This window comes from Rhizobium sp. PAMB 3174 (genome assembly GCF_052908375.1).
The window spans coordinates 3,602,501-3,659,070 of sequence record NZ_CM128608.1; the positions used below are offsets into that span (position 1 = coordinate 3,602,501).

General features: G+C 62.3%; 54 protein-coding genes (2 of these 54 running past the window's edge). 28 read left to right on the plus strand and 26 right to left on the minus strand.

Annotated elements, in window-relative coordinates; translation table 11 throughout:
* The 3 genes from hrpB to ACU5AY_RS17330 form a co-directional block, all read left to right on the plus strand.
* Positions 1 to 548 carry the final stretch of an ATP-dependent helicase HrpB gene (gene hrpB / locus ACU5AY_RS17320; RefSeq protein ID WP_446827133.1) on the plus strand. It extends 1,918 nt beyond the left edge of the window, so the window shows 548 of its 2,466 coding nt (coding positions 1,919–2,466); its start codon lies off the left edge, out of view; its stop codon occupies positions 546 to 548.
* Positions 549 to 554: 6 nt separating this feature from the next.
* A complete protein-coding gene (locus ACU5AY_RS17325) occupies positions 555 to 1,886 on the plus strand; it encodes an ActS/PrrB/RegB family redox-sensitive histidine kinase (protein ID WP_446822320.1) in 1,332 nt (443 codons plus the stop codon).
* Between the two features lie 96 nt (positions 1,887 to 1,982).
* On the plus strand, positions 1,983 to 2,564 hold the full coding sequence (locus tag ACU5AY_RS17330) for an ActR/PrrA/RegA family redox response regulator transcription factor (RefSeq protein WP_446825978.1): 582 nt from the start codon (positions 1,983 to 1,985) through the stop codon (positions 2,562 to 2,564).
* Positions 2,565 to 2,566: 2 nt separating this feature from the next.
* On the opposite strand, the gene ACU5AY_RS17335 is transcribed toward ACU5AY_RS17330, so the two are convergent.
* Positions 2,567 to 3,055, minus strand: coding sequence for an MmcB family DNA repair protein (locus ACU5AY_RS17335; RefSeq protein WP_446827134.1), 489 nt, complete (start codon positions 3,053 to 3,055; stop codon positions 2,567 to 2,569).
* 194 nt (positions 3,056 to 3,249) lie between these two features.
* Between ACU5AY_RS17335 and ACU5AY_RS17340 the strand changes: the two genes are divergently transcribed.
* Positions 3,250 to 3,909: a L,D-transpeptidase gene (locus ACU5AY_RS17340; protein WP_446822322.1), complete on the plus strand. Its 660-nt coding sequence runs from the start codon at positions 3,250 to 3,252 to the stop codon at positions 3,907 to 3,909.
* A 78-nt stretch (positions 3,910 to 3,987) separates the two neighbouring features.
* Here the strand turns inward: ACU5AY_RS17340 and ACU5AY_RS17345 are convergent, their stop codons facing one another.
* Positions 3,988 to 6,144, minus strand: a complete 2,157-nt coding sequence (locus ACU5AY_RS17345; protein WP_446827135.1) for a malate synthase G — start codon at positions 6,142 to 6,144, stop codon at positions 3,988 to 3,990.
* 143 nt (positions 6,145 to 6,287) lie between these two features.
* Positions 6,288 to 7,682: a cytochrome P450 gene (locus tag ACU5AY_RS17350; RefSeq protein WP_446827136.1), complete on the minus strand. Its 1,395-nt coding sequence runs from the start codon at positions 7,680 to 7,682 to the stop codon at positions 6,288 to 6,290.
* Positions 7,683 to 8,051: 369 nt separating this feature from the next.
* Here ACU5AY_RS17350 and ACU5AY_RS17355 point away from each other — a divergent pair, with 369 nt between their 5' ends.
* Positions 8,052 to 9,008 (plus strand): serine/threonine-protein kinase, encoded by a 957-nt coding sequence (locus tag ACU5AY_RS17355; RefSeq protein WP_446827137.1) that lies wholly within the window; start codon positions 8,052 to 8,054, stop codon positions 9,006 to 9,008.
* A gap of 119 nt (positions 9,009 to 9,127) precedes the next feature.
* Complete coding sequence (locus ACU5AY_RS17360; RefSeq protein ID WP_446827138.1) at positions 9,128 to 9,757, plus strand: TetR/AcrR family transcriptional regulator; 630 nt, start codon at positions 9,128 to 9,130, stop codon at positions 9,755 to 9,757.
* On the opposite strand, the gene ACU5AY_RS17365 is transcribed toward ACU5AY_RS17360, so the two are convergent.
* The 3 genes from ACU5AY_RS17365 to hslV form a co-directional block, all read right to left on the minus strand.
* Positions 9,754 to 10,629, minus strand: coding sequence for a DUF1402 family protein (locus ACU5AY_RS17365; RefSeq protein ID WP_446829050.1), 876 nt, complete (start codon positions 10,627 to 10,629; stop codon positions 9,754 to 9,756). The two genes, ACU5AY_RS17360 and ACU5AY_RS17365, sit on opposite strands and share 4 nt — an antisense overlap.
* 283 nt (positions 10,630 to 10,912) lie before the next feature.
* Positions 10,913 to 12,223 (minus strand): ATP-dependent protease ATPase subunit HslU, encoded by a 1,311-nt coding sequence (hslU, locus tag ACU5AY_RS17370; RefSeq protein WP_446822327.1) that lies wholly within the window; start codon positions 12,221 to 12,223, stop codon positions 10,913 to 10,915.
* A gap of 58 nt (positions 12,224 to 12,281) precedes the next feature.
* Positions 12,282 to 12,842 carry an ATP-dependent protease subunit HslV gene (gene hslV / locus ACU5AY_RS17375; protein WP_261928279.1) on the minus strand — a complete coding sequence of 187 codons (561 nt, stop codon included), beginning with the start codon at positions 12,840 to 12,842 and terminating at the stop codon, positions 12,282 to 12,284.
* A gap of 214 nt (positions 12,843 to 13,056) precedes the next feature.
* Between hslV and hisB the strand changes: the two genes are divergently transcribed.
* From hisB to coaA, 7 genes are read left to right on the plus strand one after another with little or no spacing between them, the layout of a single operon-like run.
* Complete coding sequence (gene hisB / locus ACU5AY_RS17380; RefSeq protein ID WP_446822328.1) at positions 13,057 to 13,659, plus strand: imidazoleglycerol-phosphate dehydratase HisB; 603 nt, start codon at positions 13,057 to 13,059, stop codon at positions 13,657 to 13,659.
* Complete coding sequence (locus ACU5AY_RS17385) at positions 13,652 to 14,173, plus strand: DUF2628 domain-containing protein (RefSeq protein ID WP_446827139.1); 522 nt, start codon at positions 13,652 to 13,654, stop codon at positions 14,171 to 14,173. Before hisB ends, ACU5AY_RS17385 begins: the two co-directional genes overlap by 8 nt.
* Position 14,174: 1 nt before the next feature.
* Complete coding sequence (gene hisH, locus ACU5AY_RS17390) at positions 14,175 to 14,825, plus strand: imidazole glycerol phosphate synthase subunit HisH (RefSeq protein ID WP_446822329.1); 651 nt, start codon at positions 14,175 to 14,177, stop codon at positions 14,823 to 14,825.
* A gap of 17 nt (positions 14,826 to 14,842) precedes the next feature.
* Positions 14,843 to 15,586, plus strand: a complete 744-nt coding sequence (gene hisA, locus ACU5AY_RS17395) for a 1-(5-phosphoribosyl)-5-[(5-phosphoribosylamino)methylideneamino]imidazole-4-carboxamide isomerase (protein ID WP_446827140.1) — start codon at positions 14,843 to 14,845, stop codon at positions 15,584 to 15,586.
* Positions 15,583 to 16,359 carry an imidazole glycerol phosphate synthase subunit HisF gene (gene hisF, locus ACU5AY_RS17400; RefSeq protein WP_446827141.1) on the plus strand — a complete coding sequence of 259 codons (777 nt, stop codon included), beginning with the start codon at positions 15,583 to 15,585 and terminating at the stop codon, positions 16,357 to 16,359. Before hisA ends, hisF begins: the two co-directional genes overlap by 4 nt.
* 9 nt (positions 16,360 to 16,368) lie before the next feature.
* Positions 16,369 to 16,683: a phosphoribosyl-ATP diphosphatase gene (locus tag ACU5AY_RS17405; RefSeq protein WP_446827142.1), complete on the plus strand. Its 315-nt coding sequence runs from the start codon at positions 16,369 to 16,371 to the stop codon at positions 16,681 to 16,683.
* Positions 16,684 to 16,696: 13 nt separating this feature from the next.
* Complete coding sequence (gene coaA / locus ACU5AY_RS17410) at positions 16,697 to 17,680, plus strand: type I pantothenate kinase (RefSeq protein WP_446822333.1); 984 nt, start codon at positions 16,697 to 16,699, stop codon at positions 17,678 to 17,680.
* 3 nt (positions 17,681 to 17,683) lie between these two features.
* Here the strand turns inward: coaA and ACU5AY_RS17415 are convergent, their stop codons facing one another.
* The 4 genes from ACU5AY_RS17415 to ACU5AY_RS17430 form a co-directional block, all read right to left on the minus strand.
* Positions 17,684 to 18,295 carry an alpha-ketoglutarate-dependent dioxygenase AlkB family protein gene (locus tag ACU5AY_RS17415; protein WP_446827143.1) on the minus strand — a complete coding sequence of 204 codons (612 nt, stop codon included), beginning with the start codon at positions 18,293 to 18,295 and terminating at the stop codon, positions 17,684 to 17,686.
* A gap of 29 nt (positions 18,296 to 18,324) precedes the next feature.
* Positions 18,325 to 18,777: a peptidoglycan-binding protein LysM gene (lysM, locus tag ACU5AY_RS17420; RefSeq protein WP_446827144.1), complete on the minus strand. Its 453-nt coding sequence runs from the start codon at positions 18,775 to 18,777 to the stop codon at positions 18,325 to 18,327.
* Between the two features lie 72 nt (positions 18,778 to 18,849).
* A complete protein-coding gene (gene arfB / locus ACU5AY_RS17425) occupies positions 18,850 to 19,284 on the minus strand; it encodes an alternative ribosome rescue aminoacyl-tRNA hydrolase ArfB (RefSeq protein ID WP_446822336.1) in 435 nt (144 codons plus the stop codon).
* A gap of 107 nt (positions 19,285 to 19,391) precedes the next feature.
* Positions 19,392 to 21,002, minus strand: a complete 1,611-nt coding sequence (locus ACU5AY_RS17430; protein WP_446827145.1) for a phosphoenolpyruvate carboxykinase — start codon at positions 21,000 to 21,002, stop codon at positions 19,392 to 19,394.
* A gap of 309 nt (positions 21,003 to 21,311) precedes the next feature.
* Between ACU5AY_RS17430 and ACU5AY_RS17435 the strand changes: the two genes are divergently transcribed.
* The 12 genes from ACU5AY_RS17435 to trxA all read left to right on the plus strand — a co-directional run bounded on the left by ACU5AY_RS17435 (position 21,312) and on the right by trxA (position 38,917).
* A complete protein-coding gene (locus ACU5AY_RS17435) occupies positions 21,312 to 22,034 on the plus strand; it encodes a response regulator transcription factor (RefSeq protein ID WP_261931819.1) in 723 nt (240 codons plus the stop codon).
* Between the two features lie 38 nt (positions 22,035 to 22,072).
* Entirely contained in the window at positions 22,073 to 23,938 is a 1,866-nt protein-coding gene (locus ACU5AY_RS17440; protein WP_446827146.1) for a stimulus-sensing domain-containing protein, read from the plus strand.
* Positions 23,925 to 24,371 (plus strand): HPr kinase/phosphorylase, encoded by a 447-nt coding sequence (locus ACU5AY_RS17445; RefSeq protein WP_446827147.1) that lies wholly within the window; start codon positions 23,925 to 23,927, stop codon positions 24,369 to 24,371. Before ACU5AY_RS17440 ends, ACU5AY_RS17445 begins: the two co-directional genes overlap by 14 nt.
* Positions 24,372 to 24,521: 150 nt before the next feature.
* On the plus strand, positions 24,522 to 24,923 hold the full coding sequence (locus tag ACU5AY_RS17450; protein WP_261928293.1) for a PTS sugar transporter subunit IIA: 402 nt from the start codon (positions 24,522 to 24,524) through the stop codon (positions 24,921 to 24,923).
* Between the two features lie 21 nt (positions 24,924 to 24,944).
* Positions 24,945 to 25,220: an HPr family phosphocarrier protein gene (locus ACU5AY_RS17455; protein ID WP_446827148.1), complete on the plus strand. Its 276-nt coding sequence runs from the start codon at positions 24,945 to 24,947 to the stop codon at positions 25,218 to 25,220.
* 164 nt (positions 25,221 to 25,384) lie between these two features.
* Positions 25,385 to 26,785: an adenosylhomocysteinase gene (gene ahcY, locus ACU5AY_RS17460; RefSeq protein WP_446827149.1), complete on the plus strand. Its 1,401-nt coding sequence runs from the start codon at positions 25,385 to 25,387 to the stop codon at positions 26,783 to 26,785.
* A gap of 142 nt (positions 26,786 to 26,927) precedes the next feature.
* Complete coding sequence (locus tag ACU5AY_RS17465) at positions 26,928 to 29,549, plus strand: ATP-binding protein (RefSeq protein ID WP_446827150.1); 2,622 nt, start codon at positions 26,928 to 26,930, stop codon at positions 29,547 to 29,549.
* Positions 29,536 to 31,044 (plus strand): tRNA (adenosine(37)-N6)-threonylcarbamoyltransferase complex ATPase subunit type 1 TsaE, encoded by a 1,509-nt coding sequence (gene tsaE / locus ACU5AY_RS17470; RefSeq protein WP_446827151.1) that lies wholly within the window; start codon positions 29,536 to 29,538, stop codon positions 31,042 to 31,044. Before ACU5AY_RS17465 ends, tsaE begins: the two co-directional genes overlap by 14 nt.
* A complete protein-coding gene (locus ACU5AY_RS17475) occupies positions 31,041 to 31,784 on the plus strand; it encodes a nucleotidyltransferase family protein (protein WP_446827152.1) in 744 nt (247 codons plus the stop codon). The genes tsaE and ACU5AY_RS17475 overlap by 4 nt, the downstream gene beginning before the upstream one ends.
* A 4-nt stretch (positions 31,785 to 31,788) precedes the next feature.
* The gene (addB, locus tag ACU5AY_RS17480; protein WP_446827153.1) at positions 31,789 to 34,983 is read left to right on the plus strand and encodes a double-strand break repair protein AddB; all 3,195 of its coding nucleotides are present in this window, start codon (positions 31,789 to 31,791) and stop codon (positions 34,981 to 34,983) included.
* The gene (gene addA / locus ACU5AY_RS17485) at positions 34,970 to 38,521 is read left to right on the plus strand and encodes a double-strand break repair helicase AddA (protein ID WP_446827154.1); all 3,552 of its coding nucleotides are present in this window, start codon (positions 34,970 to 34,972) and stop codon (positions 38,519 to 38,521) included. Before addB ends, addA begins: the two co-directional genes overlap by 14 nt.
* A 75-nt stretch (positions 38,522 to 38,596) precedes the next feature.
* Positions 38,597 to 38,917, plus strand: a complete 321-nt coding sequence (gene trxA, locus ACU5AY_RS17490) for a thioredoxin (protein ID WP_261928301.1) — start codon at positions 38,597 to 38,599, stop codon at positions 38,915 to 38,917.
* 72 nt (positions 38,918 to 38,989) lie between these two features.
* Here trxA and ACU5AY_RS17495 read toward each other — a convergent pair whose 3' ends face one another.
* From ACU5AY_RS17495 to ACU5AY_RS17530, 8 genes are all read right to left on the minus strand, one after another.
* On the minus strand, positions 38,990 to 40,333 hold the full coding sequence (locus ACU5AY_RS17495) for a bifunctional folylpolyglutamate synthase/dihydrofolate synthase (protein ID WP_446827155.1): 1,344 nt from the start codon (positions 40,331 to 40,333) through the stop codon (positions 38,990 to 38,992).
* 42 nt (positions 40,334 to 40,375) lie between these two features.
* On the minus strand, positions 40,376 to 41,302 hold the full coding sequence (gene accD, locus ACU5AY_RS17500; RefSeq protein WP_446822348.1) for an acetyl-CoA carboxylase, carboxyltransferase subunit beta: 927 nt from the start codon (positions 41,300 to 41,302) through the stop codon (positions 40,376 to 40,378).
* A gap of 44 nt (positions 41,303 to 41,346) precedes the next feature.
* Positions 41,347 to 42,186 carry a tryptophan synthase subunit alpha gene (gene trpA / locus ACU5AY_RS17505; RefSeq protein WP_446822349.1) on the minus strand — a complete coding sequence of 280 codons (840 nt, stop codon included), beginning with the start codon at positions 42,184 to 42,186 and terminating at the stop codon, positions 41,347 to 41,349.
* A gap of 2 nt (positions 42,187 to 42,188) precedes the next feature.
* Positions 42,189 to 43,409 (minus strand): tryptophan synthase subunit beta, encoded by a 1,221-nt coding sequence (trpB, locus tag ACU5AY_RS17510; RefSeq protein ID WP_446822350.1) that lies wholly within the window; start codon positions 43,407 to 43,409, stop codon positions 42,189 to 42,191.
* The gene (locus ACU5AY_RS17515) at positions 43,406 to 44,080 is read right to left on the minus strand and encodes a phosphoribosylanthranilate isomerase (RefSeq protein WP_446827156.1); all 675 of its coding nucleotides are present in this window, start codon (positions 44,078 to 44,080) and stop codon (positions 43,406 to 43,408) included. Before ACU5AY_RS17515 ends, trpB begins: the two co-directional genes overlap by 4 nt.
* Before the next feature lie 58 nt (positions 44,081 to 44,138).
* Positions 44,139 to 44,912 (minus strand): M48 family metallopeptidase, encoded by a 774-nt coding sequence (locus tag ACU5AY_RS17520; RefSeq protein WP_446827157.1) that lies wholly within the window; start codon positions 44,910 to 44,912, stop codon positions 44,139 to 44,141.
* 93 nt (positions 44,913 to 45,005) lie between these two features.
* Entirely contained in the window at positions 45,006 to 45,452 is a 447-nt protein-coding gene (locus tag ACU5AY_RS17525; protein ID WP_446822353.1) for a DUF2852 domain-containing protein, read from the minus strand.
* 170 nt (positions 45,453 to 45,622) lie between these two features.
* Positions 45,623 to 46,897: a polyhydroxyalkanoate depolymerase gene (locus ACU5AY_RS17530; RefSeq protein ID WP_446827158.1), complete on the minus strand. Its 1,275-nt coding sequence runs from the start codon at positions 46,895 to 46,897 to the stop codon at positions 45,623 to 45,625.
* 437 nt (positions 46,898 to 47,334) lie between these two features.
* Here ACU5AY_RS17530 and ACU5AY_RS17535 point away from each other — a divergent pair, with 437 nt between their 5' ends.
* Positions 47,335 to 47,985, plus strand: a complete 651-nt coding sequence (locus tag ACU5AY_RS17535; RefSeq protein WP_446827159.1) for a nitroreductase family protein — start codon at positions 47,335 to 47,337, stop codon at positions 47,983 to 47,985.
* A gap of 60 nt (positions 47,986 to 48,045) precedes the next feature.
* Here ACU5AY_RS17535 and gyrB read toward each other — a convergent pair whose 3' ends face one another.
* From gyrB to ACU5AY_RS17560, 5 genes are all read right to left on the minus strand, one after another.
* A complete protein-coding gene (gene gyrB, locus ACU5AY_RS17540; RefSeq protein WP_446822356.1) occupies positions 48,046 to 50,481 on the minus strand; it encodes a DNA topoisomerase (ATP-hydrolyzing) subunit B in 2,436 nt (811 codons plus the stop codon).
* A gap of 144 nt (positions 50,482 to 50,625) precedes the next feature.
* Positions 50,626 to 50,991, minus strand: a complete 366-nt coding sequence (locus tag ACU5AY_RS17545) for a helix-turn-helix domain-containing protein (RefSeq protein WP_446822357.1) — start codon at positions 50,989 to 50,991, stop codon at positions 50,626 to 50,628.
* A complete protein-coding gene (locus tag ACU5AY_RS17550; protein ID WP_446827160.1) occupies positions 50,988 to 51,560 on the minus strand; it encodes a Smr/MutS family protein in 573 nt (190 codons plus the stop codon). The genes ACU5AY_RS17545 and ACU5AY_RS17550 overlap by 4 nt, the downstream gene beginning before the upstream one ends.
* On the minus strand, positions 51,560 to 52,675 hold the full coding sequence (gene mltA / locus ACU5AY_RS17555; RefSeq protein ID WP_446827161.1) for a murein transglycosylase A: 1,116 nt from the start codon (positions 52,673 to 52,675) through the stop codon (positions 51,560 to 51,562). Before mltA ends, ACU5AY_RS17550 begins: the two co-directional genes overlap by 1 nt.
* Before the next feature lie 4 nt (positions 52,676 to 52,679).
* Entirely contained in the window at positions 52,680 to 53,381 is a 702-nt protein-coding gene (locus ACU5AY_RS17560) for a Tim44/TimA family putative adaptor protein (RefSeq protein WP_446827162.1), read from the minus strand.
* Between the two features lie 132 nt (positions 53,382 to 53,513).
* Between ACU5AY_RS17560 and ACU5AY_RS17565 the strand changes: the two genes are divergently transcribed.
* Both ACU5AY_RS17565 and secB read left to right on the plus strand, forming a co-directional pair.
* The gene (locus ACU5AY_RS17565) at positions 53,514 to 54,014 is read left to right on the plus strand and encodes an FxsA family protein (protein ID WP_446827163.1); all 501 of its coding nucleotides are present in this window, start codon (positions 53,514 to 53,516) and stop codon (positions 54,012 to 54,014) included.
* Positions 54,015 to 54,106: 92 nt separating this feature from the next.
* A complete protein-coding gene (gene secB, locus ACU5AY_RS17570) occupies positions 54,107 to 54,589 on the plus strand; it encodes a protein-export chaperone SecB (RefSeq protein ID WP_446822362.1) in 483 nt (160 codons plus the stop codon).
* 63 nt (positions 54,590 to 54,652) lie between these two features.
* Here secB and dnaQ read toward each other — a convergent pair whose 3' ends face one another.
* The 3 genes in view from dnaQ to ACU5AY_RS17585 are tightly spaced (each overlapping or abutting the next) and all read right to left on the minus strand, a layout consistent with a single transcriptional unit that may run on beyond the window.
* A complete protein-coding gene (gene dnaQ / locus ACU5AY_RS17575) occupies positions 54,653 to 55,360 on the minus strand; it encodes a DNA polymerase III subunit epsilon (protein ID WP_446827164.1) in 708 nt (235 codons plus the stop codon).
* Positions 55,360 to 55,956, minus strand: coding sequence for a dephospho-CoA kinase (gene coaE, locus ACU5AY_RS17580; protein WP_446827165.1), 597 nt, complete (start codon positions 55,954 to 55,956; stop codon positions 55,360 to 55,362). Before coaE ends, dnaQ begins: the two co-directional genes overlap by 1 nt.
* Positions 55,953 to 56,570: the 3' portion of a shikimate dehydrogenase gene (locus ACU5AY_RS17585; RefSeq protein WP_446827166.1), read on the minus strand. Its footprint extends 246 nt past the window's final position; only the last 618 of its 864 coding nucleotides appear in the window; the start codon falls outside the window, past its right edge — the gene reads right to left on this strand; its stop codon occupies positions 55,953 to 55,955. Before ACU5AY_RS17585 ends, coaE begins: the two co-directional genes overlap by 4 nt.

Consider the following 56,570-nt stretch of genomic DNA (forward strand, 5'->3'; position numbering starts at 1 on the left):
GCAAGGACGCGATCCAGATCAGGGACAGGATCGCCTTTCTCAGAAAGAGCGGTGACGAGAGCTTTCCGGCGATGGACGACGAGGCACTGCTGGCGCGGCTTGAGGACTGGTTCATCCCCTTCCAGTCCGGGGTCACGAGTTTCGACGGCATTTCATCAGGCAACCTGGCGAAAGGCCTGCTGTCGCTCGTGCCTTATGAGAAAAAGGCTGACCTTGAACGGCTGGTACCGACGCATTTCACAGCGCCGACGGGGCAGAGCCATCCGATCCGCTATGACGGCGAGGAGCCGGTGCTTTCGATCCGCGTCCAGGAGCTTTTCGGCCTGACCACGCATCCGACGATCGGCGGTGGCCGTATACCTCTTCTGCTGGAGCTCTTGTCGCCGGCGCACCGGCTGATCCAGACGACGCGGGACCTGCCGGGCTTCTGGGCCGGGTCGTGGCGGGACGTGCGCGCGGACATGCGCGGGCGGTATCCGAAGCATGTCTGGCCGGACAATCCGGCGGAGGCTTTGCCGACGACACGTGCGAAACCCCGTGCTAAATGAGGTCCCATGACAGCAGTTGAGACAGTGGACGAGCTTTCCGACAAGGGCATGAAGCAATCCGACGATCATTCGAGCCGGCGCCTTCGCCTGCAGACGCTCATCCGGCTGAGATGGCTGGCGATCTGCGGCCAGGGTCTGACCGTCGCGCTCGTGTCGCTCGCCCTCGGGTTTGACATCCCGCTGGTCATGGCGGCCGTCCTGATCGCCAGCCTTGCCGGGCTCAACATGTACCTGACCTTCGGGTTTCCGGCGGCGCACCGCCTGACGCCGCGCGCGACGCTGATCGTCCTCAGCTTCGACCTGATCCAGCTTTCGGCGCTTCTCTTCATCACCGGCGGATTGGCCAACCCCTTCGCGCCGCTGATCTGCGTGCCGGTGGTCATCTCGTTCGCCTCGCAGCCGATCCGGCATTCGATGGCGTTGATCGTGATCGCGCTGGCGGCGACAACGATCCTTGCCTTTTCGCCCTTCTCCCTGCCATGGATGCCGGGCGAGGAGATCGCGCTGCATCCGGTGATGCAGCTTGCCGTCTGGAGCGCCATTGCCACAATGATGGGTTTCGCAGCCTTCTATACCCACCGTGTTTCGCGCGAGGCGACCGAGCTCTCCGATGCGCTGACTGCAACCGAACTGGTGCTGCAGCGGCAGAAGCACCTGTCCCAGCTCGACGGACTTGCCGCCGCCGCCGCCCACGAACTCGGGACGCCGCTCGCCACGATCAGCGTCGTCGCCAAGGAAATGGAGCGGGGGCTGGCCAAGGACGATCCGCTGCGCGAGGACGTGATGTTGCTCAGAAGCCAGAGCGAGCGCTGCAGGGACATTCTTCGCCGGCTGACGACGCTATCGACCGAAGGCGACACGCATATGCGCAACCTGCCGCTGTCGTCGATGATCGAGGAGGTCATAGCGCCGCACCGCGACGCCGGCGTCGACATCATTGTCGTGGAAAAGAGCGAGCGCGCCAAGGAACCAACGGGGATACGCAACGACGCCATTACCTACGGGCTCGGCAATCTGGTGGAGAATGCCGTCGACTATGCGCAAACCGAGGTGACGATTACCGTCGAACACGATGCGGCGCGCATTTCGATCACCATAGAAGACGACGGCGAAGGCTATCCGCCGGACATCCTCGCCCGCATCGGGGAGCCCTATGTCACCAGCCGCAATCGCGATGACATTGCCGGCGGCCTGGGTCTCGGCCTGTTCATCGCCAAGACGCTTCTGGAGCGGTCGGGGGCGAGCCTCAGGTTCGAAAACAAGGCGGAAGACGACCCGGGCGCCCGCATCATCGTCAGCTGGCCGCGCTATCTGATGGAAACGAAAGCGGCAATTTAACTTTACCCGTGCGGCAAAGACACCATATAGACGTTTGAAATTGCCTACTTGTGGCACGCGATGTGAACAGGACCACAGGACATGAGTGAAAAAGACATGAGCCTACCCGCCGGGACCGACGTCGATCCGGACATAAACGACAATCCCATCGGACCGGATGCCTCGCTGCTGATCGTCGATGACGACGGTCCTTTCGTTCGCCGCCTTGCGCGCGCCATGGAAACGCGGGGCTTCGCCGTCGAAATGGCGGAAACGGTCTCCGAAGGCATTGCCAAGACCCGCGCCCATGCGCCGAAATATGCCGTGATCGACCTCCGGCTGAGCGACGGCAACGGGCTGGACGTGATCGAGGCGATCCGCAAGGAGCGCAACGACACACGCATCATCGTGCTGACGGGCTACGGCAACATCGCCACGGCGGTGAATGCCGTGAAACTCGGCGCCGTCGATTATCTCGCCAAGCCGGCCGACGCGGATGACGTCTACGCCGCCCTGACCCAACGTCCCGGCGAGAAGGCCGAACTGCCGGAAAATCCGATGTCGGCCGATCGTGTGCGCTGGGAGCATATCCAGCGCGTCTACGAGATGTGCGAGCGCAACGTCTCGGAAACCGCCCGCCGGCTCAACATGCACCGCCGCACACTGCAGCGGATTCTGGCCAAGCGCGCGCCGAAATAGCGTTACTCGCCTGTCGGCGTCCTTGCCGCCGCCCATTCCGCCCGCATCAGCCTTTCGGCGGCCGTGCGGGAGAAGTTGAGCGTGATCGCCTTGCGCCGTGACGCCGCAAGGCGGCTCTCGGATGCCTCGCGCACAATGTGCGCACCATAGCCGTCCGAAAGGATGAGACCGCAGGCCTCCGGAAAGATATCCAGCGGCACGCCCTTGTGCGTGGCGAAATAGAAGGTGTCGCAGTGGTCGAGATATTCGGGCCATTTGCGATCGACCCGAAAGTCCTCGATCGAGGTCTTGATCTCGACGATGGTGATGTCGCCCTTGTCCGAAAGGCAGATGAGATCGGCGCGCCGACCGCCGGCGAGCGAAAGCTCCGGAAGCACGGCCAGTCTCATTTCGTGCATCAGGATCTGCACCCCTCTGCGCACCAGCATCGCACGATCGGACTGGCGACCGTCAAGAAGCGGATTGTCGTTGTGGATGTCGAGTATCGCCATGCGCTCACTTCACGTATACGTAATGTTGATTCTTTTGAAATTGTTGCAAAAATGCAATTCACTTTCAATTTGGGGGGCGCTACCAAGTCTAGCGCGTACGGTCGCTCGAAAAACTCGGTTTAACAGAAAATAAACCATACTCGACGATTTTGGCGAAGCCGTATTAATCAGATTCCTTACCAGACGAGACCCCTATGCGCTTTCGCACCGCCCTGACCGCATTCGCCCTGGCTGCCACCCTTGCCGCAGCCGGGTGCTCCACCACCTCGGAGACAGGTGGAACGACGACCGAAACCTCCCAGATCTTCACCAATTCCTACGGCTCGGTTACCGATTCCGGCTACACCCTGCCGGCGATCCCGATCTCGAAGGTGCCGGAACGCTTCCATCGCCAGATCGTCAGCTATCGCACCAGCGAAAAGCCGGGCACGATCATTGTCGATACGCCTTCGCGCTTCCTCTACTATGTGCTGCCCGGCGGCAAGGCCGTTCGTTACGGCATCGGCGTCGGCAAGCAGGGCTTCTCCTGGTCCGGAAACGCTTACGTCGCCTGGAAGCAGGAATGGCCGACTTGGCATCCGCCGAAGGAAATGGCCGTGCGCAAGCCGGAAGTCGCCAAGTATGTCGAGGACGGCATGGGCCCGGGCCTGAGCAACCCGCTCGGTGCACGCGCGCTCTACCTCTTCAACGACCAGGGCCAGGACACGCTCTTCCGCCTTCATGGCACGCCTGAATGGAACTCGATCGGCAAGGCCGTTTCGTCCGGCTGCATCCGCCTGATGAACCAGGACATCATCGACCTCTATTCGCGCGTCACGCCCGGCCGCAACACCAAGGTCATCGTGCAGCAGTAATTGCCGCTTCCGCAAAGACTAAAAAGCCGCCGGTGAGATTGTCTCCCGGCGGCTTTTTCGTTTGAACTTTTGCGATCGTCAGGCGGCCTGGGCCTTCAGGTCCAGGCGGCGGCGGTGCAGCACCGGCTCGGTATAGCCGTTCGGCTGTTCGCGGCCCTTCAGAACCAGGTCGAGAGCGGCCTGGAAGGCGATCGAGGCGTCATAGTCCTTCGCCATCGGCACATAGGCCGGGTCGCCGGCATTCTGGCCATCGACGACGACCGCCATGCGCTTCATGGTCTCGACGATCTGTTCTTGTGTCACGACGCCGTGATGCAGCCAGTTGGCCATATGCTGGGAGGAGATGCGCAGCGTCGCCCGGTCTTCCATCAGTCCGACATTGTTGATGTCCGGCACCTTGGAGCAACCGACGCCCTGGTCGACCCAGCGCACGACGTAGCCGAGAATGCCCTGCGCATTGTTGTCGAGTTCGGCCTGGATTTCCTCCGGCGTCCAGTTCGGACGCGAAGCAACCGGCACGGACAGGATGTCGGACAGTTTCGCACGGTCCCGACCGGCAAGCTTCTTCTGGACGTCGGCGACGTTGATCTTGTGGTAGTGGGTGGCGTGCAGGGTCGCGGCCGTCGGCGACGGCACCCAGGCGGTGTTGGCGCCGGCTTTCGGATGGCCGATCTTCTGCTCGAGCATGGCCGCCATCAGATCCGGCATCGCCCACATGCCCTTGCCGATCTGCGCATGGCCGGACAGACCGCATTCGAGGCCGATGTCGACGTTCCAGTTTTCGTAGGCCGAAATCCAGGCCGCCTGCTTCATGTCGCCCTTGCGGATCATCGGCCCGGCTTCCATCGAGGTGTGGATCTCGTCGCCGGTTCGGTCGAGGAAGCCCGTGTTGATGAAGACGACGCGGGTCCTAGCGGCGCGGATGCATTCCTTGAGGTTGACCGTCGTCCGGCGCTCTTCGTCCATGATGCCCATCTTGATGGTGTCGCGGGCCATCCCGAGCGCATCTTCGACGCGGCTGAAGATCTCGCAGGCAAAAGCGACCTCTTCCGGGCCGTGCATCTTCGGCTTGACGACATACATCGAGCCTTCGCGGGAATTGGCGCGGCGGCCATCGGGACCGATGTCGTAAAGGGCGATCAGGGCGGTAATCATCGCGTCCATGATGCCTTCCGGCACCTCGTTGCCGTCGCGGTCGAGGATCGCCGGATTGGTCATCAGGTGGCCGACATTGCGCACCAGCATCAGTGAGCGGCCTTTCAGTGTCGCCTTCTGATGGTCAGGCGTCAGATAGTCGAGATCGTCATTCAGCTTGCGGGTGAAGGTCTTACCGCCCTTGGAGACTTCTTCGGTCAGATCACCGCGCATCAGGCCGAGCCAGTTAGCATAGACGGTGACCTTGTCCTCGGCATCGACCGCAGCGACCGAATCCTCGCAATCCATGATCGTGGTGATCGCCGATTCGAGGCCGACATCGGCGATATGGGCCGGATCGTCCTTGCCGATCATGCTGTCCGGGTCGACGAAGACCAGCGTGTGCAGGTTGTTGGTCTTGAAATAGAGGCGGTAGGCCGTGTCGCTTTCGCGCTTGAAGCCGACATATTGCGACGGGTCGGCAAGGCCGGTCTGTCCGGCCTCGGTGTCGACGATCAACGCGCCGTTCTCGAATTCGAACCCCGTAACATCGGCCCATTTGCCTGCGGCAAGCGGCACGCTCTCGTCCAGGAGGCTTTTCGCCCAAGCGATGACACGCGCGCCGCGCTGCGAATCGTACCCTTTGCCCGTCGGCAGGTCGCCGAGCGCATCCGTGCCATAGAGCGCATCATAGAGCGAACCCCAGCGCGCATTGGCGGCGTTCAGCGCATAGCGGGCGTTCATGACCGGCACGACAAGCTGCGGACCGGCGATCGAGGCGATTTCGGGATCGACATTCTTCGTCTCGACCGAGAAATCCGGACCTTCCGGCAGCAGATAGCCGATCTCGCGCAGGAAGCCCTCGTAGACGGCCATGTCGACCGGCGCGCCGTTTTGGCGGTACCAGTCATCGATCCTGGCCTGCAGATCGTCGCGCTTCTTCAGGAGAGCCCGGTTCTTCGGCGCAAGATCATGGACGATCGACGAAAAGGCAGAGAAGAAATGCTCCGCATCGACCCCGGTCCCAGGCAATGCCTGGTCGACCAGAAAGTCATGGAGGGCTTTATCGATCGACAATCCGTTCTTTTCAATCCGGCTCATGCGGTAATCTCCCAGCAGCGGCTACGCGCCGATTTTCGGCATTCTTGGCGATAGTGCCAAATTGCACCGGAAAGACTCGATGTCAATTTTGCAAAAGTTCCAAGGATTTTTTCCATTTTGGAATAAGTGTGATTTTCGCGCTGTCAGCGGGCGGTAATCCGCATCGGTACTCCGCCCTTCGGCTGGGTCGTCAGCCGCTGTACGGGCCAGGGATTCGTCTCAGGCAGCACGTCGAAACGGAAGCGGTGCATGAGCGTCGCCAGGATGATGACCGCCTCCTGCATGGCGAAGGTCGCGCCGATGCAGATGCGCGGGCCGGCACCGAAGGGCAGAAACTGGAAGCGCCCGATGCGGTCGCGATTTTCCGGCAGGAAGCGCTCGGGCATGAAAGCGCGCGGCTTTTCCCAGTAGAGCGTATGGCGATGGAGCGTCCACGGCATGATGAGGATGGTGATGCCCGCCGGTATCTCCAGTGTCTTGCCGTCGCCGTCGACCCATGTGTCGGCGTCGATCGCCGCGCGATTGATCGACGGTGCAGGCGGATAGAGCCGAAGGGCTTCCTCAAAGGAGGCGCGGACGTTCGGCATCCGGTCTAGCCAGGTCACCGGTTCGGCACCACTTGCGATAACCTCGTCGATCTCGCCTTCCATCCGCTCGCGGACGGCAGGCGCATTGCCAATGCAGTATAGCGTCCATGCCAGCGCACGAGCGGTGGTTTCGTGGCCGGCGCCGATGAAGGTCAGGATGTTGTCGGCGATTTCCTCGTCCGAGAGGCCGTCCGGACCGCCGGCTTCCAGCAGCAGCGTAAGGAAATCTTCCGGCACGGATTGCCGGTCGGTCTCCATGCGCGCCCTCCTCGCCTCCATCGTCTGCCGAACGATGTCCCTGAACTTTTCGAGCACCTTCTGGCCGCGCCAGCGGCTGACGCGCGGCAACCATGACGGCGCCAGCAGCAGATCGAGCGGGTCGACACGCCCCATGGTCGCGAGCAGCTGGTTCACATCCTCGGCAAAATCGTCCGTGACGCTGGCGATCTCGCCGGAAAACAGGGTGTCGGACAGGATGGCGAAGGTGAGCTCGGTCATGTCGACAGCAACATCGCGATGAACTGCCTCGCCGTCTTCGGACCGGTAGCGATCGAGGAAGGCGACCGACTGGCTGAGCATCTGGCTGGCGAAGCCGAGCGCATGGCGTGGCGTGAAGACGGGCGCCATTGCCTTGCGCGAGCGCTTCCAGACGGGACCTTCTGCCGTCAGCAGGCCGTCCCGGAGGATCGGCCGCAGGATCAGCTGCCGGACCGTGGACATGCGATAGTTGGCGGCATTGTCGACGAGAATATGCCGGATCAGGCCGGGATCGTTGACGATGAGGGTCCGCTGGTTGAGAAACTTCGCGTCGATATAGGGCAGCGTATACGACGGCTCGCCCCAGAGTTCGAGCGGGTTGCGGAAGACCGTCTTGATGATTTCCAGCCGGCCGGGCGGCGAGGTCCTGGGAATGGGAGCTGGTGGCTCGAAGGGGTCGGGACGCATGTCCATGGATGTCTTCCTCTTTGCCTCAAGGTTAGGGCATGTGCCCCCGCAGTCAATCGAACAATCCCGGCGCAATTGCGAATGCGGATCCGGTCGGGGCTGCGCGCATTGACGAAACGAAATCACTAATCAAACGATTGACTAGTAATGGCGATTACCATTAGATGGTAATTCTTATTACCAATCCGTACTTCTTGCGACGCAAACCGGCAGACCTCGCTATTGCGTGAGGGCCAATCTCCTTTACGGAGCCGGCAGACACGTTGCGCAATCGTTCATCGACAGGACCGCGACGTGACTGCAATTGCCCCAATTCCAAGCATCGGCCTTCCCCGGTCTCTGCAAGAGGGAGAGACGGTTCTCGAGACATATAAGGTGGTGAAGCGCCTCGGCATCGGCCGGACCGGCGAGGTCTACCAGATGATCAATTGCCAATCCGGTCGCAACGTTGCGATGAAATACGTCCGCGGAGAGACGCAAGGCCGCGAGGCCGCGCAACGCGAAATGAAGGCCCAGACCGCCTGCCGCCACGAGCATGTTGTGGATACGCTGGCGTTCCATCCGCACGATCAATACTCCATGATCGAGATGGAATTCATGGACGACGGCTCGCTTGCCGACACGCTCGCGAGACGCTTCGTTCCCGTCGCGGAATCGGTCGACTATACGCGGCAGATCCTGGCGGCACTGTCGAAAGTCCACAACATAGGGGTGGTACATCGCGATGTCGGCGCCGAAAATGTCATGCTGTCCGGCGACACCGCCAAGCTGACGGATTTCGGTGCCGCCTTCCACATGCCCACCGGCCGGATGGTTTCCGATCTCGTCTACAAGCCCTATATCCCGCCCGAAACCGCCGCCGGGGACGCCTCGTCGCCCTCCTGGGACATATTCGATGCCGGGCTGATGCTGCTGCGCAGCGTCAACAACATGGCGAGCTTTCACAAGATCCTGACAGACGCACGGCAATCGCTGGACAAGGGAAGGAACATCGCGGACCTGATCGGTTTTGCCGACTACGTGCCGGAGCGGATCAGGCGAATCGTCAGAAAGGCGGTCAGCTTCGATCCGCACGACCGTTTTGATTCGGCGACCGAGTTCAAGCGCGCCCTCGACCAGCTGTCTTTCGCTCGACAATGGGTACGCGCCGGCGCCGACCGCTGGATGTGCGGAGAGGGAGACAATCAGGAAATTCTGGCGTTGCGTCCGGGTGTGTTTCCCGCCCTCATCCACACCGTCGGAACGAAACGGCATGCATTCTCGACCTTTCGAAGCGAAAATGAGGCGCGTCGCCGGATTGCGGCGCTGGTCGCCAAGTCGACACTCTGTTAGCCGGCGCAGACCGCGGAGCGCCAGACCCCTTCCCCGGTTTGACCCGGAACAGCCTCTTGTCTTACCTTGATCCGGGGTGGGTCTCGGGGAACAAGATCTTGAACGACATAGACGAGGAAATGCCGGCCGCTCGCGACGAGCGCAGGGCGGCGATATTGGACGCGGCTGCGGAGGTTTTTCTCGAGCAGGGCTATGCAGCAGCCAGCATCGATGCCGTGATCGAGAAGGTCGGCGGCTCGAAGCGCAACATCTACACACTCTTCGGCAACAAGGAGGGGCTGTTCATCGCCCTGATTTCCCAATGTGCCGAACAAGCGTCCAGCGAGATGTCTTTCGAAGGCGCGAGCCACCTGCCGCTCGAGGACGCGCTGCGGCAGTTCGCGTTGCGCTTTCTCAGCCTGTTCATGAGTCCGGTTATGGTCGGTGTTTATCGCGTCGTCGTCGGTGAAGCCTACCGGCTGCCGCATCTCGCCGAAGCCTTCTATGAAAACGGGCCGAAGAAGGGCGCGCGGCGGCTGGCCGCAATATTGTCCGCGGCAGTCGCGCGCGGCGAGATTCAGATCGACGATCCGCTCTACACGGCCACGCAGTTCATCGGCATGCTGCGGTCGAACCTTCACCTGGAGATCGTTCTCGGCCTGAGAGAGCCTCTCAGCCGGGCCGAAATCGAGACGGTTGCCGACACGTCTGTCGCGCTGTTCCTGGGCGGCCTGCTGCACCCGGAACCCGCGGCCCCGCCGGCGCCCTAACGCAGAAGACCCTGCAACTGATCCAGCTTGTCGTTGATGAGCCAGCCGTAATAGTTCTCTTCCGGCCAGGCCTTGCCGCCGGATTTCCGCTTTGCCGCCAGCTGGCGCGCGCGATCGCGGGAGGCCCCGAGATTGTACAGCGTGGCGGTGATGCCGGGATTGTCGGAAATGTCGACGCCGGCGATCTTCCTGTAATCGTCGATCGCGGTGCGGATGGTCGCGGCCATGTAGGCCAGCGACTGGTCGGGATCCATGATCGCCTTGTAGACGTCGGCCGCATCGTTCTCGTCGAGCTTCTTGTAGCCGGAGACGCGGTGGACCATGTCGCTCATCATCAACGCCGTCAGCGGATTGATCTGGCCGAGACCGAAGGTCTGCCCGGCGTAGAAGGGCTGGAAGAAGACGGCGGAGAAGCGGTTGTTCGGAAAGCTCTCGCCATCGACGGTCTTGCCACGGAACTTTGAATTCCAGACATCTTCCCGGCAGCTCCACAGGTCGTAGGAGCTCATTCCCGGCGTGCATCCGGCAAACTGCGGACGGTCGACGAAATGGTCGACCTTCTCGTCATTATAGGCGAAGCGGAAGCTCTCACCGGCGTAGGAAGCCGCCTTGATGTAATAGGACTGCAGCCGGTCGTAGGCATCGACATTATAGGTGTGCTCGCCGACGAGGGCGCCGATCATATGTATCGGATCGATGCCGTACGCCGCGGCCGTGGACTTGATCTTGCTCATCAGCTTGTGGTCGGAAGACAGCAGCGCATAGATCTTGTCATACTTGTCATCAAAGCTGGTCCGGCCGGCCTTGGTCCGGCGGACGGATGCACCCGGGATCGGCGGCTGGGTGGCATTACGGTTGCCCGGCGGCACCATGTCGGCGGCGTGGGATGCAAGCGGAAAGCTGGTCAGGGCAATCACGAGTACCGTGCGGAGAAGCTTCACGATCGAATGGTCCTGTAAACGTTGAGCAGATGCTGGTCCCACGGGCTCCGTTTCTCGGAAAGCCACGACCAACACTCTATGCCGTCAAACTTCCGGCATGAAAAGGGACGGCCCCTCCTTAAAGAAAAGGAGAGGCCGTTGTCGAGTGCCAAACGGTCACAGTGCCGTGACGCGGGTTCAAGCCCTTGCGCGCATTCGGCTATTTTGCCTGTCGCTACAGGATGTAGCGCGACAGGTCGGTGTCGGCGGCAAGATCGCCGACATGCTTGCGGACATAGGCCTGGTCGATCGTCACGCCGGAACCAGAGCGATCCGGCGCGTTGAAGGAGATCTCGTCGAGCACACGCTCCATCACGGTCTGCAGGCGGCGCGCGCCGATGTTCTCGACCGTCGCGTTCAGATGAACCGCGACATCGGCCAGCGCATCGATGGCGTCCTCGGTGAAGTCGAGCGCCACCTCTTCGGTGTCCATGAGCGCCTTGTACTGGCGAATGAGGCTTGCCTCCGTCTCCGTCAGGATGCGGCGGAAATCCTCCTTGGTCAGCGGCTTCAGCTCGACGCGGATCGGCAGGCGGCCCTGCAGCTCCGGCAACAGGTCCGACGGCTTGGACACGTGGAAGGCGCCCGAAGCGATGAACAGCACATGGTCGGTCTTGACCGGCCCGTACTTCGTCGAAACGGTCGTGCCTTCGACGAGCGGCAGCAGGTCGCGCTGCACGCCTTCGCGCGATACGCCGGCGCCCATGCCGCCGTCACGGGCGGCGATCTTGTCGATTTCGTCGAGGAAGACGATGCCGTCGTCTTCGACGGCACGGATCGCTTCACGCTGGATCACCTCGTTGTCGATCAGCTTGTCGGATTCGTCGCGGATCAGGTCGCCATAGGACGCCTTGACGGTCGTACGAAGCTTCTTTTTCGCGCCGCCCATCGCCTTCCCGAACAGATCCGACAGGTTGAGAACGCCAATATTGGCACCCGGCATGCCCGGCACTTCAAAGCCCGGCATGCCGCCGGTGCCGGTCTCGGCGATCTCGATGTCGATTTCCTTGTCGTCCAGTTCACCGGCGCGCAGCTTCTTGCGGAAACTTTCCCGGGTGGCCGGAGACGCGGTCGCGCCGACCAAGGCATCAAGCACGCGCTCTTCCGCGTTCTGGTGGGCCTTTGCCTCCACCTCGGCGCGCTTCTTTTCGCGCACCAGGCCGATGCCGACCTCGACGAGGTCGCGGATGATCTGTTCGACGTCACGGCCGACATAGCCGACTTCGGTGAACTTCGTCGCCTCGACCTTGATGAAGGGCGCGCCGGCGAGCTTGGCGAGGCGCCTGGAGATCTCGGTCTTGCCGACACCGGTCGGGCCGATCATCAGGATGTTCTTCGGCATGACCTCGTCACGCAGGTCGGGTTCCAGCTGCTGGCGGCGCCAGCGGTTTCTAAGCGCGATCGCAACGGCCCGCTTGGCCTCGTGCTGGCCGATGATGAAACGGTCGAGTTCGGAAACGATCTCGCGGGGGGAAAAATTGGTCATGAAAACCTCTTTCAGACAGGCGCGGGGCTTCCGCACCCAAGGTTGACGCCTGCCCCGATCAGGCGGCGTCGAGCGTTTCTACGATGATGTTGTTGTTGGTGTAGACGCAGATCTCGGCGGCGATCTCCATGGCGCGGCGGGCGATCTCGTCGGCCGGAAGGTCGGTGCCCATCAGAGCGCGTGCGGCCGCATAGGCGTAATTGCCGCCCGAGCCGATCGCCATCGTGCCGTGTTCGGGTTCCAGCACATCGCCATTGCCGGTCACGGCAAGGGTGATGGTTTCGTCCGCGACCAACATCATGGCCTCGAGGTTGCGCAGATACTTGTCGGTTCGCCAGTCCTTGGCGAGCTCGACGGCGGCGCGCATCAGCTGGCCCGGATACTGCTCGAGCTTCTTCTCGAGCCTTTCGAGAAGGGTGAAGGCATCCGCGGTGGCGCCGGCAAAACCGGCAATGACGTTGCCGCCCTTGCCGATGCGGCGCACCTTGCGGGCATTGCCCTTCATGACGGTCTGGCCGAGCGAGACCTGGCCGTCGCCGGCCATCACCACCTTGTCGCCCTTGCGTACGGTGATGATGGTTGTGGCGTGCATTGTTCCAAACGGATTGTGTTCACTCATATGACACCCTTGTACCGGTGTTCATCGCTATGGATACCGGCTTTGCTGTTCCGAATATGAGAGCCTATGTAAGCCGCCTTGCCACGATTGCAATCGCGGCGCGGTCAAATGCGGCCGGAGAGCGGTCCCCTGCGGCTTTTTGCGATGGTCCTTCTGGATATTTGCCGGTGCGCCTGTTATTGAGCGGCGATATTTTCCTTGTCGGAGCAGAGAGATGGCAGAAACCGGCCGCATCGCCAGCGTCAAGCGGACGACCAACGAGACCTCCGTTTCCGTATCCGTCAACATCGACGGCACGGGATCCGCGAAGATTTCGACGGGTGTCGGCTTCTTCGACCATATGCTCGACCAGCTGTCGCGACATTCGCTGATCGACATGGAGATCGAGGTCAAGGGCGACCTGCATATCGACGATCACCACACCGTCGAGGACACCGGCATCGCGCTCGGCCAGGCGATTTCGAAGGCGCTCGGCGACCGACGCGGCATTGCCCGCTACGCCTCGCTCGACCTCGTGATGGACGAGACGATGACGAAGGCCGGCGTCGACCTGTCCGGCCGCCCCTTCCTCGTCTGGAACGTCGCCTTCTCGGCGCCGAAGATCGGCACGTTCGACACGGAACTGGTGCGCGAATTCTTCCAGGCCTTCGCGCAGAATGCCGGCATCACGCTGCATGTGCTGAACCATTACGGCGCCAACAACCATCATATCGCCGAGACCTGCTTCAAAGCGGTGGCACGGACGTTGCGGACGGCAACGGAGATCGACCCCCGCCAACAGGGCCGCGTTCCTTCGACAAAGGGAACGCTTGTTTGAACCTGCCACAATCCGGGTAGGACAGCGAATGGCAAGTTATATCGTTCTGACATCGCCGGATGGCCTGGACAGGGATCACGCCTTGACGAAGGTGATCCGCGACAGTTTCAGCCTCACGGCCTTCCTGGTGCCGGCGCTCTGGCTTTACGCGCATCGTCTGTGGATCTCCGGCTCGATCGCCCTCGTTTTGCAGATGGTCGCGCTTCAGCTGTTCGGCATCAGCGGTTTCGGATGGGCGGGCCTTGCGCTTCTGCTGACGGTCTCGCTGGTCGCGGCCCTTGAGGGCCGGATGCATTATATCCGGCTGCTCGAGGCCGATGGCTGGAAACTCAGCGATATCGTCACAGCCCGCAATCTCGGCGACGCGGAAGCGATCTATTTTGCCGGCTTACAAGATGACGAAAATCCGCCCCCGGCCGCGGCCCGTCCGGCCATGCCGCCGTCGAGTACCCGCCCGCGAGCATCCGAGCCAGGCCTGTTCGGCTTTTATGATCCTGAAGGAGGACGCAACTAACATGCGCGTCGCAATCATTGACTACGGCTCCGGCAATCTGCGTTCGGCCACCAAGGCCTTCGAGCGCGCCGCCCGGGAAGCCGGCATCCCCGCCGAGATAGACCTCACCGACAAGGCCGATCGCGTGGCGAGCGCCGACCGGATCGTGCTGCCTGGTGTTGGCGCCTATGCCGACTGCCGCGCAGGGCTCGACGCCGTGCCGGGCATGCACGAGGCGATCGTCGACGTGGTCGAGAACAAGGCCCGCCCCTTCCTCGGTATCTGCGTCGGCATGCAGCTGATGTCGTCGCGCGGGCTGGAAAAGACGATCACCACGGGATTCGGCTGGATCAAGGGCGACGTCGTGGAGATGACTCCCGGCGATCCGGCGTTGAAGATTCCGCAGATCGGCTGGAACACGCTGAACCTCAACCGCCCGCACCCGCTCTTTGACGGTATTCCGACCGGTCCCGACGGACTGCACGCCTATTTCGTGCACTCCTACCACCTGGCCGCCGAGAACGCCGAGGACGTCATCGCCACGACCGACTACGGTGGGCCGATGACCGCCTTCGTCGGCCGCGACAACATGGCCGGCTCTCAGTTCCACCCGGAGAAGAGCCAGAAGCTCGGCCTCGCGCTGATCACCAACTTCCTGCGCTGGGCGCCCTGACAGACGGATATCCGACCATGATCCTTTTCCCCGCAATCGACCTCAAGGACGGCCAGTGCGTGCGCCTGAAGCTTGGCGACATGGATCAGGCGACCGTCTACAATCCCGATCCGGCAGCGCAGGCGAAAGCCTTCGAGGACCAGGGCTTCGAATGGCTGCATGTGGTCGACCTCAACGGCGCCTTTGCCGGCGAGACGGTCAACGGCGCCGCGGTCGACGCGATCCTGAAAGCGACGAAGAACCCGGTCCAGCTCGGCGGCGGCATCCGCACGCTGGACCACATCGAAAACTGGCTGTCGCGCGGCCTGTCGCGCGTCATTCTCGGCACCGTCGCGGTCCGCGATCCGGAGCTCGTCATCGAAGCCTGCAAAAAGTTTCCCGGCAAGGTCGCCGTCGGCATCGATGCCAAGGGCGGCAAGGTTGCGGTCGAAGGCTGGGCGGAAGCCTCCGAACTAGGCGTCATCGAGCTTGCCAAAAAATTCGAGGGCGCCGGCGTCGCGGCGATCATCTACACCGACATCGACCGCGACGGCATCCTGACCGGCATCAACTGGGATTCGACGCTGGAGCTCGCCGATGCCGTCTCCATTCCGGTGATCGCGTCCGGCGGCCTCGCCTCGCTCGACGACATCCGCCGCATGCTGGAGCCCGATGCCTCCAAGCTCGAAGGTGCGATTTCCGGCCGGGCGCTCTATGATGGGCGCATCGATCCGGCCGAGGCGCTGAAGCTGATCCGTGACGCGAAGGAACTGGCCCGATGACCCTCAAAGCCCGCGTGATCCCCTGCCTGGACGTGAAAGACGGCCGTGTCGTCAAGGGCGTCAATTTTGTCGATCTGATCGATGCCGGCGATCCGGTCGAATCGGCCCGCGCCTATGATGCCGCCGGTGCCGACGAACTCTGCTTCCTCGACATCACCGCTTCCTCCGACAACCGCGACACGATCTTCGACGTCGTCCGGCGCACCGCCGAGCATTGCTTCATGCCGCTGACGGTCGGCGGCGGTGTTCGTGCGATTGCCGACATCCGCAAACTGCTGCTCTGCGGTGCCGACAAGGTCTCGATCAATTCGGCGGCGGTCAACAATCCCGATTTCGTCGCAGAAGCCGCCGACAAGTTCGGCAACCAGTGCATCGTCGTCTCGATCGACGCCAAGAAGGTCTCCAAGGCCGGCGAAACGGATCGTTGGGAAATCTTCACCCATGGTGGCCGCAATCCGACGGGCATCGATGCCGTCGAGTTTGCCGGCAAGATGGTAGAGCGCGGCGCGGGCGAACTGCTGGTCACCTCGATGGATCGGGACGGCACCAAGAGCGGCTACGATATCGCGCTGACACGCACCATCGCCGACAGCGTTCGCGTTCCGGTCGTCGCCTCGGGCGGTGTCGGCACGCTCGACGATCTCGTTGCGGGGGTGAAGGACGGTCATGCGACGGCTGTTCTCGCCGCCTCGATCTTCCACTTCGGGACGTATTCCATCGCCGAAGCCAAGCGCTATATGTCCGACAGCGGCATCGCCATGCGGCTCGATTAGGAGAGTTCGATGACCACCTTCACGCTAGCCGATCTGGAGGCGATCGTCGCCAAGCGGGCGAACGCCTCTCCCGACGAGTCCTGGACCGCGAAACTCGCCGCCGCCGGCCAGGCGAAAGCGGCCAAGAAGCTCGGCGAAGAGGCCGTGGAAACCGTCATCGCCGCCATCAGCCAGGACCGCAAGAATCTGGTCGATGAAAGTGCTGATTTGCTTTATCACCTGCTGGTCGTGTTGAAGATTGCAGACATTCCGCTTGAGGACGTTCTGGCCGAGCTCGAACGGCGGACTGCGCAATCGGGCTTGCAGGAAAAGGCTAGCCGATAAGGGAAGGACGCGCATGGACAGCGCCGAGTCGGTTGAGTTTCTCGACCATTTCAAGGAGAGCCAGTACTCTCCCTACCGTTTCTTCACCTCGGACGAATGGGCAAAGTTCAGGGCCGACACGCCGCTGACGCTGTCCGCCGACGAAGTGAACCGGCTGCGTTCGCTCAACGACCCGATCGATCTCGCGGAAGTGCGGCGCATCTATCTGTCGCTGTCACGGCTGCTTTCCGCCCATGTCGAATCCTCCCAGCTGCTTTTCCAGCAGCGCTCGAGCTTCCTGAACTTCAAGGCCGACGTCAAAACGCCCTTCATCATCGGCATTGCCGGTTCCGTGGCGGTCGGAAAATCGACCACTGCCCGTATCCTGAAGGAATTGCTCGCCCGCTGGCCGTCGAGCCCGAAGGTGGATCTCATCACCACCGACGGCTTCCTGCATCCAAACGCCTACCTGCAGGCCAATGGCATGATGGATCGCAAGGGTTTTCCGGAAAGCTACGACATCGGCGCCATCCTGCGCTTCCTCTCCGGCATCAAGGCAGGCCGGCCGAACGTCAAGGCGCCCTGCTATTCGCACCTGGTCTACGATGTCATTCCGGACCAGTTCATCACCATCGACAGGCCGGACATCCTGATCTTCGAGGGCATCAACGTCCTGCAGTCGCGCGACCTGCCCGCCGACGGCAAGATGGTGCCGATCGTCTCCGACTTCTTCGATTTCTCGATCTACATCGATGCCGACGAGGAACTCATTCACACCTGGTACGTGGAGCGCTTCATGCGGTTGCGCGACACGGCCTTCCGCGACCCGACGTCCTACTTCCACCGCTACGCATCGATCGGCGCGGACGAGGCGCTGAAGATCGCCGAGGGCCTGTGGGCCAATACGAATCTCAAAAACCTGCACCAGAACATCCTGCCGACCCGGCCGCGCGCCGATCTCATCCTGCAGAAGGGCAAGGATCATCTGGTCGAGAAGGTGGCGCTCAGAAAGCTCTGAGGCTCAAGGGTTCATGCGCCGCATGGTGAGGTTGATGCGTCCGCCGTTCTTGAGCAGCCCCGACGTGTCGGGATAAATACGGTCAACCCCGTGGAAATTCAGACGGCCCTCGCCGCCGATGATCACCGCGTCGCCGCTTTCCAGCCGGAAGGATACGGTCCTGTCGTTGCGATTCTTGCCGCCGACGCGGAAAAGGCAGGCGTTGCCAAGCGACAGCGACAGGACGGGCGCCGACAAATCCTTCTCGTCCCGGTCCTGGTGAAGCCCCATCTTCGCATCGTCGGTGTAATAGTTGACCAGGCAGGCTTCTGGCTCCTGCGCATATCCGGAAAGCTCCGACCATATATCCAGCAGCAAATGCGGCATGGCCGGCCACGGCTTTCCGGTCGCCGGATGCGTCGGCTGGTAGCGGTATCCCCGCTCCTTGTCGGTCACCCAGCCGAGAGGGCCGCAATTGGTCATGCGCACCGACATCGGCTTTCCGGTCTTCGGCATGGTCGGCACGAACAGAGGTGCCTCTGCCACCACCGCGCGGATTTCCGCGAGAACGGCTTCCTGCCGTTCCCGATCGAGATAGCTCGGTATGTGTCGGATGCCTTTCGGCAAAACCAGCATGAGGCGACCTCATCCGGACCGGTATAGGCTCAGTCCAGCGGCGGAATACGCAGAACCTGGCCCGGATAGATCTTGTCCGGATGGCTCAGCATCGGCTTGTTGGCTTCGAAAATGACCGTATTCTTGGCGCCCTTCCCCTTGCCATACTGATGCTCGGCAATTTTCCAGAGATTGTCGCCCTTCTTGACCGTGTAGAAAACAGGCTCTGCCGCGTCTGCGCTTCCGACCTTGAGATCGGCGGCTTCGACTGACGAGATGCCAAGCGTGTTGCCAACCGCGACCACTGCCTTCTCGAAGATGGACTGGTCCTTGACCTCGCCCTTCAGCACGACCTTGTCGTCGACGACCGCCACGTCCACCTTGTCGGTGCCCAGACCGTGCGACTCCAGTTCCTTCTTCACCGCTTCCGCGTCAGGCGACTCGTCGTCTCCGCCGATGCCAAGCTTCTTGCCGGCGCTCTTGATAAAGCTGAACAGACCCATCGTTTCACTCCCTGGTTCTTACGCCATTGCAGTTGAATGGAGCAGGCCTCAAATTACAAGCCCCTTCCGGTCTCAATCCGTCCCAGGTGCGCCGCGCAGCTTCTTCACCTCTGACCGTCCGGCCTTGGCCTTCAACCGCCGCTCGATCGATCCCTTCGTCGGCTTGGTTTTCTTGCGGCGCGGCGGCGGCGGCGCGGCGGCCTGGAGAATCAGTTCCTTCAATCGCTCGCGCGCGTCTTCGCGGTTGCGCTCCTGGCTGCGAAAGCGGTTGGCCTCGATCATCAGCACGCCATCCTTGGACATGCGGCGGCCGGCGAGCTTCACCGCATTCGCCTTGACCCGCTCCGGCAGCGAGGGCGAGCCCTGCAGATGAAAGAAAAGCTGGACGGCGGTCGACACCTTGTTGACGTTCTGACCGCCCGGCCCACCGGCCAGCACGAATTGTTCGCTCAGCTCCCAGCCGGCGATGACGATATGGTCGTTGATGTGGAGCGGTGCGCTTGCCATGAGATCGTCGTCCTTCCGGCCGATCTATTCCACAGCAACGGCAAAATGAAAACCCGGCCGCGAGCGATCGCGGCCGGGTCCTGTCCTCCCGAGACTTTTTGTTCAGATCATTCCGCCGCGATGGCGAGGACCGGGGCAGCGCTGGCCACTTCGCCGCTGACGTGATCCTCGAACTTGGCGAAGTTCTCGATGAACATCGTCACCAGCTTGCGGGCCTGGGCGTCATAGGCCTCACCGTCGGCCCAGGTCGAGCGCGGATCAAGTATCTTGGTGTCCACGCCGCTGGCCGCAACCGGAACGGCGAAGCCGAAGTTCGGATCCGTGCGGAACTCGACCAACTTCAGCTCGCCCGACAGGGCTGCCGTCAGCAGTGCGCGGGTAGCCTTGATCGGCATGCGGCTGCCGACACCATAGGCACCACCGGTCCAGCCAGTGTTGACCAGCCAGCAATCGACGCCGTGCTCGGCGATCAGATCCTTGAGCAGGTTGCCGTATTCGGTCGGATGACGCGGCATGAAGGGTGCGCCGAAGCAGGTCGAGAAGGTCGCTTCCGGTTCCGTCACGCCCTTTTCCGTGCCGGCGACCTTGGCGGTGTAGCCGGACAGGAAGTGGTACATGGCCTGCTCGGGCGTCAGCTTGGCGATCGGCGGCAGCACCCCAAAGGCATCTGCCGTCAGCATGATGATCGTCTTCGGATGGCTGGCGCGACCGGTTTCCGATGCGTTCGGAATGTAATGCAGCGGGTAAGCGCAGCGGGTGTTCTCGGTCAGCGATCCGTCGTTGAAATCCGGAACGCCATTCTCGTCGAGCACCACATTTTCCAGAACGGTGCCGAAGCGCTTCGTCGTGGCGTAGATTTCCGGCTCGGCCTCGGCCGAGAGGCGGATCGTCTTGGCGTAGCAGCCACCTTCGAAATTGAAGATGCCGGCCTTGCCCCAGCCATGCTCGTCATCGCCGATCAGGGTGCGCGACGGATCGGCCGAAAGCGTCGTCTTGCCGGTGCCCGAAAGACCGAAGAAGACCGCGCTGTCGCCGTTCGGGCCTTCATTGGCCGAGCAATGCATCGGCATGACGCCCTTTTCCGGCAGGAGGTAGTTGAGGACGGTGAAGACCGACTTCTTGATCTCGCCGGCATAGGACGTGCCGCCGATCAGAACCAGTCCGTTGGACAGGTCGCAGGCGATCACCGTCTCGGTGCGGCAGCCGTGGCGTTCCGGATCGGCCTTGAAGCTCGGCAGGTCGATGATCGTCAGCTTGGCGACGAAATCTTCGAGCGCTTCCGTTTCCGGACGGATCAGGAGGTTGCGGATGAACAGCGAATGCCAGGCAAGCTCCGTGATGACCCGCGTCGGCAGGGCATTTTCCGGATCGGCGCCGCCAACGAGATCCTGCACGAACAGGGTCTTCTTGCGGACGTGGGCCAGCATGTCCTGATGCAGGCGATCGAAATGGGCCGGCGTCATCGGCTTGTTGTTGTCCCACCAGATCTTGTCGGCGGTGTGCTCGTCCTTGACGACGAACTTGTCCTTCGCGGAGCGGCCGGTGTGCTGGCCGGTCAGGGCCCGAACCGCGCCGTCGGCCGTCAGAACGGCCTCCTCGCGGCTGATAGCCTCGTCGACGAGCTGGCGTTCGCTATAATTATAAAAAACATGCGCGGCATCTCCCAGGCCGATATTCGCGATGCTTCTTACCGGGTTGCGAATCCCTTTCTCCTCCATGGCTCCATTCCTTTGCTGCGAGTTGCGGAATTAAAATTTTCCGGACAATTAGTCGTTGTTTTCTCGCCTGGCAACCCAAGCACCTCAAAAAAGTCAACGTAATCAATATATTAATCGATTTAAAAATTTTCTATTCCATTTTAATCGGTTAAAATAGATACCCTTTCCGGCTGTTAAAACATTTATTCCACACCTGGATCGACGCCTGCCCTTCCCGTTTGCCACAATTTGTTCCACCTTTATCCCCACATACCCTCCGTCCTAGTCGAAACAGCCGGAGGATTGACCCATATGGCGGAGAAAATTGGCATGCAGACGATCGCGCTCGTGGATGACGACCGCAATATCCTGACCTCGGTGTCCATTGCGCTCGAGGCTGAAGGCTATCGCGTCGAAACCTATACGGATGGCGCATCGGCGCTGGACGGCCTTCTGGCGCGCCCGCCGCAGCTGGCCATCTTCGACATCAAGATGCCGCGCATGGACGGCATGGAGCTTTTGAGACGGCTTCGGCAGAAGTCGGACCTTCCGGTGATCTTCCTCACCTCGAAGGACGAGGAGATCGATGAACTCTTCGGCCTGAAAATGGGCGCGGACGATTTCATCACCAAGCCCTTCTCGCAGCGTCTGCTGGTCGAACGCGTCAAGGCGATCCTGCGGCGCACGGCAAGCCGTGAGGCCGGCGCTGCCGCGGCAACGGCGAAACCCGGCCAGACCGAGCTTGCCCGGTCGCTCGAGCGCGGGCAGTTGGTGATGGACCAGGAGCGCCATACCTGCACCTGGAAGGGCGAGGCCGTGACGCTGACCGTCACCGAATTCCTCATCCTGCATTCGCTGGCACAACGCCCCGGTGTCGTCAAAAGCCGCGATGCGTTGATGGACGCCGCCTATGACGAACAGGTCTATGTCGACGACCGCACCATCGACAGCCACATCAAGCGGCTGCGCAAGAAATTCAAGATGGTCGATACGGAATTTGATATGATTGAAACTCTTTACGGTGTGGGCTACCGGTTCCGCGAAGCCGCGTAAGCCCGACCAGGCCGCCGGAGCGGCGAAGGGGTTCTTTGATGTCGGAAGTACTGTCCGGTGCCAGCAACACGGACGAAAGGCCGCGGGAGCGGCCCGAGGAATTGACAACCGCAGCCACGCCGGATGGCGATGATTTCGAGAGGGACAGCCGCCCGGGCAGGGGCGGCCGGCTTTGGTCGCGCCCGTTTGTGCTCACCCGCCGGATTTTCGGTAACGCGGTCTTCTCCAGCCTCACGCGCCGCATCCTATTCTTCAACCTCGTCGCGCTCGGCGTTCTCGTCGGCGGCATCATGTACCTCAACCAGTTCCGCGAGGGGTTGATCGATGCCCGCGTGGAAAGCCTGCTGACGCAGGGCGAGATCATCGCCGCGGCGGTCTCGGCATCGGCATCGGTCGACACCAATTCGATCACCGTCGATCCGAAGAAACTGCTCGAACTGCAGGCCGGCGAGAGCATCACCCCGGTGCCGAACGACGAGGACCTGCAGTTTCCGATCGATCCCGAACGGGTCGCGCCGGTGCTCCGCCGGCTGATCTCGCCGACCCGCACCCGCGCCCGCATCTTCGATGCCGACGCCAGCCTGATCCTCGATTCGCGCCATCTTTACACACGCGGCCAGGTGCTGCGCTTCGACCTGCCGCCGGTCGAGGCCGAGCAGGTCGACTGGTGGGAGATGCTTTATAACTGGGTGAACCGCCTGCTGCAGCCGAGCAACCTGCCGCTCTACAAGGAAACCCCCGGCGGTGACGGATCTATCTATCCGGAAGTGATGAACGCGTTGACCGGCGTTCGCGGCACCGTCGTGCGCGTCACCGAAAAGGGCGAGCTGATCGTCTCGGTGGCCGTGCCGATCCAGCGTTTCCGGGCCGTTCTCGGCGTGCTGCTGCTCTCCACGCAAGCCGGCGACATCGACAAGATCGTGCAGGCCGAGCGCATGGCCATTCTGCGCGTCTTCGGCGTGACGACGCTGGTGACGATGGTGTTGTCGCTGCTTCTCTCCTCGACGATCGCCAATCCGCTGCGCCGGCTTTCGGCAGCGGCCATCCGGGTGCGCCGGGGCGGTGCGAAGGAGCGCGAGGAAATCCCGGACTTCTCCTATCGCCAGGACGAAATCGGCAACCTCTCGATCGCACTCCGGGAAATGACATCGGCCCTCTATGACCGGATCGACGCGATCGAGAGCTTTGCCGCCGATGTCAGCCATGAGCTGAAAAACCCGCTGACCTCGCTTAGAAGCGCCGTCGAGACGCTGCCGCTCGCCCGTAATGAACAATCAAAGGAACGCCTGCTGGAGATCATCCAGCACGACGTTCGCCGTCTCGACCGGCTGATCAGCGACATTTCCGACGCCTCGCGGCTGGATGCCGAACTGGCGCGCACGGATGCGCAGGACGTCAACCTCGAGCAGCTACTCGCCGACCTCGTCGAGGTTTCCCGGCAGATCCGCGCCTCCAAGAAGGCCGTCCGGCTGACATTCGAGGTCGACCGGCGGCACGCGACCGGCAAGGATGCCTTCATCATCCAGGGCCATGACCTCAGAATCGGCCAGATCGTCACGAACCTCATCGAAAACGCGCGGTCATTCGTTCCGGAAACGGAGGGGCACATCGCGGTCAAGCTGATGCGGCGCAAGACGGACTGCGTGATCCAGGTGCAGGACAACGGACCGGGTATCCAGGCCGAGAACATCGACCGGATCTTTGAACGCTTCTACACCGACAGGCCGGAAAGCGAAGGTTTCGGCCAGAACTCCGGTCTCGGCCTGTCGATCAGCCGGCAGATCGCCGAGGCGCATGGCGGCTCGCTCAGGGCGGAAAACGTTACCGAAGAGAAGAGCGGCCGGATCATCGGCGCACGCTTCATCCTGACCATGCCGACCGGCGAGAAGAATGACCGGCGCTGAGACCAACATCCACGCAACCGCGATCATCGCCGGTCGCACCGGCCTGCTTTTCGTCGGTCCTTCCGGGTTGGGAAAGTCGTCCATGGCATTTGCCTGCCTGGCCGAGGGCCGCAGCCTGGGTCTCTATACCGCACTGATAGCCGACGACCAGGTCATGGTCCGCCGCATTGGCGAGCGGCTCGTGGCGCGGGCGCCGGAAAGCATCGCCGGCCGGATGGAATTGCGCGGAAGCGGCATCGTTTCCGTCGAGACGATCGATGCCGCGATCTTGCGCCTCGTGATCATGCCGGTCGACGCTATGGCCTGCGAACGGCTGCCGGAGGAAGGCGAGAGGATGACGGTGCACGACGGCGTGTCACTGCCGCTGCTGCGCATCCCGTTGCAGGCAAGCCATCCGCTGGTGCGAATACAATCTCTCACCGGCGATTTGTAGCAGGACCGCGTGAAACACCTGCAGACGGACGCCGATTTTGTTTTTTTGTCTTGCACTTCGGCTTTTGATCGACAAGATGAGCACCCACCGGCGGGAAACGGGCCATTTGTGGCCCGCGGCGGATGCAGAGTGCCACAGGAGCAGTTGTAGATGATCGGACTTGTGCTTGTCACACATGGCAAGCTGGCAGAAGAATTTCGGCATGCAGTCGAGCATGTCGTGGGTCCACAGAATCTCATCGAGACAGTGTCGATCGGTCCGGAAGACGACATGGACCAGCGGCGGCAGGATATCCTGGATGCAGTCCATCAGGCCAATGAAGGCAATGGTGTCATCATCCTCACCGACATGTTCGGGGGTACGCCGTCGAATCTGGCAATCTCCGTGATGGACAGCGGCCGCGTCGAAGTCATCGCCGGGGTGAACCTTCCGATGCTGATCAAGCTCGCCGGCGTTCGCGGCGAAAACGACATGGAAAAGGCTCTGGCGGAAGCGTCTGATGCCGGCCGGAAATACATCAACGTGGCCAGCCGTGTCTTGAGCGGCAAATAGTCGGAAACTGGCGCAATATCCATGGCTGCGATCACCAAGGAACTGCAGATCATCAACAAGCGCGGTCTGCACGCGCGAGCGTCGGCGAAATTCGTCCAGACCGTCGAAGCATTCGATGCGGCGATCACCGTCTCCAAGGACGGCATGACGGTCGGCGGCACCTCGATCATGGGGTTGATGATGCTGGCGGCGAGCCCCGGCTGTTGCGTCGTCGTCACCGCCGACGGCAACCAGGCGGACGAGGCCATGCAGGCGCTTGAGGCGCTCGTCGGCAACCGCTTCGGCGAAGAGATCTAGCGATCCGCGCCGGACATATAAAGACTTCTTTATATCCTTATTGCTATCATGTCCGAAGTGCGGTAAACCGCATGCGGAACAAATTCGTATTGATACGTGAGTTGGAGAGCCGGCCTTTCGCTGCCGCATATGCGGTCGTGCCGCCTCAGGACCAGGAGACTTAGATGAGCACGGAAAAAGACTATATCGTCGCGGACATCGCGCTTGCCGATTTCGGCCGCAAGGAACTCGACATCGCAGAAACCGAAATGCCCGGCCTGATGGCATGCCGCGAGGAATTCGGCGCATCGAAGCCGCTGAAGGGCGCGCGGATCTCCGGTTCGCTGCACATGACCATCCAGACCGCCGTCCTGATCGAGACGCTGGTCGCCCTTGGCGCCGAAGTGCGCTGGGCCTCGTGCAACATCTTCTCGACCCAGGACCATGCCGCCGCCGCGATCGCCGCGACCGGCATTCCGGTCTTCGCCGTCAAGGGTGAGACGCTTGAGGAATACTGGACCTACACCGACAAGATCTTCCAGTGGACCGATGGCGGCCTCTCCAACATGATCCTCGACGATGGCGGCGACGCCACCATGTACATCCTGCTCGGCGCCCGCGCCGAAGCCGGCGAGGACGTGTTGTCGAACCCGCATTCGGAAGAAGAGGAAGTCCTCTTCGCCCAGATCAAGAAGCGCATGCAGGCTTCGCCGGGCTGGTTCACCAAGCAGCGCGACGCGATCCGCGGCGTGACCGAAGAAACCACCACCGGTGTCAACCGCCTGTACCAGCTGTCGAAGAAGGGCCTGCTGCCCTTCCCGGCGATCAACGTCAACGACAGCGTCACCAAGTCGAAGTTCGACAACAAGTACGGCTGCAAGGAATCGCTGGTCGACGGCATCCGCCGCGCCACCGACGTTATGATGGCCGGCAAGGTTGCCGTGGTCTGCGGCTACGGCGACGTCGGCAAGGGTTCGGCTGCCTCGCTGCGCGGTGCCGGCGCCCGCGTCAAGGTGACGGAAATCGACCCGATCTGCGCCCTGCAGGCTGCCATGGACGGTTATGAAGTCGTTCAGCTGGAAGACGTCGTCTCCAGCGCCGACATTTTTATCACCACCACCGGCAACAAGGACGTCATCCGCGTCGACCACATGCGGGCGATGAAGGACATGGCGATCGTCGGCAATATCGGTCACTTCGACAACGAAATTCAGGTCGCCGGTCTCCGGAACCTGAAGTGGACCAACATCAAGCCGCAGGTGGACATGATCGAGTTCCCCGCCGGCAACCGCATGATCCTTCTGTCCGAAGGCCGCCTGCTGAACCTCGGCAACGCCACGGGCCACCCGTCCTTCGTCATGTCGGCCTCGTTCACCAACCAGGTGCTGGGCCAGATCGAGCTTTTCGCCAAGAGCGACAACTACGAAAACCAGGTCTACGTGCTGCCGAAGCACCTCGACGAGAAGGTTGCGCGCCTTCATCTCGACAAGCTTGGCGTCAAGCTGACGGAACTTTCCGACGAGCAGGCGAGCTATATCGGCGTGACCACGGCCGGTCCGTTCAAGTCCGATCACTACAGATACTGATCACCGTACCAGAATACGCTACATTTAGTTGCCGCGGCCGGATTTCCGGCCGCGGCTTCTTTTTTTGACCTTCGGCTTCCCGCCGATTCTGAGAGGCAGTATTGTGATTTCGTAATGATTCGCCCCATTTCGGCACAGGGAAATGGTGTGGCGAGGGGATGTCTTGTCGACAGGCGGCGCGAAGGACGGAGACGGACCAGGAATGGACGTAATCTTATCAGGCCAGGACAAACGGCCTGACGACAGCGGCAGCACACCCGCCGGGGACGCAGGGCGGTTGCAGCCGGCAAAACAGCACAAGGCTCGTTTCTTCAGGAAAGCCCTGCTTTCCGGCACGGCGCTTTTCGCTGCCGGCGGATCTGCGTTTGCGCAGGGCGCCACGGAAGCGACCGGCCACGCCGCGCGTTTTTCCTCTCCGGAAGTCGTCGTCTTCTCTCTGGTCATCGGCGCGATCTCCGCGGCCATGCTCTCCACGCTCTGGTTCGTCCGGCAGAAGGGCAACATGGAGACCGAGAACCGGGAAATCCGTTCGGCGCTTTCCGATGCCAAGCAGCGGCTGTCGCGCTTTGAGGCGCTGATCGCCGACAAGAACCGGCGGATCGTGATCTGGGACGGTCCCGGCGAGCGCCCGGAAGTGCTCGGCCAGTTGCCGGCAAAGACAGGCGCACCGGAGCAGGAACGCGAATTTCTGGCCTTTGGCCGCTGGCTGAAGCCGGACGCGGCGCTGCAGTTCGAGCGCGCGCTGGAAGCCCTGCGCGAAAAGGCGCACAGCTTCGATCTGGTGGTCGAAACCCAGCGCGGCGAGGTCCTGGAAACGCAAGGCCGCGTGTCCGGCGGCCGGGCATTCGTCCGCTTCGTGGCGCTCAACAATCTGCGCGCCGAGCTTGCCGAGCTTTCCGTCGAGCGCGAACGTCTCGTGGCTTCCATCACCACCTTCCAGAGCCTGCTCGATTCGGTCGATTTCCCCGCCTGGCAGCGCGACAATGACGGTCGCCTCGTCTGGGTCAACCACGCCTATGCCGAAGCGGTCGACGCCTCTTCACCGCAACAGGCGATCGACGAGAGCCGCGAAGTCCTGAGCACCGTCACACGCGAAAAGATCCGCTCCAGCACGACCATCGATTCGCCCTTCCATGGCCGTGTCTCGACCGTCGTCAACGGCAACCGGACCTTCTTCGACGTCGTCGACGTGAAGGTGCAGGGCGGCACGGCCGGCATTGCAGCAGACGTGTCCGGCGAGGAAGCGGCGCGCGAAGAGCTGAAGCGGACCCTGAAGGCGCATTCCGAGACGCTCGACCAGCTGGCGACCCCGGTCGCGATCTTCGACGGCGACCGGCGCCTGCAGTTCTACAACCAGGCCTTTGTCCAGCTCTGGGGCCTCGACATCGCCTTCCTCGAATCCAAGCCCGATCACGGCGACCTCCTGGAACGCCTGCGCGCCGCCGACAAGCTGCCGGAGCAGCTCGGCTGGAAAGCCTGGAAGGAAGCGGCGCTGTCCGTCTACCAGTCGCTCGACACGCAATCGCACCTCTGGTATCTGCCGAGCGGCCAGACGCTGCGCGTCATTGCGACGACACATCCGCAGGGCGGCGCGACCTGGGTGTTCGAGAACCTGACCGAGCAGGTCAACCTGGAAACCCGCTACAACACGCTGGTTCGGGTGCAGGGCGAAACCATCGACCATCTGGCCGAAGGCGTTGCGGTGTTCGGGCCGGACGGCAAGATCCGGCTGTCCAATCCGGCCTTCCGCGCGCTCTGGGCGATCACCGAGGCGCAGGCCGCGCCCGGCACCCATATCCGCGCCATCGAGGATGCCTGTGCGCAGTCCTATGACGGTGTCGACGGCTGGCGCCGCTTCTCCCACATGATCACCAGCTTCGAGGATGAACGGCCTTCGCTGCAGGGCACGCTGGAACTGCATTCCGGTCTGGTCCTCGACTACGCCGTCATACCGCTGCCGAACGCGCAGACGATGCTGACCTTCGTCAACGTCACCGACAGCGTGAGGGCCGAGCGGGCGCTGACCGAGAAGAACGAAGCCCTGCGCAAGGCCGACCAGCTGAAGAACGATTTCGTCCAGCACGTCTCCTACGAACTGAGAACGCCGCTGACCAATATCATGGGCTTCACGGATCTCCTGAAGACACCCGAGATCGGCGGCCTCAACGAGCGGCAGGCAAGCTATATCGACCATATCTCGACCTCGTCGTCGCTGCTGCTGACCATCGTCAACGACATTCTCGATCTGGCGACCGTCGATGCCGGCATCATGGAACTGCATATGGCGGATATCGACATCAGCCAGCTTCTGGATGAAGTGTCGGAACACATCGCCGAGCGCCTGCAGGAGAGCGGTGTGACGCTCGCCGTCAGCGCCGAACCCGGTATCGGGACGCTCGTTGCCGACCGCCAGCGGCTGAAGCAGATCATGCTGAAGCTTCTCGCAAATGCCGCCAACTTCGCGCCCGATGGCTCGGAGATCGCATTGCATTGCTGGCGCGACAACGGCGATCTCGTCTTCACCGTCAGCGACAACGGCCCCGGCATCCCGCCGGAAATGATCAAGGCCGTGTTCAACCGCTTCCAGACGAGTGCCCGCACCGGCAAGCGCAGCGGCGCGGGACTTGGCCTGTCGATCGTCGAGAGCTTCGTCAACCTGCACCACGGCTCGGTCTCCATCGACTGCCCGGACGGCAAGGGAACGACGGTGACCTGCCGCATTCCCTCCGGAAAACGTTCGGAAGAAACACTTGCAGCCGAGTGAGGCCACCTTCACACTTCACCTCGCCGACGAAAGTCGGACGATCCTTTTCGGCGAGGACCTGGCCCTCGCGCTGAAGGCCGGCGACTGCCTGGCGCTGCACGGCGATCTCGGCAGCGGAAAATCGACGCTCGCGCGCGCCTTCATCCGGGCGATGGCGGACGATCCAGACTTGGAGGTGCCTAGCCCCACCTTTACCTTGGTGCAGAGCTACAGAATCCGGATTCCGGTCGCCCACTTCGATCTTTACCGGATCGGCGATCCCGACGAACTCTTCGAACTCGGCCTCGAAGAGGCACTCGAAGACGGAATCGCCCTCGTCGAATGGCCGGAAATGGCCGGTGGCAATCTGCCGGAGACGGCCATTCACCTGATGCTTTCACACGAGGGAAGCGGCCGCGCCGTCAGCATCACCGGCCCAGACAAGATTATGAGCCGGATTCGCCGTGTCATGCAGATCCGCGAATTCCTTTGCCAGCACGGTCACGGCAGCGCGCGAAGACGGTTCCTGAGTGGCGACGCCTCCATCTTTCGCGCCTACGAGATCATCCATCCGGAGGATGGCGAGCCGCAGGTGCTGATGGACTGGCCAAAGCCTCCACTGGGACCCCCAGTTCTCGACGGCAAGCCCTACGCCGAAGTCGCGCATCTCGCCACCGACGCACTGCCCTTCATTGCCATCGGCAATGCGCTGCACGCGGCAGGGTTCTCGTCGCCGGAGATCAGGGCAGCGGACAGAAACAGCGGCATCCTGATCATGGAGGATCTGGGCCGCGACGGCGTTCTCGACGAGACGGGCGCGCCTATCGAAGAGCGCTACATGGAAAGCGCCGCCTGCCTGGCACGCCTTCATGACCAGGCCTTTCAACGGGATATTGCCGTGGGCGATGCCGTCTACCGGGTGCCGGATTTCGATCCGACCGCCATGAAGATCGAGGTCAGCCTGCTTCCCGACTGGCATATGCCGTGGAAGAGCGGTCATCCGCTGGAAGCGGCGCGCCGCGACGAATATTTCGCCATCTGGGACGAACTGATCGAGATCCTGCAGGCCGCGGAGAAACATCTGCTCTTGCGCGATTTTCACTCGCCCAACATCATCTGGCTTGCCGACCGCGCCGGCACCGACCGGGTGGGCATCATCGACTTCCAGGACGCCATGATCGGCCCGACGGCCTATGACGTCGCCTCACTGGTGCAGGATGCGCGCGTCGACATGACGCCGGACTTGAGCAATCGCCTGCTGAAGCATTACCTGTCGCTTCGCACCTCTGCCTCCTTCGACGAGGCGAGTTTCCGGACTGCCTTTGCGATCATGGCGGCGCAGCGCAACTGCAAGCTCGCCGGCATCTGGGTGCGCCTCCTGCAACGCGACGGCAAACCGTATTACATGAAGCACATGCCGCGTACGCTCTCCTACCTCAATTCCGTGTTCAGGCATCCGGCCCTCCAGCGGCTGAAGAAATGGTGCCTGGATGCCGGAATGGAGGCCGAACCATGAGCGCGGCGCCGATCCGCAATGCCATGGTGCTGGCGGCCGGGCTCGGCACGCGCATGCGACCGATCACCGAGACGATCCCGAAGCCGCTGGTGAAGATCGCCGGCACGCCGATGATCGACTATGTCCTGGACAGGCTCGTCGGCGCCGGCGTCGAAAAGGCCGTCGTCAACGTCCATCACCACGCCGGCCAGATGGAAGGCCATCTCCGCGGCCGCACGGACGTCGAGATCGTCATTTCGGACGAACGCGAGCAGCTGATGAACTCCGGCGGCGGATTGAAGAAGGGCCTGCAGCTCCTCGACAAGGCCGCACCCGTCTTCGTCATGAATGCCGACCTCTTCTGGGTCGTTCCGCCCGGAACGAAGGACCGCAATCTTGACCGGCTGGCCGGTTTCTTCGACCCGGAGCGCATGGACATGGCGCTTCTCTGCGTGAAGATCGAGGACACCACCGGCCATAACGGCAAGAACGATTTCGACCTTGCCGCCGACGGACGCCTGACGCGTCATCGCGAGGGCGGCGAGACGCCCGTCGTCTATGCCGGCGCTATTGCCATGCGGCCTTCGCTGCTGGATGATGCACCCGAAGACGCCTTCAACCTGAACATCTATTTCGACAGGGCCATCGCCAAAGGCCGGCTCTACGGCCTCATTCTAGATGGCCACTGGCTGACGGTCGGAACACCCGAAGCCATCGCGGAGGCGGAGGACGCAATCCGGCGCATCGCCGGCGGAAACTGAAGACATGGCCGAACAACATCGTCAGCGCATACTTACGATTCCGCCCGGCCTGCCGTTTCTCCGAACCCTCGCCCGAGCCTTGTGCGACGGCTCCCTGGTCGAAAGCTTCCGCTACGATCCCGCCGATCCGCTCGCCCTGTCGCGCGTTACCATCTTCCTGCCGACGCGCCGCGCCGCCCGTGTGCTGCGCTCGGAATTCGTCGACCTGCTCGGCGGCAAGTCCGCCATCCTGCCGGTCATCCGTCCGCTCGGCGAGACGGACGACGACACCGGCTTCTTTGACGAAACGGTTCCCGACCGGCTGGACCTCGATCCGCCAATCCCCGGCACCGCCCGGCTTCTGGAACTTGCGCGGCTCATCCTGTCCTGGCGCAACCGCCTGCCGGAAGTCATCCGCGACATCCATTCCGATTCGCCGCTGGTCGCTCCGGCCAGCCCGGCGGACGCCATCTGGCTTGCCCGCGATCTCGCCGAGCTGATCGATTCGGTCGAAACGGAAGAACGGGACTGGGACGACCTCAAGAAGCTCAACGCCGAAGACTATGCCCATTGGTGGCAGTTGACGCTCGAATTCCTGAAGATCGCTTCCGCCTTCTGGCCGGCGCGCCTGCAGGAACTCAGTCTCTCCTCCCCTGCCCGCCACCGCAACGCGATCCTCAGGGGCGAAGCCGAGCGGCTGGCGAGCGCAAGACACGAAGGACCGGTGATCGTTGCCGGATCGACGGGCTCGCTGCCGGCGACGGCCGAGCTGATCGCCACGGTGGCCAGGTTGCCGGAAGGCGCAGTCGTGCTGCCCGGCCTCGATACCTCCATGGACGAGGACATCTGGCAGGGCCTGACGCCGGCCGCCGACGATCCACGTTTCCAGGATCCGACGCTGCGCGGACATCCACAATATGGTCTCGCGCTGCTTCTCTCGCGGCTCGGAACGGCCCGCTCGGAAGTCATCGCGCTTGCGGGTTCCGAGGAACCGCTTGCGCTACGCCAGAGGCTGATCTCGCAAGCAATGACGCCGGCATCGGCGACTGACCGCTGGGCAAGCTGGCAGGAGGACATTGCAACAGAACAGACGGCTGCAGCCTTTGCCGATGTCAGCCTGATCGAAGCACAGAACGAGCGCGAGGAGGCAACCGCGATCGCGATCGCCCTGCGACTGGCGCTGGAGGAGCCCGGCGTCCACGGCGAAAGCCAGGCAGCACTGATCACGCCGGACCGCACACTTGCCCGCCGTGTCGTCTCCGAACTCGCCCGCTTCGGCATCACGGCGGACGATTCGGCCGGCACGCCGCTGTCGCAGACCCCGCAGGGGACATTGCTGCGGCTGGTCCTTGAAACCACGCTTCGGCCGGGCGATCCGGTGGCGATCGCCTCCCTGCTCAAGCATCCGCTCCTCCGCCTGCAGATGCCTTCCGCCCGGCTGGCGCTGGCCGTCAGGGCGCTCGAGGCGATCGCGCTGCGCGGCGGTCTTGGCGAATGCGATATCGCCTTGCTCGGCCCGCTGCTTGCCAGGCGGCTGGAGGAACAGAAAGCCGACCGGCACCGTGCGCAATGGCGCCGCTCCATTCCGCGGCAGGCGATCGAGGATGCGGCGATCGTCGCGGAGAAACTGGCCGAGGCCGTCGAACCGCTGGCAAGCGCTTTCCTGCGGCGCGGCCGGGAGCGAGGGCTGAGCGATCGCTTCACGCTGTCCGCCTGGGCGGAGCGGACCGGATCGGTGCTCGAAAATCTCTGCCGAGACGAGGTCGGCGATCTTGCCGCGCTTTGGACCGGCGAAGCGGGACAGGCGCTTGCCAACCTTCTCGGCGAAGTGATCGAGGCGCAGGGCCAGCTGGAGGCCAGCGGGCCGCAATGGATCGACATCGCGGATGCGCTGACGGCCGGGTCGGCGGTAAAGCCGCAAGCCATGAGCCACCCGCGCGTCTTCATCTTCGGCACGCTGGAAGCCCGCCTTCAGAGCGTCGACACGCTCGTGCTCGGCGGCCTGAACGAAGGGTCCTGGCCGGCGGAAAGCGCCAACAATCCGTTCCTGTCGCGCACCATGAAAACCGGGATGGGCCTGGAGCCGCCCGAACGGCGGCTGGGCCAGCACGCCCATGATTTCGAGATGGCGAACGGCACCCGCAAGCTGATCTATTCCCGTTCGGCCCGCCAGGGTTCGGCACCGACCGTTCCGTCGCGGTGGCTGCAACGCCTGAAGGCGCTTCTCGGGCCGGACGTGATCCGGGACATGCGTGAACGCGGCGACCGGTTCCGCGACTGGGCCGGCGCGATCGACACCGGCGAGAAGCAGGTGCTCGCACCCCGGCCGGAACCGAAGCCGCCCGCCGACTTGCAGCCGGTGCGCTATTCCTTCTCCGAGGTCTCGCGGCTCCGGCGCGATCCCTATTCGATCTATGCCCGCCGCATCCTGAAACTCGATCCCGTCGATCCCTTCAACGCCGATCCCGGCGCCGCCGAACGCGGGACGCTCTACCATGCGATCATCGATGCCTTCACCAAATCGGGCGCGAAAGCCGGAACGGCCGAGGCGGAAAGCGTGATGGAAAGGCTGATCTCCGAGCATTTCGACCGGGAAGAGCTACCGCCGCATATCGATGCCGTCTGGCGGCCGCGGTTTCGCGAGGTCGCCCACGCCTTCCTGAAATGGGAAGCTACGCGACAGACCGAGATCGCCCGAACCGTCACCGAAGTCGGGGCGGCGATGCAATATGCGCCGGCCGGCATCACCATTACCGGCATCGCCGACCGGATCGACATCAAGGGCCCCGGCCACGCCGACATCATCGACTACAAGACCGGCTCCAATCCGAGCCCGTCGCAGGCGCGCGCCCTTCTCGATCCGCAGCTGGCGCTGGAGGCCGCTGCACTTCGGGCCGGCGCGTTCATGGACGTCGAGCCGCTGACGGCCGAAAACCTCCTCTATGTACGGCTACGCCCCGGCGATCGCTTCGATGTGCAGCAGGTCAACAACGAGCTCAGCACCCGCGACCCGGCGAAGGCGAAATCCGCCGAACAGCTGGCCGACGAGGCCCTGCACCAGCTCGGCAATTTCGTCTCCGTGCTGCGATCCGGCGAGCGCGGGTTCGTGTCGCGGCTGCTGCCCTTCAGCCAGAACGACTATGGCGGCGAATACGACCATCTGGCCCGCGTGGCGGAATGGTCGACCGCCGAGGGCCAGGGGGAGGATGGCGATGAGTGAGCATCTGCCTGATCATCCCGATACGCCGGCCGGCTGGCTCGACTGGACGACCGCGCAACAGTCGGCTGCGGCCGATCCGGGCCGCTCCGCCTGGGTTTCGGCCAATGCGGGCTCCGGCAAGACGCATGTCCTGACGCAGAGGGTGATCCGCCTGCTGCTGGCGGGCGCACGCCCCTCCTCCATCCTGTGCCTGACCTATACGAAGGCGGCGGCATCGGAAATGTCGAACCGCGTGTTCGAGCGGCTGGGCGCCTGGGCGACGCTGAATGACGAGGAGCTTGCATCACGGATCGAAAGGATCGAGGGCGCCCGGCCGGACCGGATCAAGCTGGCGCTCGCCCGCCAGCTCTTCGCCCGCGCGCTGGAAACGCCCGGCGGCCTGAAGATCCAGACCATCCACGCCTTCTGCGAGGCGTTGCTGCACCAGTTTCCGCTGGAAGCCAACGTCGCCGGCCATTTCTCCGTCCTCGACGACCGGGCCGCGAGCGTGCTGCTCGCCGATGCGCGGCGCGCGATGCTGACGGCGGCTTCGTCTGAAGAGGATGCCGACCTCGCCGAAGCCTTCGCCTATGTTCTCTCGGTCGGCGACGAGTTCGGTCTCGACACGCTGCTCGGCGAGATCGTCGCCAACCGGATCGCCATCGCCAATTTCGTCGCTGTCGCCGGACCGACGCCCGAGGACGCGCTGCGCCGGGCCTTCCAAATTGCCGAGAACGAGACGGAAGCCGATCTCCTTGCCGGTTTCTGGCCGCTGGCCGGTCTTTCGGACGCGAACCTCAGCCTCTACATCGACATCGCCCGTGAAGTCGGTGGATCCAAAGCCGGCGAGATCGCCGATCTGCTGGCGAGCGCCGTCAAGACCGCCGATCCTGCCGAACGCATAGACCTCATGGAAGCGGCCCTCCTGAAGAAGGACGGCGATCCGAAGGCGATGAGCACGCTTGCCACCAAGAAGATGCTGGCAGCCGCGCCGCATCTGGAAACGGCAATCACCGAGGCCATCGGCCATCTGGTCGACTGCCGCGACCGGCTGAAACGCTTCCGGCTGTTCCAGGCGACACGCGCGGCGCTTACCCTCGCGACACGACTGCTCGGCGACTACGAGGACCTGAAGAAGGAGCGCAGCCTTCTCGATTTCGAGGACCTGATCAACCGGGCGGCGGCGCTTCTGACCAAGAGCCAGATCAGCGCCTGGATCCACTACAAGCTCGACCAGGGCATCGACCATATTCTGGTGGACGAGGCGCAGGACACCAGCCCGATCCAGTGGCAGGTCATCCGCTCGCTGAGCGACGATTTCTTCTCCGGCGAAACGTCCCGGCCCGGAACGCGAACGCTGTTTGCGGTGGGCGACGAAAAACAGTCGATCTACTCCTTCCAGGGCGCAAGACCGGAGCGCTTTGCCGCCGAGCGGACCTTCACCCAGAAGCGGGTGACGGCGAGCGGGGGAGTCTTTTCCGGCATCCGCCTGCCCCTGTCCTTCCGTTCGACCGAAGATGTGCTGTCGGCAGTCGACCAGGTGTTTTCGCTGGCGGAGAATGCCCGCGGTCTTGCCGCCGGCGGCGACGACATCATTCACCGCTCCAACCGCAGTGGCCATCCCGGCGCCGTCGATCTGTGGGAGATGATCGGAACCGAGGCGATGCTCAGGGAAGATGACTGGACCGCGCCCTTCGATTCGACGCCGGAGAACGCGCCACCCGCCATCCTGGCCCGCCGAATCGCCCACCATATCGGTCAACTGGTTGCCGACGGCACGATCATCGAAGACGGCAAGGCGCGCCGTGTCAGGCCGGGAGACATCCTGATCCTGGTGCGCAAGCGCGACGGCTTCGTCAACGCGCTGACGCGGCTTCTGAAATCCCCCTACAACATTCCCGTCGCCGGTGCCGACCGACTGCGGCTGACCAGCCATATCGCCATCCAGGACCTGATGGCGCTCGGACGCTTCGCACTGCTGCCCGAGGACGATCTTTCGCTTGCCGCCCTGTTGAAGAGCCCTCTCTTCAATCTTGGCGAGGCGGACGTCTTCGAGATCTGCGGTCTGCGGGCGGAGAACCAGAGCGCCTGGAGCGAATTGAAGCGACGCGCGGCAAGTGGTGACGCCCGGCTGGAAACTGTCCGAGACAGCCTCTTGACCCACATCGCGGCCGCAAATCGGCTATCGGTGCACGATTTTTATGCGCAAGTGCTCGCCGCGCATGGCGGACGACGAAAGTTTCTTGCCCGGCTCGGCACCGAAGTCAGCGACATTCTCGACGAATTCCTGACCTTCGCGCTCGACCAGGAGCAGAACGGTCTTCCCGGATTGCAGGCGTTTCTCTCGACGCTCGAGCTCGAAGCGCCGGAGGTCAAGCGCGAACAGGACAAGGGCCGCGACGAGGTGCGGATCATGACCGTGCACGCCTCCAAGGGCCTGGAGGCGCCAATCGTCTTCTTGGTCGATGGCGGTTCGGCGGCCTTCAGCCACAGCCATCTCTCCAAGTTCCGGATGATCGATACGCCGGACAGCGCCGCACCCGTGCCGGTCTGGGCGGCGACGAAGGATGTCGGCAATTCGCTGACCGAGGAAGACGGCGAGCGGGCCAAGGCGGCGGCCGAGGAGGAATACCGGCGGTTGCTCTATGTCGGCATGACCCGGGCCGCCGACCGGCTGATCGTCTGCGGCTATCGCGGCATCCGCCAGAATCCGGGGATCTGGCACGAGATGATCTCCAACGCGCTTGCGGCGGACGACAGCCGATGCCGGGAAACGGAATTCATCGGGCCGGATGGTGCCACATGGAACGGCTACTCCTGGCGCGCGGCCGCCCCCAAGCGGACCTTCGACAGGGCGGACGAGCAGCAGAAGGCGGAACGCACCCGCGACCTTCCGGCAGCGCTTTCCCGCCCCCTGCCGCCGATAAAGGCACTCCCGCGTCCGCTCAGCCCATCGGGGACAGGTTCGGTCATCGACGCCGAAACGGGCGACGCGCCGGTGCTGTCGCCGCTGTTCGGCAACAGGCCCGCCGAAAACCACGCGCTGGAAAAGGGACGCATCCAGCACCGGCTGACGCAGGTCCTTCCCGGACTGGAGCCATCGGAACGGCGGACGGCGGCCATCCGCTATCTCGAGCGCGCGGCCGGAAACTGGGATGAGGAGGAGCGAGACAGGACGGTCGAGAAAATCCTCGCCGTGATCGACCATCCCGACATTGCCGCAGCATTCGCCGCTTCGGCCCAGGTCGAGGTCTCGATCATGGGCACTCTGTCCCTCAACGGCCGTGACTATTCCGTTTCCGGACGAATCGACCGCCTCGCCGTCGACGGCGATACGGTGATCATCATCGACTACAAGACTAATCGTGTGGTGCCGGAGACGGTCGAGACGGTTTCGCCCGCCTATATCGCCCAGCTCGCCATCTATCGCGAAATCCTGGCGCCGCTCTACCCGGGCAAGCGCTTCGAATGCGCGCTGGTCTACACGGAAGAAGCAGTTATCCACGTGATCCCGAGCGGGAAGCTAGCCTCCGCCCTTGCGGAGCTCAAGACAAAGTGAAAGATCGGGGATTGAAATTTCGGGCCCACAGGGTCACATGTGTACCAACATATTCCCTTTGATAAGGAGAGCCACATGGCTACCGTGAAAGTTGACAGCGCCAATTTCGAAGCCGAAGTCCTGCAGTCGGCAGAGCCCGTGATCGTGGATTTCTGGGCCGAATGGTGCGGCCCGTGCAAGATGATCGCTCCGAGCCTTGAAGAGCTTTCGGTCGAATTCGCCGGCAAGGTGAAGGTCGCCAAGCTCAACATCGACGAAAACCCGGAACTGGCCGCCCAGTTCGGCGTCCGCTCCATTCCGACGCTCGCCATGTTCAAGGGTGGCGAAGTGGCCGACATCAAGGTTGGCGCCGCCCCGAAGACCGCCCTGACGAGCTGGATTTCCAGCGCCGCCTAAGGCGACCTCATTTGCAGGCATGAGAAAAGCCCGGTTTTCGCCGGGCTTTTTCTTTGCCGATTTTTTGCGAGTTCAGGTCGGAGGAGTACCGTTTTCGGCGAGCACGTCGCCGACGAGATAGAGCGAGCCACCGATCAGGATTCGCGGCGGCGGAGCGTCGGGGCGCAAATGCTGCTTCATCATCTCCAAGGCCTCGGAAACCGACGCTGTAGGGCTCGACAGAAGACCCGCCTCACCCGCGGCATCCGCCAGCACGACCGGATCGATGCGCGCGTCGGTGCCGAAGATCGGCACGGTGAAGACGTGCTCGGCCAGATCCTCGAAGGCGCGGAAATAGCCGACCGGATCCTTGGTGTTGATCATGCCGGCGATCAGGAACAAGGGCCGCGGCTGGCGTTCCTCGAAATTGGCCACGGCTTCGGCGATAACTTCGCCGGCGCCCGGATTATGGCCGCCGTCGACCCAGATTTCCGAACCCGCCGGAGCCTTGTCGAAAAGCGCGCCGCTGGTCAGGTGCTGCAGGCGGCCCGGCCAGCTGACCGACTGCATCGCCTGCTCGATGACGGCATCCGGCAGCGCAAAGCCGGCCGCCTTCACAGCCCTTATGGCGGCGGCGGCATTGGCGTACTGGTGCCGGCCCGGAAGGCGCGGCAACGGCAGATCGACGAGCCCGAATTCGTCCTGGTAGATCAGCCGGCCGTATTCCTCATAGGCGACATAGTCCTGGCCATAGGCGGCTGTCGGGCAATGCAGACGTTCCGCCGTCGACAACAGGACATCCAGAGCCTCGTCATGCTGCTGCTGGCCGATGACGACAGGGCAGCGCCGCTTCATGATGCCGGCCTTTTCGGCGGCGATCAGTTCGACGCGGTCGCCGAGATAGGCCTGGTGATCAAGCGAGATCGGCATGATGACGGAAACGGCCGGTTCGGGAATGACGTTGGTCGCGTCGAACCGCCCACCGAGGCCGACTTCAACGATGGCGACATCCGCCGGCGCTTCGGAAAACAAGACGAACATCACGGCGGTCAGGATCTCGAACACCGTGATTGTCTCGCCGCGATTGGCCTCGCCGACCCGACGGATCGCATCCGCAAAGACCGCATCCTCGACCAGACGGCCGCTGCCGCCCTTCACGCCGATGCGGTAGCGCTCATGCCAGTTGACGAGGTGCGGTGATGTATGGACGTGAACGCTGAGGCCGGCTGCCTCCAGCAGCGCTCTTGCGAATGCCGTGACCGATCCCTTGCCGTTGGTGCCGGCGACATGGATCACCGGCGGCATCTTGAGATGGGGATTGCCGAGCCGATCCAGCAGGCGCGTGATCCGGTCAAGGGACAGATCGAATCCCTTGGGATGCAGCGCCATCAGCTTGTTGATTTCGTTCTCGGCTTCACTCCGCACGGATTGGTCCATGAAATCTCATCCAACGATGCGGCAAAAGAAGCAAACGCGCGATTATTCTGCGGCTTCTGCCTTGGGAGCAGGTTCTGCGCTTGCAGGCGTCCGGTCAATTTCCTCGCGCACGCCATCCACCGGCTTTTTCATCAGGATCTTCAAGAGCCGTGCCAGCGTATCGGGGATATCGTGCCGGCGGACGACCATGTCGACCATGCCGTGCTCCAGCAGATATTCGGAAGTCTGGAAGCCTTCCGGCAGCTTTTCGCGCAGGGTCTGCTCGATCACCCGCTTGCCGGCAAAGCCGATTTCGGCGCCGGGTTCGGCCAAGTGGATATCGCCGAGCATTGCATAGGAGGCCGTGACGCCGCCGGTGGTCGGGTTGGTCAGCACCACGATATAGGGTAGACCCGCTTCCTTCAGCATGTTGACGGCAACGGTCGTGCGCGGCAGCTGCATGAGAGAAAGAATGCCTTCCTGCATGCGCGCGCCGCCGGAAGCCGGGAACATGACGACGGGGCATTTCTCGGCAATCGCCCGCTCGAATGCCTTGATGATCGCCTCGCCGGCGGCAATGCCGAGCGAACCGCCGATGAAGTTGAAGTCGTGCACGATGGCGACGAGCTTCAGGCCCTTCACCTTGCCGACGCCGGCATTGATCGTGTCTTCGGCATCGGTCTTGGCACGGCTGTCGCGCAGACGGTCCGAGTACTTCTTGGAATCGCGGAACTTCAGCGGATCCTGCGCCACCTTGGGCTGCGGCAGGGATTCGTACTGGCCATTGTCGAAGAGCGTCCGTAGACGGTCTTTCGCCGGCATCTTCATGTGATAGCCGGACGCCGGAATGACCCAGAGATTTTCCTCAAGATCCTTGTGAAAGACCATTTCACCGGTTTCCGGACATTTGATCCAGAGATTTTCCGGCACTTCGCGGCGGCCGAGCATGGAATTGATCCGCGGCCTGACGTAGTTGGTGATCCAGTTCAAAGCTCTTGCTCCTGAAATTTCAAACTAAATGCGGATTACACCCGCTATTCGGCGGCAACAAGGCGTGCCGACCGCGCGCCAGATGCCAGTCCGCTGACCAGCGTCGCCACCGCCTGCACCGTATCCGCCGTCGCCTTGCCGTCCTTGGTCAGGCTCGACGCGATCTGGTTGACGATCGCCGTGCCGACCACGACGCCGTCGGCGGACGCGCCGATCAGCTTGGCATGCTCGGCGGTCTTGACGCCGAAGCCGACGCAAACCGGCAGATCGGTGTGGCTCTTGATCCGCTTCACCGCGCCGGAAACCAGCGACGGATCCGGCAGGGACGAGCCGGTGATGCCGTTCATCGACACATAATACACGAAACCGGAGGAATTTTGCAGAACCCGCGGCATGCGCTTGTCGTCGGTGGTCGGCGTCGTCAGGCGAATGAAGTTGATACCCTTGGCGACTGCCGGGATGCAGAGCTCATCATCCATCTCCGGCGGCAAGTCGACAACGATGAGTCCGTCGATGCCGGCCTCGATGGCCTCGTCGACGAACTTCTCGACGCCGTGGATGTAGATCGGATTGTAGTAGCCCATCATCACGATCGGAGTGTCGTTGTCCGTCTTGCGGAAATCGCGGGCGAGCTGCAGCGTCTTGATGAGGGTCTGGCCAGCTTTCAGCGCACGCTGACCGGCCATCTGAATGGCGGGGCCGTCGGCCATCGGGTCGGAGAACGGCATGCCGAGCTCGATGACGTCGGCGCCGGCTTCCGGCAACGCCTTCATGATGCCGAGCGAGGTCTCGTAGTCGGGGTCGCCGGCCATGAAGTACGTGACGAGCGCCGGGCGGTTTTCCGCCTTCAGGTCGGCGAAGCGTTTGTCCATACGTGCAGTCATGATCAGAGGCCCATTCCGAGAATCTTGCCAACGGTGAAGATGTCCTTGTCGCCGCGGCCACACAGGTTCATCAGGATGATCTGGTCCTTGCCCATCTTCGGTGCGCGCTTGACCACCTCGGCCAGCGCATGGCTCGGCTCCAGCGCCGGAATGATGCCTTCCGTGCGGGTCAGGAGCTGGAAGGCGGCCAGCGCCTCGTCATCCATGATCGGCACATATTCAACGCGGCCGCTGTCCTTCAGCCAGGAATGCTCGGGACCAATGCCCGGATAGTCGAGACCGGCGGAGATGGAATGGCCTTCCTTGATCTGTCCGTCGCTGTCCTGCAGCAGATAGGTGCGGTTGCCGTGCAGGACGCCCGGGCTGCCGGCCGTCAGGGAGGCGCAATGTTCCTCGCCGTCGAGGCCCTTGCCGCCGGCTTCGACGCCGACGATGCGGACCGACTCGTCATCCAGGAAGGGATGGAAGAGACCGATGGCATTCGAGCCGCCGCCGACGGCAGCGACCAGCATGTCCGGCAGGCGGCCTTCGGCGGCCATCATCTGCTCCTTGGCCTCCGTGCCGATGACAGACTGGAACTCGCGGACCATTTCCGGATAGGGATGCGGGCCGGCGGCCGTGCCGATGATGTAATAGGTGTCGTCGACATTGGTGACCCAGTCGCGCAGCGCCTCGTTCATCGCGTCCTTCAGCGTGCCGTGACCGGAGGTTACCGGCCTGACCTCGGCGCCCAGCAGCTTCATGCGGAAGACGTTCGGGGCCTGACGCTCGACGTCGGTCGCGCCCATGTAGACGACGCAGGGAAGACCGAAACGGGCGGCAACGGTGGCGGACGCGACGCCATGCTGGCCGGCGCCGGTTTCGGCGATGATGCGGGTCTTGCCCATGCGCTTGGCGAGAAGGATCTGGCCGATGCAGTTGTTGATCTTGTGGCTGCCGGTGTGATTGAGCTCGTCGCGCTTGAAGTAGATCTTAGCGCCGCCGAGTTCTTCCGTCAGGCGCTCGGCGAAATAGAGCGGGCTCGGACGGCCGATGTAATGCGTTCCGAGATGGGCAAGCTCGGCCTGGAACTCGGCATCCGTCTTTGCCCGGTTCCACTGTTCCTCAAGCTCGAGGATGAGCGGCATCAGGGTCTCGGCGACGAAGCGCCCACCATAGATGCCGAAACGTCCGTCCTCGTCGGGACCGGACCGGAAGGAATTGGGCTTAGGCGTCTGGTTCACATCATTCTCCCTGTGCCGGCCGTCTTCATCGGCTTGTCGGGCACCGCATCAAAAAACTGGTCGAGCAAGGCGAGATCCTTGACGCCCGGCTCGGATTCCACACCGGAGGATACGTCGATCCCCCTCGCCCCGGTCATCAGAACCGCCGTTCTGACGTTGTCCTTGTCCAGGCCTCCGGAAAGCATGTAATCAAGGTGATCGTCAAGACTGTCCATCAGGCTCCAGTCGAAGCTGACGCCGTTGCCTCCGGGCAATTCGGAGCCCTTCGGCGCCTTGGCGTCGAAGAGGAAACTGTCGGCAACGCCTTCATAGGCATCGACCTTTTTAAGGTCGTCGGCGTCGCGAACCGAAAACACCTTCATGACGGGCAGGCCAAACAGAGCCTTCAGGTACAGGATGCGTTCCGGGCTCTCGCTGCCGTGCAATTGCAGGATATCAGGCTTCAGGAGCGCAACGATCTCCTCCAGCGTCTCGTCATCGGCGTCGACAGTCACGGCTACGACCTTGACGCGACCGCGGACCAGGTCCGCGAGCTTTCCGGCCACATCCGGCTCTATGTTGCGCGGGCTTTTCTCGAAGAAAATGAAGCCGATATGCGTGGCTCCGCGCTCGACAGCGCGCAACACCGCTTCAGGCGTCTTGAGGCCGCAGATCTTGATATCCGGTTTCATCTGGGCGGAAGTGACATGAAACGGTAAAAGAGTCGAGAAAAATCGCCATCCGCGGCCGTCAGAGGGCCGACGGTCCGAAGTCGATCGCGTGCAGCAGCGTACCGTTCTTCTTCAGCCACACCTTTGCCTCGTCCGTTCGCGGGCAGAGCTTTTCGCATAGCGCCCAGAAGCGCGGCCCGTGGTTCATCTCGCGGAGATGGGCGACTTCGTGGGCGGCGAGATAGTCGATCACGAATGGCGGCGCCATGACGATGCGCCAGGAGAACGACAGCTTGCCGTCGCTCGAGCACGATCCCCAGCGGCTGCGGGTATCCTTCATGGTGATCGACTTGTACGGCCGGCCGGCCGCCTTCGAATGGATCGCCACGTAGGATTCGATATCGCCGCGCGCTTCCTTCTTCAGGAAGTCGGCGACGCGTCGGCCGGTATGTTCTTCCATGCCGCTGACCGTCAGGATGTGACGGCCTTCACGTTCGATGCTCTGGGTCAGCCCACGCAGCTTGCCGGTATGCTCGATCTGGTGGCTGACTCCGCGCAAGTGGATTTCACTGCCGTCCCGAAGGGTCCGGTCGTCGCCGAACCGCGACAACCTGTCGGCCAACCATTCCTGATGGCGCCGCAAAAAATCGTCGACGTCGCGGCGCGGAACGCCGGGCGGAACGGTCATCTTCAGGAGGTTGCCACCGGGCTCTATCCTCAGCGTGATGCGGGTGGAGCGAGGGTTGCTGCGGATCACCAGCGGCATCGGCCTGCCATCGACGTCAATGGTCGTCTTGACCACGCCAGGTGGCTTCGGCAATTTGTTCCTGACACGCTCAATCAATCCGAACATGCCCTCTTCTATCCGATTCGAAACTGTTGTCGCCAAACAAAAACCGGCATCCATTCGATGCCGGTCCTCTTTTCAGATCAACGGTATCAGCGCTCAGGATCCGGTATAACCGGGGACCGGGTTGCCGTTGTTGCCGCCATCCTGTCGCCTGGACGGACGGTCGCGCATGAAACGGTCGAACTCTTCCTGGTCCCGCGCCCTGCGCAGTTCGCGCATGTACTCGTCGAAGTCGGCACGCATCTCATCGAGCTTGCGGCGTTCTTCCTCCAGCCGTTCCAGTTCCTGCCGGCGCCAGTCGTCGAAGGCGACGTTGCCGGTTGAGAAATGCGGACGGCCGTATCGGCTACGGCTCGACCTGCAGCCGGCGAAAATTCCGTCTGCTTTCGAGTTCATGTCCCGCTTGAATTCCTGCAAGCGTTCGCCGAACAGGATGTAGGCAAGCATAGCCAGACCGAGAGGCCAGAAAATGACGAAGCCCAACACCATCAGTGCGATCGTTGCCGGCGTCCAGTCGGGACGAAGCAATGCTGACTGGTTCATTGTGAGTTACCTCGCTTTCCTCGGACCGGCAGGATGCCGAACCGATGAGTTTGATGTGGTAACCCGCCAATTCGGGTTCAAGCATATGCCACCCGAATTCGGACAATAGTCTGTTTTACAACCGATTTATCGGGATCGCGCCGGCGGTTGAAGCGGCCTTGCGTGCCGCCTCAGGCCTTCCCGCCTTCAATGACCCGTGGGGTCAAGGCCTTGCGGCCAGAACTGTGAGTGCGCGCGAAATCGACGATCATCGGTACGATATCGCGGCGGAAGCGCGATCCGTTGAAGACACCGTAGTGACCGACGTCAGCCTGCACGTAGTGCATGCGCTTCTCGTTCGGAATGCCCGGACATATGAAATGCGCGGCCTCGGTCTGGCCGACGCCCGAGATGTCGTCGTTCTGGCCTTCGACGGTCAGGAGGGCGACATTATGGATCGCCTTGGTATCGACCTTCCGGCCGCGATGCTTGAACCGGCCGTTGGGAAGCGAGTGCTTGATGAAAACCTCGTCGACCGTCTGCAGGTAGAACTCCGCCGTCAGGTCCATCACCGCCAGATATTCGTCGTAGAAGTCGCGATGCTTTTCGGCCGAATCACCGTCATTCTTCACCATGTGGAAGAAGAAGTCCTTCTGGGCGATCATGTGCCGGTCGAGGTTCATCGACATGAAGCCGGAGAGTTGCAGGAAGCCCGGATAGACCGGGCGCAGGAAGCCCGGCTGCGGCCACGGCACGTTCATGATGACATTGTCACGGAACCAGTCGAGCGGCTTGCTCTGCGCCAGCTTGTTAACCGCCGTCGGATTGACGCGGGTGTCGATCGGGCCGCCCATCAGGGTCATGGACGCCGGCACGCAGGGATCGCTGTCCATTTCCATGACGCCGACAGCGGCAAGCAGCGGGACCGAAGGCTGGCAGACGCCAACGGCGTTCACGCCCGGTCCCATGAACTGAAAGATCTCGACCAGGTAATCGATGAAATCGTCGAGGTCGAAGCGGCCTTCCGAAACCGGCACCATTCGGGCATCCACCCAATCGGTGATGTAGACATCGGCATGCGGCAGCAGTGCCTCGACCGTTCCCCGCAGCAAGGTCGCATAGTGACCGGACATGGGTGCCACGAGCAGGATGCGCGGGTCCTTGCCGTGATTGGCAGGCAGCACGCGCTCGAAATGAATGAGTTTGCAGAACGGCTTGGACCAGATCACCTTTTCGTGGACCGAAACGCGCTCTCCGGCCACCTCGGTCTCGCTCAGACCGAACTCCGGCTTGCCATAACGGCGCGTGGCACGTTCGAAGACCTCGAGCGACGCCGCAAGCGATCGTCCGAGCATCGTGTGGGACAGCGGGTTCAGAGGATTGCGATAGGCCATCCGCCACAAATCGGCTCCCGCCCTGACGGGCGCGACCATGGCATGGTTCAATTCGTAGAGTTGATAAAACATGGGAAACGCCACCTTTCTGGTCCGGATATCCCACGCAGCTTGCCCATGGCTTGTCAGGCAGTGCGACCACCGCGGGCACCATATCGGTTTGGCCCCGCACGCTTCCTCGGCAACTGGATAATCCGTCACATTCCGACCTCGGACGACTGCGCACAACGCACGACCGGCTCCGGGTTAACCATGACCCTAGCAGGTTTCTGGTGCGGCGCAACAGGGCCGCATGTCGCAACGCAAAAGTCAGGGCGGGCAGCTTCCTTGTCCGCTGGCAATCGCGCTCTATTTCCGGCTACGATCTTGCGGTTCCGAACACTCACTTGCAGAGAGCGTTCCTGGATGGATTGCGAAACTCGGCATTTTTAGCCGGATTCTTCAGATTCTCCCTTCACCGATCGAAGGAGGAGTGATCCATTGAGATCTCGACTGTGCCGGTGTTTCACGTGAATCACGCAACGAATTCAGACATGGCTTTATTTCTAAAGGAATTCCAGATGTCATTCATCCATCCTAGACAGCCTGCCCACGATATCGATCCGCTCTTCGCAAATCGCTGGTCGCCGCGGTCATTCACCAGCGATCCTTTGCCGGAGTCCGATCTGAAGACCATGTTAGAGGCGGCGCGCTGGGCACCATCCGGCAGTAACCGCCAGCCGTGGCGTTTCGTCTACGGCCCGCGCGGCACGCCGGCCTGGGAGAAGATCGGGCCGGTCCTGATGGAATCGAACTTCCGCTGGGCGCGCAATGCCGGTGCCCTGATCCTGGTCTACTCCAGACAGACGATCCGGGACGACAAGACGGGTGAATCGAAAAATCTCTACAGCCACGCCTTCGATGCAGGCGCAGCCTGGGTGTCGCTCGCCTTGCAGGCGTCCAAGCTTGGCTATCATGCCCACGCCATGGGCGGGATTCATCATGACAAGGCGATGGAGATATTCTCCGTGCCAAAGGACTTCCGTCCCGAGGTCGCCATCGCCATCGGCAAGATCGGCGCACCGGAAGACCTCCCGGAAGAACTTCGGTTGCGCGAAGTGCCGAGTGACCGGCTGCCGCTCGACAAGATCGCCGGCGAAGGTATTTTTCCGGAGAGCTGAAACAGAAGACCCGCCGGACGGCATCCGGCGGGTCTTTTCATATCGGCAGAATAACCTCGACTAGATGTCCAGGTTCGCCACGTTCAACGCGTTTTCCTGAATAAAGTCACGACGGGGTTCAACTTCGTCACCCATCAGTCGCGAGAACATTTCGTCAGAATCGACGGCATCGTTGACTCGCACCTGCAGCAATGAGCGGGCATTCGGATCCAGCGTCGTTTCCCACAGCTGCTCGGCATTCATCTCACCGAGACCCTTGTAGCGCTGCATCGACAGACCCTTGCGGCCGCTGGCGAAGATCGCGTTGAGCAGCATGCGCGGACCGGAAACCTGGAGGCTGCCTTCCTTGCGGTTGAGCGTCGGCTGCTGCTTGTAGACTTCCTGCAGCCGCGGCGTCAGCTGGTCGATGTAGCGGGCATCGGACGAACCGATCAATGCGCTGTCGAGAACCGCGACTTCCCGCACACCGCGGACCACGCGCTGGAAGCGCAGACCACCCTCGGGCGTCACCTCGCCTTCCCAGCCGCGCTCGGTTTCCTCGGCGATCAGGTCGAGGCGGGTCGCCACTTCCTGCGCAGTGGCGCTTGCCTGTTCCGGCTTGTCGGTCAGTTCGGGATTGAGAATTCCGCAGATCGCGGCCTGCTCGACGATGTCGCGGCTGTAGCGCGAATGCAGCCCTTCGACGAGGCTGCGCAGGCGCAGCGCGTCGTTGATGACCAAACGCAGGTCCTGCCCGGCGCGCATTTCGCCATTGCCAAGGGTCAGGGTCGCCTCCTCCAGGCCCTGGTCAATCAGGTAATCCTCAAGAGCCTTTTCGTTCTTGAGGTACTGGACCGACTTGCCGCGCGACACCTTGTAGAGCGGCGGCTGGGCGATATAGAGGTGCCCGCGCTCGATCAGTTCCGGCATCTGCCGGAAGAAGAAGGTCAGCAGCAGGGTGCGGATGTGGGCGCCGTCGACGTCAGCATCGGTCATGATGATGATCTTGTGATAACGCAGCTTGTCCGGATTGAACTCGTCCTTGCCGATCGAGGTACCCAGCGCGGTGATCAGCGTGCCGATTTCCTGGCTCGACAGCATCTTGTCGAAGCGGGCGCGTTCCACGTTGAGGATCTTGCCGCGCAGCGGCAGGATCGCCTGGCTTTCGCGCGACCGGCCCTGCTTCGCCGAGCCACCTGCGGAGTCACCCTCGACGAGGAAGAGTTCGGACTTCGCCGGATCCTTCTCGGAACAATCCGCAAGCTTGCCCGGCAGCGACGCAACGTCGAGCGCGCCCTTGCGGCGGGTCAGTTCGCGGGCCTTGCGGGCCGCTTCACGGGCGGCAGCGGCCTCGACAACCTTGCCGACCAGCGTCTTGGCCTCGCTCGGATGTTCTTCCAGCCAGGTCGACAACGCTTCGTTGACTAGGTTTTCGACCACCGGCCGCACTTCGGACGACACCAGCTTGTCCTTGGTCTGCGACGAGAATTTGGGGTCCGGCACCTTGACCGAGAGCACCGCCGTCAGGCCTTCGCGGCAGTCTTCGCCCGACAGCGTGACCTTTTCCTTCTTCAGGATGCCCGACGTATCGGCATAGGAGGTAACCTGACGGGTCAGCGCGCCACGGAAGCCGGCCATATGCGTGCCGCCGTCGCGCTGCGGAATGTTGTTGGTGAAGCAGAGGACGTTCTCGTGGTAGCTGTCGTTCCACCACAGCGCCACTTCAACACCGATGCCGTCCTTTTCGCCGCGAATGTAGACCGGCTTTTCGATCAACGGCTTCTTGGATCTGTCGAGATAGCTGACGAAGGCTTCCAGCCCGCCTTCATAGACGAGCTCGACTTCCTTGATGTCGGAATGGCGCTTGTCGGTCAGAAGAATGTGGACGCCGGAGTTGAGGAAGGCCAGTTCGCGCAGGCGATGTTCGAGCGTCGAGAAATCGAACTCCGTCTTCGTGAACGTGTTCGTGCTCGGCAGGAAGGTGACTTCCGTCCCGGACCGTCCCTCATAGCTGCCGGTGATCTTCAGCGGCGCATCCGGAACGCCGTGCGTGAAGCTCATTTCATGGACGTTGCCGTTGCGGCGGATCTTCAATTTCAGCGTGACCGACAGCGCGTTGACCACCGACACGCCAACGCCGTGCAGACCGCCCGACACCTTGTAGGAATTCTGGTCGAACTTGCCGCCGGCATGCAGCTGCGTCATGATCACTTCGGCGGCGGAAACGCCCTCGCCCGTGTGAATGTCCGTCGGAATGCCGCGGCCGTTATCGGTCACGGTCACCGAGCCGTCTGCATTCAGCGTCACCGTCACGATGTCGGCATGACCTGCCAGCGCCTCGTCGATCGCATTGTCGACGACTTCATAAACCATGTGATGGAGGCCAGATCCGTCGTCGGTATCCCCGATGTACATGCCGGGGCGCTTGCGCACCGCATCCAGGCCTTTCAGAACCTTGATGGAATCGGCGCCGTATTCGCCGGAAGCGCCGGTTTCATGCTCAGGTGTATCGGTCATTTAAGAAGTCTTTCACTGTTGACGGAGTAAGGCGGCAACCCTTGCGAATCACCGGTTTTGTCCCTGTCGGACTATAGGGAATTTGCCGCAAGTTCCAAATCCATGACGGAGCATTATGGCATAAAACAGGGGATGACGGGCCGTTCAATTCCCGCCTGTCCGCTTTTCCAGGATCGCCGTCAGTTCTCGTACCGTTTCCGGTGACAGATCCCTTATCGCATGTGCCAGCCGATTGGCAAATTCGGTATGTCCGGGAGGAAGGCCGGAGGTGTCGACGACGACCCGCGGATGGGACATGCCGGCGATCAAGAACAGCTCCTCGGCCTCATCCCAGATGATGTTGAAATAGCCCGCCACCCGCTGCAGAAGATCGAAGCTCGGCGGGCTGCGCCGGCCATGCTCCAGCGCCGAGAGATAGGCGGCCGAGACGCCGATGGCGGCGGCCATTTCCTTCTGCGAGACGCCCTTCGCCTGCCTGAGCGCCCGCATGGCTTCACCGAATGGCGTCATGTCTGGTCTTCCCTTGCCCGCGACAGGCGGACATAAATGGCGCCCTCTCCCCCGTGCCGCTCAGCGGCAGTTTCGTAGGACGAGATCAGGAAGCGGAATTCGGGCTTACGGAACCAGATCGGCACCGCCCGCTTCAATGCGCCGTCGCTGCCCATCGAGCGACCCTTGCCGGTGATCACCAGCACATGTCGCATCCCGCGCTGATGCGCCCGGATGATGAAATCGAGCAGCATGTTGTGCGCCTCGCTCTGGACGAGGCCATGAAGATCGATACGGCCTTCGAGCGAAAGATGCCCTTTCTGCAGCTTGCGTTTGACCGGGCGTTCCAGCGGATGGTGGATCCCTTTCGGCTTTTCTTGGGGCGGCGCCTGATAGGAAGGTACATCCCAGTCATCCGGCTTCGCCTTGACGACGGGCGGAGAAACCGGCGCTGCCAGCATTTCCCCGAAATCAACCTCTTCCGGCTCTTCGGCAAAGGCGTCCATCCGGCCCGGTAGCGGTTTGGTGGTGCGCGCGACCTTGCCCCAGAGAATGCGTTCCTCGCGGCTCAGTTTCCGATCCCTGGCCATCAGCGGTATCTCGCGGCCGCGGCCTTCGGTACGAGGATGTAGAAGTCGGCCGGGCACGCGACGGCGCCGGCCATTTCGCCCGCCTCATCGCCGGAACCGGTGAAGATGTCTCCGCGAGCCGGCCCGGTGATGGCGGAGCCGGTATCCAGCGCCAGCATCAGCCTCGCGAAGTGGCCGGCATCATCCATATGGGAGATGGCTTCACTGACGATATAGAAAGGGAAGCCGAAGGTGTGGATGCGCCGGTCGACGGCGAGCGAACGGCCCGCCACAAGCGGGACCTTTGCCGCCGCTATCGGCCCCTGGTTCACGTCGTCAACGGCAGCCTCCCGGAAGAATATGTAGGAGCGGTTCTGCCAGTAGACCTCGTCCGCACGGTCCGGGTTCGCCTCCAGCCAGGCTCGGATCGACTGCATCGAAATCGCCTCGCGCGCGATCTCTCCCCTCTCGATCAGGAGCTTGCCGATGCCGGAAAAGCGATGTCCGGCCTTTGCGGCGTAGGTGATCCGCTTCAGACTGCCATCGGGATAGCGAAGCCGGGCGGCACCCTGCACATGGGTGAAGAAGACGTCGGCCCTGGATTTCGCCCAGGCGATCTCCAGCCCTCGTCCATCCAGATAGCCCCGTTCGATTTCTCCGCGGTCCGGATAACAGGAAATGGCACCATCGCTCAGCAGGCCGAATTCGTAATAGGCGTCCATGTCGGCCGGCCGGTTGGCGTCCGACACATCGACCATGTCGTCGGGTCTGCGATATAACGGGAAGCGGTACGTCTCGTCGGCGACAGCGGACACCTCTACCTCCGGTTCGTAGAAGGCAGTCACGAAGCCGCGCTCGCCATCCCTGCGGCGGATGAGAAACGGTTCGCAGGTCGCCTCGAAGAAGGCGCGCCAGGTCTGCGGGTTGTTGTCGGTCAGCCGTTCGGCTTGCTCAAGAAGCAAAACAAGATCACCGGCGTTGAGGCCGAGTGATCCCGTTTTGTAAGGTTTGGCGGACTTCAGGTGGGTAAGACAGGCGCGCATGGCGCCTGCCAGAGACGATGGATCGTCCTCCTGCCATCGGGGCAGGTCAGCGAAGGAAACCGGCCTGAGTTCGAAATCCTGTCCTTCGGTCATGGGATCAGGATTCGGTCGCGACCAGCTTCCAGTTCGGATCGCGCGAGCGGACGTCGCGGGCGAATGTCCAGATATCGCTGATCTCGGCCACTTCCTCGGCGCTTCCGTCAATCATCGTGCCGCTCTTGTCATAGGTGGCCGAAATCATCTGGCTGACGATCTTCAACTTGATCATGGCATCGGCATCGCGAACTTCGGCCTGGACGATGTCGATCTTGTCGATACCGACAAAGGTCGACTTCACCGTTTCGCCACGACTCTCCCGATCGGCAATTGCCTTGTCGAACCCTTCATAGACTTCTCTTGAAAGAAGACCCTTGAGGGTCGCGCGGTCGCCTTCGGCAAAGGCCATCACGATCATCTCGTAAGCCATCCGCGCACCCTTGACGAATTCCTTCGGGTCGAAGGCGGGATCCGCGTCGACGAATGCGCGCAGCGACCGGTTGATCTCGGTGTCGGGTTTGGCGAAACTGTCGACCGCTTCGTAGCGGTTTTCGTCCGTGGCCCCGTCCTCGCCACGCCGGGCGATGGTCACGACCTTGTCGGCCGGGTCGCTTCCCGGTCCCTTGGCCATGTCGCGGGTGTTATAGGGTTCATAGGGCGGCTTCTCGTTGCCGGTGCGTCGACCGAGAACGCTGCGAAGCTGCAGGAAAATCAGGACTGCGGCCACGAGAAAAAAGAGGGTTACAAAATCGTTGGTGCCCATGCTTGTCCCGGTTTCGATATCGTCTTTCTAGTTACTATACCCATATAGTCTCGATAGGACGATCATTCAAACAAAGAAGACATGAAGGTAAACGGTCTCAGGAACCGAACCGCGATGAAAAGGACAGACGGAATGCGCACGCCCATCATAGCCACGACGATATTGCTTCTGCCGATACTGGAAATCGCCGGATTCATCCTCGTCGGCAGGGAAATCGGTGTGCTGGCGACGCTGTCCCTCATCCTGCTGACATCGCTTGCCGGCATCGTCCTGCTTCGCGTCCAGGGCTTCGGCATTCTCCGGCGGCTGAATGACGAGACGCGATCCGGCAAGGATCCTGCCCGCGACATGATCCATGGCGTCATGGTCGTTATCGCAGGACTGCTGCTTCTCCTGCCCGGTTTCATCACCGACGCGATTGGCCTGCTCCTGTTCCTGCCGCCGGTTCGCGACTTCGTCTGGCGGCATTTCCGCCAGAACATCACGGTCTACACTTCGTCGGCGGCTTCGTTCCGGACGCCTGGCGCAAGCCGCGATCGCAGTCCGGTTGTCGATCTCGACGAGGACGAGTTCGAGCGCAAGCCCGGCAACGGTTCGTCGCCATGGTCCGACAAGCCCCGGATCGACAACTGAGCGGCCTCTTTGACGCGGGCTGGCACGGGTTGTAAGCCCATGGCCAAAGTGCTAGATCGCCTATCGACTTTTTGACCTAGAGGAAAAATTCGATGGCCAACGAAAACGGCACACAGGCTCCTGAAAGCCCGTCCCTCAATATTCTCGCCCAGTACATCAAGGATTTTTCCTTCGAAAATCCTGGCGCGCCGCGGTCCCTGCAGTCCCGTGACAAGGCTCCGGAAATCAACATCAACGTCAATGTCAATGCGAACCCGCTTTCCGGTTCCGACTTCGACGTCATCCTGTCCCTGACGGCCGAAGCGCGCGACGGCGACAAGGTGGTCTTCAACTGTGAGCTGGTCTATGGCGGCGTCTTCCGCATCACCGGCTTCCCGCAGGAACACCTGCTGCCGGTCCTCTTCATCGAGTGCCCGCGCCTTCTCTTCCCGTTCGCCCGCCAGATCGTTGCCGACGCCACCCGCAACGGCGGCTTCCCGCCGCTGATGATCGATCCGATCGACTTTGCCCGGATGTTCCAGCAGCGCATGGCCGAAGAACAGGCCCGCCAGCAGGTTCAGGCAACCACCAACTGATAAGCAAAAAGCCCGGCCAAGAGCCGGGCTTCTTCTTTCGGGCATCCCCCAAGGCCGTTTGCGTCAATCGGCGTATTTCTTCCAGAGGCTCTTGTCGCCCATCCCGGCAATCATCTTTTCATGCGCGGCAATCTCGGTTTCGCTGAGACGCGGGGAAAGCGGCCGCGGCCTTGCCTCCAGCACGATCGGCTGGTCGGAACCGTCTTCCTCCTCCGAATAGCCGTCGCGTCCGGTTTCGACGCTCAGTCCCAGGGCCGTCTGCCGACCGCCGATCATCTCGATATAGACTTCCGCCAAAAGCTCGGAGTCGAGGAGAGCGCCGTGCTTGGTGCGGTGCGAGTTGTCGATGCCATAACGCCGGCAGAGGGCATCGAGCGAGTTCGGGCCCATCGGATGCTTGCGGCGGGCCATCGCCAGTGTGTCGATCACCTGGTCCTGCGGTACCGGTGGGATATCGAGCCGGGCGAACTCCGCATTGATAAAGCCCATATCGAAGGACGCGTTGTGGGCGATCCACTTTGCGCCATCGAAGAATTCGCGGATTTCATCCACCACCGACGCGAAGGGTGGCTTGTCCTTCAGGAATTCGTCGGTAATCCCGTGCACGGCCAGTGCGTCCGGATGGACCGTCTTGTCACCCGGATTGATGTAGATGTGGATCGTCCTGCCGGTCGGGAAGTGATTCTCGAGTTCGATACCGCCAATTTCGATGACGCGATCGGTCTTGTTATCAAGGCCCGTTGTTTCGGTATCGAAGATGATTTCCCGCATCAGCGTTTTCCCTTTTTGGCCCTGAGCTCCGCAATGATCGCGCGGACCTGTTCTCGGGCAGCATCCATGCCATGGCCGGTGTCGACAATATAGTCGGCCCGCCGACGCTTTTCTGCATCCGGCATCTGCCGGGAGAGGATGAACTCGAATTTCTCCACAGACATGTTCGGCCGGGCAAGCACCCGGCGGCGCTGTTCGTCGGCATCGCAAGTGACCACCACGATCGCATCGACATCTTCGGCGCGTCCCACTTCGAACAGAAGCGGTATGTCGAGGACCACCAGATGACGGCCTTCCCGTTCCATGGCATTGACGAATTCGCGCTCCTTGTTTCGCACCAATGGATGGACGATCGCTTCGAGGGCTTTCAATTTATCCGGCTTCTTAGCCAGAGTCTTTGAAAGCAACTGACGATCGACGCGCCCGTCGACTATCGCCTCTGGAAAGTCTTCGGCAATCAGCGGCACTGCCTCACCGGCATAGAGGTCATGAACGACCTGATCCGCATCGTTTACGGGAATGCCCTCGTCAGCCAACATCTTCGCCGTTGTCGATTTACCCATTCCGATCGATCCGGTCAGCCCGATGATCATCACGCATGCGCCTCCATGTCGGCGATGACCAGGTTGCGCAGCTCTTCCGAAACCTCCGGTCGACGGCCGAACCATTTTTCGAAACCCGGGACAGCCTGATGCAGAAGCATGCCGAGCCCATCGACCGTGCTCAGACCCTGCAGACGGGCCTGCTTCAGGAGTGGCGTCTCGAGCGGCACATAGACGATGTCCGTGACGACAGCATCGGCCGCCATACCGGAGAAGTTGATCTCCGGGGCTTCGCCGCCGTCCATGCCGAGCGATGTGGTGTTTACGAACAGGCTGGCGCCGGAAAGGACTTCCGGCAATGCCTCCCATGCATGTCCGTGAATGCGGGACCCGAACCGGTCCGCCAGTTCCTTGGCGCGTGCCACCGTGCGGTTGACGACATGGACCTCGGAGAAGTCGCGGTCGCGGACCGACTGGATGACCGCACGGCTCGCCCCACCGGCGCCGACGATCACGGCACGGCCACCTAAGCGATCCCAGCCCGGCGCCCGGGCGTCAAGATTGGCCGTGAAGCCGTAACCGTCCGTATTGGTGGCACAGAGCCGTCCATCCTCGAGCCACAGCGTGTTGGCCGCCCCGAGCTCTTCCGCCAGTTCATCCGGACGATC

Bases quoted from the DNA above. Each gene is read 5' to 3' on its own strand.
- ACU5AY_RS17465 (WP_446827150.1), top strand. From the start codon at position 26,928: ATGGTGTGGCGAGGGGATGTCTTGTCGACAGGCGGCGCGAAGGACGGA.
- ACU5AY_RS17455 (WP_446827148.1), top strand. From the start codon at position 24,945: ATGGCTGCGATCACCAAGGAACTGCAGATCATCAACAAGCGCGGTCTG.
- ACU5AY_RS17515 (WP_446827156.1), bottom strand. From the start codon at position 44,080: ATGAAACCGGATATCAAGATCTGCGGCCTCAAGACGCCTGAAGCGGTG.
- ACU5AY_RS17525 (WP_446822353.1), bottom strand. From the start codon at position 45,452: ATGAACCAGTCAGCATTGCTTCGTCCCGACTGGACGCCGGCAACGATC.
- ACU5AY_RS17345 (WP_446827135.1), bottom strand. From the start codon at position 6,144: ATGAGCCGGATTGAAAAGAACGGATTGTCGATCGATAAAGCCCTCCAT.
- hisH (WP_446822329.1), top strand. From the start codon at position 14,175: ATGCGCGTCGCAATCATTGACTACGGCTCCGGCAATCTGCGTTCGGCC.
- ACU5AY_RS17430 (WP_446827145.1), bottom strand. From the start codon at position 21,002: ATGGAGGAGAAAGGGATTCGCAACCCGGTAAGAAGCATCGCGAATATC.
- lysM (WP_446827144.1), bottom strand. From the start codon at position 18,777: ATGGGTCTGTTCAGCTTTATCAAGAGCGCCGGCAAGAAGCTTGGCATC.
- mltA (WP_446827161.1), bottom strand. From the start codon at position 52,675: ATGACCGAAGGACAGGATTTCGAACTCAGGCCGGTTTCCTTCGCTGAC.
- ACU5AY_RS17340 (WP_446822322.1), top strand. From the start codon at position 3,250: ATGCGCTTTCGCACCGCCCTGACCGCATTCGCCCTGGCTGCCACCCTT.
- ACU5AY_RS17550 (WP_446827160.1), bottom strand. From the start codon at position 51,560: ATGGCCAGGGATCGGAAACTGAGCCGCGAGGAACGCATTCTCTGGGGC.
- addA (WP_446827154.1), top strand. From the start codon at position 34,970: ATGGCGATGAGTGAGCATCTGCCTGATCATCCCGATACGCCGGCCGGC.
- ACU5AY_RS17435 (WP_261931819.1), top strand. From the start codon at position 21,312: ATGCAGACGATCGCGCTCGTGGATGACGACCGCAATATCCTGACCTCG.
- ACU5AY_RS17325 (WP_446822320.1), top strand. From the start codon at position 555: ATGACAGCAGTTGAGACAGTGGACGAGCTTTCCGACAAGGGCATGAAG.
- ACU5AY_RS17475 (WP_446827152.1), top strand. From the start codon at position 31,041: ATGAGCGCGGCGCCGATCCGCAATGCCATGGTGCTGGCGGCCGGGCTC.
- ACU5AY_RS17530 (WP_446827158.1), bottom strand. From the start codon at position 46,897: ATGTTTTATCAACTCTACGAATTGAACCATGCCATGGTCGCGCCCGTC.
- hisB (WP_446822328.1), top strand. From the start codon at position 13,057: ATGGCAGAAACCGGCCGCATCGCCAGCGTCAAGCGGACGACCAACGAG.
- ACU5AY_RS17520 (WP_446827157.1), bottom strand. From the start codon at position 44,912: ATGTTCGGATTGATTGAGCGTGTCAGGAACAAATTGCCGAAGCCACCT.
- ACU5AY_RS17440 (WP_446827146.1), top strand. From the start codon at position 22,073: ATGTCGGAAGTACTGTCCGGTGCCAGCAACACGGACGAAAGGCCGCGG.
- addB (WP_446827153.1), top strand. From the start codon at position 31,789: ATGGCCGAACAACATCGTCAGCGCATACTTACGATTCCGCCCGGCCTG.
- hisA (WP_446827140.1), top strand. From the start codon at position 14,843: ATGATCCTTTTCCCCGCAATCGACCTCAAGGACGGCCAGTGCGTGCGC.
- ACU5AY_RS17405 (WP_446827142.1), top strand. From the start codon at position 16,369: ATGACCACCTTCACGCTAGCCGATCTGGAGGCGATCGTCGCCAAGCGG.
- ACU5AY_RS17360 (WP_446827138.1), top strand. From the start codon at position 9,128: ATGCCGGCCGCTCGCGACGAGCGCAGGGCGGCGATATTGGACGCGGCT.
- ahcY (WP_446827149.1), top strand. From the start codon at position 25,385: ATGAGCACGGAAAAAGACTATATCGTCGCGGACATCGCGCTTGCCGAT.
- ACU5AY_RS17350 (WP_446827136.1), bottom strand. From the start codon at position 7,682: ATGGACATGCGTCCCGACCCCTTCGAGCCACCAGCTCCCATTCCCAGG.
- ACU5AY_RS17415 (WP_446827143.1), bottom strand. From the start codon at position 18,295: ATGCTGGTTTTGCCGAAAGGCATCCGACACATACCGAGCTATCTCGAT.
- ACU5AY_RS17450 (WP_261928293.1), top strand. From the start codon at position 24,522: ATGATCGGACTTGTGCTTGTCACACATGGCAAGCTGGCAGAAGAATTT.
- ACU5AY_RS17565 (WP_446827163.1), top strand. From the start codon at position 53,514: ATGCGCACGCCCATCATAGCCACGACGATATTGCTTCTGCCGATACTG.
- hslU (WP_446822327.1), bottom strand. From the start codon at position 12,223: ATGACCAATTTTTCCCCCCGCGAGATCGTTTCCGAACTCGACCGTTTC.
- arfB (WP_446822336.1), bottom strand. From the start codon at position 19,284: ATGGCAAGCGCACCGCTCCACATCAACGACCATATCGTCATCGCCGGC.
- gyrB (WP_446822356.1), bottom strand. From the start codon at position 50,481: ATGACCGATACACCTGAGCATGAAACCGGCGCTTCCGGCGAATACGGC.
- ACU5AY_RS17545 (WP_446822357.1), bottom strand. From the start codon at position 50,991: ATGACGCCATTCGGTGAAGCCATGCGGGCGCTCAGGCAGGCGAAGGGC.
- hisF (WP_446827141.1), top strand. From the start codon at position 15,583: ATGACCCTCAAAGCCCGCGTGATCCCCTGCCTGGACGTGAAAGACGGC.
- coaA (WP_446822333.1), top strand. From the start codon at position 16,697: ATGGACAGCGCCGAGTCGGTTGAGTTTCTCGACCATTTCAAGGAGAGC.
- trxA (WP_261928301.1), top strand. From the start codon at position 38,597: ATGGCTACCGTGAAAGTTGACAGCGCCAATTTCGAAGCCGAAGTCCTG.
- ACU5AY_RS17335 (WP_446827134.1), bottom strand. From the start codon at position 3,055: ATGGCGATACTCGACATCCACAACGACAATCCGCTTCTTGACGGTCGC.
- ACU5AY_RS17330 (WP_446825978.1), top strand. From the start codon at position 1,983: ATGAGCCTACCCGCCGGGACCGACGTCGATCCGGACATAAACGACAAT.
- ACU5AY_RS17560 (WP_446827162.1), bottom strand. From the start codon at position 53,381: ATGGGCACCAACGATTTTGTAACCCTCTTTTTTCTCGTGGCCGCAGTC.
- trpA (WP_446822349.1), bottom strand. From the start codon at position 42,186: ATGACTGCACGTATGGACAAACGCTTCGCCGACCTGAAGGCGGAAAAC.
- ACU5AY_RS17495 (WP_446827155.1), bottom strand. From the start codon at position 40,333: ATGGACCAATCCGTGCGGAGTGAAGCCGAGAACGAAATCAACAAGCTG.
- ACU5AY_RS17445 (WP_446827147.1), top strand. From the start codon at position 23,925: ATGACCGGCGCTGAGACCAACATCCACGCAACCGCGATCATCGCCGGT.
- ACU5AY_RS17365 (WP_446829050.1), bottom strand. From the start codon at position 10,629: ATGGTGCCGCCGGGCAACCGTAATGCCACCCAGCCGCCGATCCCGGGT.
- hslV (WP_261928279.1), bottom strand. From the start codon at position 12,842: ATGAGTGAACACAATCCGTTTGGAACAATGCACGCCACAACCATCATC.
- dnaQ (WP_446827164.1), bottom strand. From the start codon at position 55,360: ATGCGGGAAATCATCTTCGATACCGAAACAACGGGCCTTGATAACAAG.
- secB (WP_446822362.1), top strand. From the start codon at position 54,107: ATGGCCAACGAAAACGGCACACAGGCTCCTGAAAGCCCGTCCCTCAAT.